The 50724-nt window shown below is 31.5% G+C and carries 41 protein-coding genes and 1 pseudogene; 12 read left to right on the forward strand and 30 right to left on the reverse strand.

Features of this window, described 5'->3' with window-relative positions:
- Positions 1-42: 42 nt before the first annotated feature.
- The 3 genes from ACVBFA_RS09600 to ACVBFA_RS09610 form a co-directional block, all read right to left on the reverse strand.
- A complete protein-coding gene (locus ACVBFA_RS09600; protein ID WP_126122549.1) occupies positions 43-1254 on the reverse strand; it encodes a multidrug effflux MFS transporter in 1212 nt (403 codons plus the stop codon).
- A gap of 56 nt (positions 1255-1310) precedes the next feature.
- Positions 1311-2699, reverse strand: coding sequence for a zinc ribbon domain-containing protein (locus ACVBFA_RS09605; RefSeq protein WP_126122548.1), 1389 nt, complete (start codon positions 2697-2699; stop codon positions 1311-1313).
- 279 nt (positions 2700-2978) lie between these two features.
- On the reverse strand, positions 2979-3434 hold the full coding sequence (locus ACVBFA_RS09610; protein ID WP_002447227.1) for a MarR family winged helix-turn-helix transcriptional regulator: 456 nt from the start codon (positions 3432-3434) through the stop codon (positions 2979-2981).
- Between the two features lie 187 nt (positions 3435-3621).
- Between ACVBFA_RS09610 and ACVBFA_RS09615 the strand changes: the two genes are divergently transcribed.
- The gene (locus ACVBFA_RS09615; protein ID WP_126122547.1) at positions 3622-4578 is read left to right on the forward strand and encodes a YdcF family protein; all 957 of its coding nucleotides are present in this window, start codon (positions 3622-3624) and stop codon (positions 4576-4578) included.
- 222 nt (positions 4579-4800) lie between these two features.
- Here the strand turns inward: ACVBFA_RS09615 and ACVBFA_RS09620 are convergent, their stop codons facing one another.
- Together ACVBFA_RS09620 and ACVBFA_RS09625 are read right to left on the reverse strand one after the other, a co-directional pair.
- Complete coding sequence (locus ACVBFA_RS09620) at positions 4801-5469, reverse strand: ABC transporter ATP-binding protein (protein ID WP_020363042.1); 669 nt, start codon at positions 5467-5469, stop codon at positions 4801-4803.
- A complete protein-coding gene (locus ACVBFA_RS09625) occupies positions 5469-6521 on the reverse strand; it encodes an ABC transporter permease (protein WP_126122546.1) in 1053 nt (350 codons plus the stop codon). Before ACVBFA_RS09625 ends, ACVBFA_RS09620 begins: the two co-directional genes overlap by 1 nt.
- Positions 6522-6651: 130 nt before the next feature.
- On the opposite strand from ACVBFA_RS09625, the gene ACVBFA_RS09630 reads away from it, so the two are divergent.
- Together ACVBFA_RS09630 and ACVBFA_RS09635 are read left to right on the forward strand one after the other, a co-directional pair.
- Positions 6652-7326, forward strand: a complete 675-nt coding sequence (locus tag ACVBFA_RS09630; protein WP_002487034.1) for a response regulator transcription factor — start codon at positions 6652-6654, stop codon at positions 7324-7326.
- Positions 7319-8674: a HAMP domain-containing sensor histidine kinase gene (locus tag ACVBFA_RS09635; protein WP_126122545.1), complete on the forward strand. Its 1356-nt coding sequence runs from the start codon at positions 7319-7321 to the stop codon at positions 8672-8674. Before ACVBFA_RS09630 ends, ACVBFA_RS09635 begins: the two co-directional genes overlap by 8 nt.
- Positions 8675-8818: 144 nt before the next feature.
- Here ACVBFA_RS09635 and mqo read toward each other — a convergent pair whose 3' ends face one another.
- Positions 8819-10297 (reverse strand): malate dehydrogenase (quinone), encoded by a 1479-nt coding sequence (gene mqo / locus ACVBFA_RS09640; protein ID WP_002490669.1) that lies wholly within the window; start codon positions 10295-10297, stop codon positions 8819-8821.
- Between the two features lie 331 nt (positions 10298-10628).
- On the opposite strand from mqo, the gene ACVBFA_RS09645 reads away from it, so the two are divergent.
- On the forward strand, positions 10629-11774 hold the full coding sequence (locus ACVBFA_RS09645) for a glycosyltransferase family 4 protein (RefSeq protein WP_002487022.1): 1146 nt from the start codon (positions 10629-10631) through the stop codon (positions 11772-11774).
- Between the two features lie 203 nt (positions 11775-11977).
- On the opposite strand, the gene ACVBFA_RS09650 is transcribed toward ACVBFA_RS09645, so the two are convergent.
- Positions 11978-13579: an L-lactate permease gene (locus ACVBFA_RS09650; protein WP_126122543.1), complete on the reverse strand. Its 1602-nt coding sequence runs from the start codon at positions 13577-13579 to the stop codon at positions 11978-11980.
- 349 nt (positions 13580-13928) lie between these two features.
- Between ACVBFA_RS09650 and ACVBFA_RS09655 the strand changes: the two genes are divergently transcribed.
- A complete protein-coding gene (locus ACVBFA_RS09655) occupies positions 13929-15608 on the forward strand; it encodes a CDP-glycerol glycerophosphotransferase family protein (protein WP_002487027.1) in 1680 nt (559 codons plus the stop codon).
- 131 nt (positions 15609-15739) lie between these two features.
- On the opposite strand, the gene ACVBFA_RS09660 is transcribed toward ACVBFA_RS09655, so the two are convergent.
- The 3 genes from ACVBFA_RS09660 to ACVBFA_RS09670 form a co-directional block, all read right to left on the reverse strand.
- Positions 15740-16387 carry a hypothetical protein gene (locus ACVBFA_RS09660; protein ID WP_002487039.1) on the reverse strand — a complete coding sequence of 216 codons (648 nt, stop codon included), beginning with the start codon at positions 16385-16387 and terminating at the stop codon, positions 15740-15742.
- Positions 16388-16515: 128 nt separating this feature from the next.
- A complete protein-coding gene (locus ACVBFA_RS09665; RefSeq protein WP_002487030.1) occupies positions 16516-18681 on the reverse strand; it encodes a bifunctional glycosyltransferase/CDP-glycerol:glycerophosphate glycerophosphotransferase in 2166 nt (721 codons plus the stop codon).
- A gap of 280 nt (positions 18682-18961) precedes the next feature.
- Positions 18962-19492 carry a GNAT family N-acetyltransferase gene (locus ACVBFA_RS09670; RefSeq protein ID WP_002487035.1) on the reverse strand — a complete coding sequence of 177 codons (531 nt, stop codon included), beginning with the start codon at positions 19490-19492 and terminating at the stop codon, positions 18962-18964.
- A gap of 241 nt (positions 19493-19733) precedes the next feature.
- Between ACVBFA_RS09670 and ACVBFA_RS09675 the strand changes: the two genes are divergently transcribed.
- Positions 19734-20726 (forward strand): NADPH:quinone oxidoreductase family protein, encoded by a 993-nt coding sequence (locus ACVBFA_RS09675; protein WP_046044464.1) that lies wholly within the window; start codon positions 19734-19736, stop codon positions 20724-20726.
- A gap of 70 nt (positions 20727-20796) precedes the next feature.
- Here the strand turns inward: ACVBFA_RS09675 and ACVBFA_RS09680 are convergent, their stop codons facing one another.
- From ACVBFA_RS09680 to ACVBFA_RS09695, 4 genes are all read right to left on the reverse strand, one after another.
- Positions 20797-21198 (reverse strand): GNAT family N-acetyltransferase, encoded by a 402-nt coding sequence (locus ACVBFA_RS09680; protein WP_002457295.1) that lies wholly within the window; start codon positions 21196-21198, stop codon positions 20797-20799.
- Positions 21199-21266: 68 nt separating this feature from the next.
- Positions 21267-21683, reverse strand: a complete 417-nt coding sequence (locus ACVBFA_RS09685) for a DUF2871 domain-containing protein (RefSeq protein ID WP_002457296.1) — start codon at positions 21681-21683, stop codon at positions 21267-21269.
- Positions 21684-21905: 222 nt separating this feature from the next.
- A complete protein-coding gene (locus tag ACVBFA_RS09690; protein WP_002487038.1) occupies positions 21906-22493 on the reverse strand; it encodes a YcnI family protein in 588 nt (195 codons plus the stop codon).
- 11 nt (positions 22494-22504) lie between these two features.
- Positions 22505-23749 (reverse strand): copper resistance CopC/CopD family protein, encoded by a 1245-nt coding sequence (locus ACVBFA_RS09695; RefSeq protein WP_002487033.1) that lies wholly within the window; start codon positions 23747-23749, stop codon positions 22505-22507.
- A 613-nt stretch (positions 23750-24362) separates the two neighbouring features.
- Here ACVBFA_RS09695 and ACVBFA_RS09700 point away from each other — a divergent pair.
- Entirely contained in the window at positions 24363-25310 is a 948-nt protein-coding gene (locus ACVBFA_RS09700; protein WP_002438349.1) for a magnesium transporter CorA family protein, read from the forward strand.
- A gap of 89 nt (positions 25311-25399) precedes the next feature.
- On the opposite strand, the gene ACVBFA_RS09705 is transcribed toward ACVBFA_RS09700, so the two are convergent.
- Positions 25400-26845 carry a sucrose-specific PTS transporter subunit IIBC gene (locus tag ACVBFA_RS09705; RefSeq protein WP_002457299.1) on the reverse strand — a complete coding sequence of 482 codons (1446 nt, stop codon included), beginning with the start codon at positions 26843-26845 and terminating at the stop codon, positions 25400-25402.
- A gap of 153 nt (positions 26846-26998) precedes the next feature.
- On the opposite strand from ACVBFA_RS09705, the gene ACVBFA_RS09710 reads away from it, so the two are divergent.
- The 4 genes from ACVBFA_RS09710 to ACVBFA_RS09725 all read left to right on the forward strand — a co-directional run bounded on the left by ACVBFA_RS09710 (position 26999) and on the right by ACVBFA_RS09725 (position 31703).
- A complete protein-coding gene (locus ACVBFA_RS09710; RefSeq protein WP_002487021.1) occupies positions 26999-27376 on the forward strand; it encodes a YbgA family protein in 378 nt (125 codons plus the stop codon).
- 1185 nt (positions 27377-28561) lie between these two features.
- Positions 28562-30667, forward strand: coding sequence for an AraC family transcriptional regulator Rsp (gene rsp, locus ACVBFA_RS09715; protein ID WP_126122609.1), 2106 nt, complete (start codon positions 28562-28564; stop codon positions 30665-30667).
- Positions 30668-30739: 72 nt separating this feature from the next.
- A complete protein-coding gene (locus ACVBFA_RS09720) occupies positions 30740-31162 on the forward strand; it encodes a pyridoxamine 5'-phosphate oxidase family protein (protein WP_002487036.1) in 423 nt (140 codons plus the stop codon).
- 190 nt (positions 31163-31352) lie between these two features.
- A complete protein-coding gene (locus ACVBFA_RS09725) occupies positions 31353-31703 on the forward strand; it encodes a DUF4889 domain-containing protein (RefSeq protein WP_002487024.1) in 351 nt (116 codons plus the stop codon).
- Between the two features lie 164 nt (positions 31704-31867).
- On the opposite strand, the gene ACVBFA_RS09730 is transcribed toward ACVBFA_RS09725, so the two are convergent.
- From ACVBFA_RS09730 to ACVBFA_RS09740, 3 genes are all read right to left on the reverse strand, one after another.
- The gene (locus tag ACVBFA_RS09730) at positions 31868-33148 is read right to left on the reverse strand and encodes a dicarboxylate/amino acid:cation symporter (RefSeq protein ID WP_002457303.1); all 1281 of its coding nucleotides are present in this window, start codon (positions 33146-33148) and stop codon (positions 31868-31870) included.
- A gap of 166 nt (positions 33149-33314) precedes the next feature.
- Complete coding sequence (locus ACVBFA_RS09735; protein WP_001831482.1) at positions 33315-33680, reverse strand: DUF3139 domain-containing protein; 366 nt, start codon at positions 33678-33680, stop codon at positions 33315-33317.
- 123 nt (positions 33681-33803) lie between these two features.
- On the reverse strand, positions 33804-34433 hold the full coding sequence (locus tag ACVBFA_RS09740) for a nitroreductase family protein (RefSeq protein ID WP_002475318.1): 630 nt from the start codon (positions 34431-34433) through the stop codon (positions 33804-33806).
- Positions 34434-34596: 163 nt separating this feature from the next.
- Here ACVBFA_RS09740 and ACVBFA_RS09745 point away from each other — a divergent pair, with 163 nt between their 5' ends.
- Positions 34597-35043 carry a MarR family winged helix-turn-helix transcriptional regulator gene (locus ACVBFA_RS09745; RefSeq protein ID WP_002438330.1) on the forward strand — a complete coding sequence of 149 codons (447 nt, stop codon included), beginning with the start codon at positions 34597-34599 and terminating at the stop codon, positions 35041-35043.
- A gap of 700 nt (positions 35044-35743) precedes the next feature.
- Here ACVBFA_RS09745 and ACVBFA_RS09750 read toward each other — a convergent pair.
- From ACVBFA_RS09750 to ACVBFA_RS09805, 12 genes and pseudogenes are all read right to left on the reverse strand, one after another.
- Positions 35744-36907, reverse strand: coding sequence for a nitrate/nitrite transporter (locus ACVBFA_RS09750; protein WP_001831433.1), 1164 nt, complete (start codon positions 36905-36907; stop codon positions 35744-35746).
- 254 nt (positions 36908-37161) lie between these two features.
- Positions 37162-37818, reverse strand: a complete 657-nt coding sequence (gene nreC, locus ACVBFA_RS09755) for a nitrate respiration regulation response regulator NreC (RefSeq protein ID WP_002457306.1) — start codon at positions 37816-37818, stop codon at positions 37162-37164.
- Between the two features lie 28 nt (positions 37819-37846).
- Positions 37847-38881 carry a sensor histidine kinase gene (locus tag ACVBFA_RS09760; RefSeq protein ID WP_070593069.1) on the reverse strand — a complete coding sequence of 345 codons (1035 nt, stop codon included), beginning with the start codon at positions 38879-38881 and terminating at the stop codon, positions 37847-37849.
- Positions 38882-38890: 9 nt separating this feature from the next.
- Positions 38891-39343, reverse strand: a complete 453-nt coding sequence (gene nreA, locus ACVBFA_RS09765; RefSeq protein ID WP_001831592.1) for a nitrate respiration regulation accessory nitrate sensor NreA — start codon at positions 39341-39343, stop codon at positions 38891-38893.
- 19 nt (positions 39344-39362) lie between these two features.
- The gene (gene narI / locus ACVBFA_RS09770) at positions 39363-40040 is read right to left on the reverse strand and encodes a respiratory nitrate reductase subunit gamma (protein WP_447158817.1); all 678 of its coding nucleotides are present in this window, start codon (positions 40038-40040) and stop codon (positions 39363-39365) included.
- Positions 40033-40608: a nitrate reductase molybdenum cofactor assembly chaperone gene (narJ, locus tag ACVBFA_RS09775; RefSeq protein WP_002475314.1), complete on the reverse strand. Its 576-nt coding sequence runs from the start codon at positions 40606-40608 to the stop codon at positions 40033-40035. The genes narI and narJ overlap by 8 nt, the downstream gene beginning before the upstream one ends.
- Complete coding sequence (gene narH, locus ACVBFA_RS09780) at positions 40601-42154, reverse strand: nitrate reductase subunit beta (RefSeq protein ID WP_001831534.1); 1554 nt, start codon at positions 42152-42154, stop codon at positions 40601-40603. Before narH ends, narJ begins: the two co-directional genes overlap by 8 nt.
- The gene (locus ACVBFA_RS09785; protein ID WP_447158818.1) at positions 42144-45827 is read right to left on the reverse strand and encodes a nitrate reductase subunit alpha; all 3684 of its coding nucleotides are present in this window, start codon (positions 45825-45827) and stop codon (positions 42144-42146) included. Before ACVBFA_RS09785 ends, narH begins: the two co-directional genes overlap by 11 nt.
- 179 nt (positions 45828-46006) lie before the next feature.
- Positions 46007-46942 (reverse strand): uroporphyrinogen-III C-methyltransferase, encoded by a 936-nt coding sequence (gene cobA, locus ACVBFA_RS09790; RefSeq protein ID WP_046044605.1) that lies wholly within the window; start codon positions 46940-46942, stop codon positions 46007-46009.
- Positions 46933-47247: a nitrite reductase small subunit NirD gene (nirD, locus tag ACVBFA_RS09795; protein WP_002447195.1), complete on the reverse strand. Its 315-nt coding sequence runs from the start codon at positions 47245-47247 to the stop codon at positions 46933-46935. Before nirD ends, cobA begins: the two co-directional genes overlap by 10 nt.
- A 2-nt stretch (positions 47248-47249) precedes the next feature.
- Entirely contained in the window at positions 47250-49655 is a 2406-nt protein-coding gene (nirB, locus tag ACVBFA_RS09800; RefSeq protein WP_126122610.1) for a nitrite reductase large subunit NirB, read from the reverse strand.
- Between the two features lie 343 nt (positions 49656-49998).
- Positions 49999-50477 (reverse strand): annotated as a pseudogene (locus ACVBFA_RS09805) (transposase); the annotation flags it as partial.
- Between the last annotated feature and the right edge of the window lie 247 nt (positions 50478-50724).

Raw genomic sequence — 50724 nt, forward strand, 5'->3', positions numbered from 1 at the left:
CGATAAAAAAGCTAAAACTCATTGAAAAATCACTCAATTTTATCAATGAATTTTAGCTTTTTTAAATATCTTCACATTAATCAACTGTAAAATCATAAGAATTATTGCTGTAATAACGATAACGATTATATAAGGTATCGCATTACTCTCTCCCTTAATACCAACAAGTGGAGAGATGATGCCACCAAGTAAAGTTTGGAACAATCCCAACAAACTTGAAGAACTACCTTTGGCCCCTTTACTCTCATCCATTGCTATCGAAAATCCTAACGTTGCAATCCCTGTAACTGGTGCCACTAAAACCACAAAGCCACAAGAAAGTATCCAAAAAGTCCAATGGTTGAGTAACGTTAGTGATACGATTATAACACCAATAACTTGTATAGTAGACATGATTCTTAGCAACAGTAATCTATCTATATAGTCAACAAGTTTTCCGGTTAATTGGCTTGAAATAATGAGTGTAACGCCTATAAAAGCAAACATAATACTGAAGTTTAATGGCGTTAAACCATAAATTGTTTGAACTATAAAAGGGGATGCAGAAATATAAGTAAATAGCAATACAAATGACACCCCTTGTATCAACATGGGTAATACAAAGCGGGGGGTTTTAAAAAGTTCTTTGAAATTGATTAGCATTGTACCTATGTTACTATTTACTCTTAGGCTCTTTTCAAGCGACTCAGGAACTTTAAATAAAGTTCCTATTAACATGACAATCCCAAACATTGTTAGTATTACAAATACAATTCGCCATGGCCCATAATTTAAAATGATACCGCCAAGCGCAGGTGCGATAATTGGTGCAATACCATTGACGAGCATTAATAATGATAAAAATTTAGTTAGCGCATTACCAGAGTACATATCACTAGCAATAGCTCTTGAGATGACTGCACCTGCACCACCAGTTAATCCTTGAATAAATCGTAAAATAATCATAATCCATATATTTGTGACGAATATAATACCTAAACTCGCAATAGTAAAAATAATCAGTGAGAAAATTAATGGTTTTTTTCTACCAGTAATATCAGATATGGGTCCAGCCAAAAAATTTCCTAACGCTAATCCAATCATAAAAAAGGAGATAGTGAGCTGAGTTGTAGATGCAGAAATATCAAAATCATGACTAATATTAGGTAGTCCAGGTAAAAACATATCAATAGCCAATGGGCCAAATGCTGTTAATGAACCTAATATAACAATAAAAAGTAATGATTGATTTTCTAACTGATACACCCTTTTCAAGCTTCCTCCCCCTTTAACAAAAATATTTTGAATGTTTGATAAAATCCATTTTGTTTTTATAATTCTTTAACCAACTGCATATTACTATCATCATTATCTATTTCTAATTCATAATCTTTATTTATATAATTCCCTATATGATCAATATGTTGAATAGTTGTTCTTACAGTATGTCCGCTTCGATGAACACTTAACACTTGTGGAGATATCATAGTGACGTTCGTTCGATTTTGGAAATTACTTTTCATTGATGTGTATATAGACGAATTCTTTTTAAAATAACTCGATATAAAGTTAAAATCATTCATATTAAATGCTGAATTCATAGCCGTTGCATAACCAGTAAAAAATTCAGTTAATTTATTTTTCAAACTATTTTCTTCTTTTTCTTTCTTTTCAACATAGCTATTTATTTTATCACTATCAAATTCCAATGTAACTTTCGTATTATCTTTCAAATCGTCTGCACTAATTGTTTTCGTCTCAGAACTAAACGTCTTACCTTTTGCCTTACCAGTTGCAGAAATCGTTATATCTTTTGTTTTTGGATAAGGACCAAATTCTTTAGAATGAGAATAAGTGAATGTACGGTCATTGATTTGAACTTTTTCTGATTTATCACTTAATTTACTCGCACCCTTAAATTTGATATTGATAAATGATTGATCATAATCTTCAGCTACATCTACGGTTTCAGAATGACTTTCTCTAAAGTCAAAATTTAAATGCCCATTGAATGTACCGTTTTCTGTAATTTTCTTAGATGGTAAATGATATGTACCAGGAATAAATTCACCCAAAGGTGTATTTTTATTTGCTTCAGCAATGACAGTTTTCTTTTTTCCACTTGTTTTAAATTCATATTTAGTTTCTACTTTAGGTTTAATAATTGGCTTTTTTGTCGGAGCTGTGAAACTCATATTATCAAAAATTAAATACTTTGTACCATTTTTACTTATTTTAAGTACATCTTGTCCACTTTTCGTTTGTATATAAGATGCCACGCTTGAATTACTTTTATTCAATTTATCTACAGTATTATTGATATCTCGAATATACTTCTTAATACCTACTTCTTTTTTTACATAATTAATATATTGTTGCGCTTCAACATCGTCTACTTTTTTATTTTTAGTACTCAATAATGTAGCAACTTTTTGTGCATCATTATTATCTACAGCATTAACTAATATCTTAGCTTGTGCATTAGGAGAATTATAATTTCTTAAAAGGAAAAATAACACGATAATAAGTATTAAGATAAATACACTAATACCTATCGGAACAATTTTACGAAGACGTATATTGGTAGAATTCTCATTACTCGATTGAGATGATTGGTCTTTAATCTTTCTTTTTTTCTTCTTAGTTAATAGTTGCCCACAGTTTGGACATTGCGATGTATCATCTTTCACTTGATGACCACAATTTGGGCATTGACTCATTTTATCACCTCTACTCATCTCACTACATTATGATTATATTTACATGTCATAAACACATTACCTACTCGATATATTTTACATTTAGCAATGATAAAATACAATTTCCATTACATGTAGTTTTCATTGTAATTCCATTAAAAGAAAGTTACAGACTTATCTAAATTATATAAATAAACGCTAGTCAAAAACATACAGATTTAGTCTCATTTTCTTATTTCCCCACTCATATTATTATATTCCTATTCGTCTCTAACTGTATAGGCTCTTTCACTGATTCTATCAAAGTTTAGAAGTATAAGATTGTATACGATAGTCGATAATTTCTAAAACCTGTCTAACTTTTTCAATTTCCTTACTGTCAAAGTCACTCGTCATATCACTAGCAATATGGCTCATAATCGCTTTTCTCTCTTTAATATATTTCTTTCCTTTATTAGATAATTTAATTATTTTAAGACGTTGGTCAGTATTGGAATGTGGTTTTTCTAATTTAACTAATTCAGCATTAAGCAATTTTTTGACTCTTCGACTAACAGCAGCTTTATTAACACCTTGTTTTTCTGTAATTTGCCCCACAGTTAACGCCTCTATACTTAGCATATTTAACACATGAGATTGCTCAGCTGATATGCCATACTCAGTTTGCAAGTCTTTAAGTAACTTTGCTGTTAATGTATTAACATCATTAATAAATTTTTCTAAAAATGAGATGTGATCTTCTATTCTTCTTACCATTTTTATCCCCTAATTAATCTAAACGATTTATATAAAAAAATTATGTTTAATCCTTTTAAATCATAGCAATAATACCTTAAAATTTAAACCATAAATATGTATTAAAATTGCCATATTCATAAACATTGCTAATTATAATTTCATAAGCTAAATTTATAAGTAATATAACTACTGAGGTATCAAAACAATGTTACTTTTTTTATGTTTTCTAATCGAATTATTACTTATTCTTTCATTATATATGAAACAATCGTTTACTCTTAATTTATTTAGTTTTATCTTATATACCATCATTGGTTTTGTTATGATGACTTATCATGTGGTAACTGTATCAATACCATATGAAATGTTTATCATTGTAATTGTAGCAATGATACTGTTATTGATTAAATATCGTTATATTTTCAAGTTGCAAACAGGTCGTTTTTTTATTTTAAAACTTAGTCACCATTTTTATACTATGGGGCTATTTGCTGTGAGTTGTTTATATATAAGTACTATTCCCCTAATTATCATTAATAGCTTAGCTTTATGGGTCGCAACCATTGCATTTAGTACAATTTACTCGTTTATCGGCTACCTATCTTGGTCTACAGCTTTTGAAAATCATCAATATCATAAACACGTAAAGTTAATTATGGTGCTTGGAGCTGGAATTTTCTCTGAAGAAGTGACTACACTTCTTGCTGCAAGACTTGATAAAGCTTTATCCGTTTATCATTCACAACGAACTAAACCTATCATCATTGTAAGTGGTGGCCAAGGTCCTGACGAACCAATTTCAGAAGCACTTGCGATGAAAAGATACCTTATAGCTCACAACGTTCCGGAAAATTATATATTTATGGAGAATCAATCCACGAATACACGAACCAATTTCTTATACTCTAAATCTATCATTCATTCGATGATGCCTACTTCAAGTCAGATGTTGTGTGTAACAAGTCAATTTCATGTTTTAAGAGCGCTTAAATTTGCTAAAAAAGCTCATCTTTCTTTCGATGGCATTGGAAGTCGTACACCATACCACTTTTTGGCACAATCTATGATTATAGACTTTTTGGGTTTAATGTATCAATATAAAACAATACTTACTATTTATTTCGCTATGTTGTTTTGGCTTGCAATACTACAAACCATATAAACCCCTCTTAGCAAAATTGAATATATTTAAAGAAGCTTGAGACACAAACATGTCACAAGCTTCTTTAATTTATAGTATGTTATACAACAATTCCACAGACAAAGCAAGTTGGGGTTCGGGGCCCCAACACAGAGAATTTCAGTACGAAATTCCACAGACAAAGCAAGTTGGGGTTCTAGAGTGAAGTATTATTTATTCTATCTATTCTATCCTACTTCCCTTTTAACTATTTTTTATTTTACCATCGTACAATTCTATAATACGATCAGCGTATTTGAACAAGCTTTCATCATGAGTAATCATGATACCTATCATTTGGTTATCTTTTATTTGTTTTCTGATCATTTCAACAACCTCTTGAGCACGACTAGCATCAAGACTTGCTGTTGGTTCATCTGCTAAAACAATTTTCGGATGATTCATAAGTGCTCTCATAATCGCTACACGTTGTTGTTGTCCACCTGAAAGCATATGTGGGTAGCTATTAAGTTGCTCTTCTAATCCAATTTTTGTTAATAATGCTTTAGCTCTTGCTTGGGCTTCTTTTCTAGACATTCCAGCTTCTTTACCTACTAAGGTAAGTTGGTCTAAAACTTTTAAGTATGGAACTAAATGAGAGGCTTGAAAGATAAAACCAATATCATTTAGTCTTAAGTGCGCTTTATTAGTATGTCGTTCAAATAAGGATTTCCCCTCGTATACTACATCACCTGATGTTTGAGATAACAGACCACCTAAAATAGTCAATAACGTCGTTTTTCCTGAACCTGAAGCACCATTTAAAATGATGAATTCTCCATCTTTCACTTCAAAATTAATGTCTTTTAACACTTCTGTTTTTGAGCTTTTTTCACCAAATGTTTTACTTATGTCTTTGACAACTAGACTCATTATTGGCCACCTCCAATAGCTTCAATAGGATCAATTTTAATTAACTTAATAAATGATAATGATGTACCTATTAATCCAACTATCATAAATATAACAAGTACAATGATAATATTGTGCATGTCAATATGGAATGGCATTGAAACTGGCAATATTTTACTGATTAGCAAAATGACTACTTCTGCTATTGCTACACCTATAAACGTAATCATAGAAATTTGAATAATTAATGAAGCTAATAAGTGTTTTGTAGTAATACCAATTGCTTTTAAAATACCTATTTCAGATGTTTTTTGTATTGTCATTACATAAAAGAATGCGCTTAACACAATTGCCGTAATAACGTATAAACTGATAATCATCATATTCAATGGTGTTTGCTCTGCTTTATAACTTGCGATATTACTTGTTATATCGTCTGTAGTAGCTGTTTGAACGCCTTTGATGTGATTTATTTTATTTTTATCCGATTTAGATAATTGGTTCGTAACATAAAATGTTGTGACATTACCACTTTGTTCTATTTTGGATTGGTCCATCATAACAATGTTACTATGAGAATACATCGTGTTTTTTAATATACCTACAACTTTATAAGTTGTATCGTCACCTTTGACTTTAACTTTATCGTCTAAATAAAGACCTTCTGCAGTTAGTTTTTCATTTATTGCTATCTGATTTCCATTTTTAGGATAATGACCAGATTTCAAATTTGGCTGATGATTTTTCACGCTATTTATAGCCATCACGTTTTCTTCGTTTCCATTGATTTTGAAAGTTTTACCTGCCATTTTAAAAGGTTTTTCATCAATAATTTTTGAAATATCGTCTTGTTTACTTCGTGATAGAATAGATTTTTCTAATTGTGGTTCTTTCATTTTTTGAACAACAAATTGATTACCTTTAATTTGATCAAATATTGATATATTTTCTCGTGCTAGGCCTTGAGCAAGTCCACTGATAAATAAAACCATAATCGCCATTAGAAAAATAATGAACATGATTAATATAAATCTGAACTTATAAAATTTAATCTCTTTCCAAGCTAGATTCATTGATATCCTCTCCCGTTTCTTTATATGTTAAGTTTAAGAGGAAAATATGAACTCAATATGAACAAGTATGATTTTGTTCATAATTTTTTTATCGTAGTATAATTATTAAAAAGTATAGGAGCGTAAACATATGATTAATTGCTTAATCGTAGACGATGATAAAAAGTTATTGCAATATGTTTCAAGTCATTTAGAAAGAGAAAGTATTCAAACACATACTTTCACAAGTGGAGAAGCATCACTAGATTTTCTTGAAAATAAAAATGTTGATATTGCGATAGTAGATATTATGATGAGTGGAATGGATGGTTTTGAGCTTTGTCAGACTTTGAAAGATGATTATCATATTCCTGTCATAATGTTGACAGCTAGAGATGCATTAAGTGATAAAGAACGTGCATTTCTAAGTGGGACTGACGATTATGTCACTAAACCTTTTGAGGTTAAAGAATTATTATTTAGAATTAAAGCTGTCTTAAGACGATATCAAATTAATGCTGATAACGAGTTACAACTTGGCAACTTAATATTAAATCAGTCATATATGGAAATTACTGTGGGTTCAAAAACAATGAATCTTCCAAACAAAGAATTTCAGTTGTTATTTTTATTAGCTTCTAATCCTAAACATATTTTCACTCGAGATGATATTATTGAAAAAATTTGGGGCTTCGATTATGAAGGAGATGATCGTACTGTTGATGTTCATATTAAAAGATTACGTCAACGTTTATCTAAATTGAAATCATCAGTAACTATTCAAACTGTAAGAGGTCAAGGATATAGGGTGGACCAAAATGTTTAAAACGTTATATTCGAGAATTGCTATATATGCAATTACAGTCATTTTGTTTAGTGCATTAATGAGTTTTCTTTTTACGAATATTTATTATCACTTTCATTTGAAAGCTTCTAATGATGCAAAAATTATGCGCACACTTAAAGAAGCTCGTGAATATGAAAGAACACAAAAACCTAAACCTCTAGATACGTATTTGAAACATTTAGGTCAAATGAATTATCAAATTATGACTGTCAACGAACATGGAACCAAACATTTTTATGGGGAAACTTTTCGTAAAAATACAATAAGTCAGTCTGCAATCAAAAAAGTGCTCAACGGTGAAGATTATCACGGTATTAAAAATAAACCTTATGCCTTTTTTGTAACAGGGTTCTTCGATAATAAAACGGATAATACAGTAGGTATTCAATTTAAAACAGATGATGGGGTATTAGCAGTTTTTATGCGTCCAGATATTGGGCAAACTTTTAGCGAATTTAGAATTTTCTTAGCTGTATTGATAACACTTTTACTTATTATTTCAATTTCACTAGTCATTGCATCAACATATTCTATTATTAAACCAGTGACCGCATTAAAAAATGCAACAACTCGAATTATGAAAGGTGATTTCAGTACGCCTATCAAACAAACACGTCATGATGAAATTGGAACGCTGCAATCACGTTTCAATACAATGCGTCAAAATTTAGGACAAGTAGATCAAATGAGACAACATTTTGTCCAAAATGTATCTCATGAAATTAAAACACCGCTTACACATTTACAACGATTGCTTACACAACTTGAATTGACGCAAAATGAAGAAGAGAAACAACTATATATCAATGAAATGTTTGAAATCACTAATCAAGTAAGTGAACTAACTAAGGAATTGCTACTTTTATCTGAATTAGATAATGCTTCCCACCTTACTTTTAACGATAATGTCCATTTAAATACTTTAATAAAGGATATTATTAGACATGAACAATTTCGAACTGATGAAAAAGATTTAGTTTTGTTTACTGAATTAGAAGATTTGTATTTCCGAGGAAATGAAAGACTATTACATCAAGCTTTCAATAACCTCATCATTAATGCAATGAAATATGCTCCTCAAAATAGCATGATTAATATCACTCTAACTAGTACAAATCACTTGATTATATTTAATATTGAAAATGATGGATCGATTGCAGAAGAAGATGCGAAACATATCTTCGATCGTTTTTATAAATTGAGTGACGAATCTAGTAGTAATGGTCTAGGTCTTGCCATTACCCAATCAATTATTCATCTTCATCATGGTAACATTACGCTCACTTCAGATGATAAAACACAATTTATTGTAAAACTATTTATTTAGTATGTATTCTTTAAACTATCAATTGGATTCATAACAAAATATGATGAATTTAAAACATTTCATTAATTAAACTATACGCCATATATAAAACCACCATTAAATGATAACTTATTTTTAATCATTTAATGGTGATTTTTTAAAATATTACTTTACATTCAAGTATTTTTTTACTTCTTCGTTTATTGAATGATACATATCTTCATGATCTGACAATTTTAAACCAAATGATGGGACCATTTCTTTAATTTTTGGTTCCCATGACTTAAACTCTGATTTGTAACAACGTTGCAAGACATCAAACATGATATCAACAGCAGTCGAAGCACCAGGTGAAGCTCCTAATAATGCTGCAAGTGAACCATCTTCTGATGTTATCACTTCCGTACCAAATTGTAATTGACCTTTAGACTTATCTGTATCTTTAATTACTTGAACACGTTGACCTGCAGTAATTACTTCCCAATCTTCATCTTTCGCTTCTGGTAAGAATACACGCAAATCATTGATCCGTTCTTCATTTGAAAGCATTAATTGAGAAACTAGATACTTCGTCAAATTAAATTCTTTTACGCCAGCACTTAACATTGTAATCATATTATTGGGTTTTACAGATTTAACTAGATCTAAATATGAACCGTTTTTCAAGAATTTCGGCGAAAACCCTGCAAAAGGTCCAAATAGTAATGATTTTTCACCGTTAACAAATCGTGTATCTAAATGTGGAACTGACATTGGAGGTGCACCTACCTCGGCTTTACCGTAGACTTTTGCATGATGTCTATGTATGACATCTGGATTTTTACATCGTAAGAATAAGCCACTTACCGGGAAACCACCAATGTGTTTAGATTCCTTAATCTTTGTTTTTTGTAATAAAGGTAAACTTGCACCACCAGCTCCGATAAAGACGAACTTAGATTCATAATTCATTACATTTGATGTATTTAAATCTTTAACCACAACTTGCCAGTTACCATTATTTAATTTTTTTATATCTAAAACTTCATGTTTATAATTAATGCCAACATTTTTTTGTTGTAAATTAGCTATTAACTTTTTAGTCAAAGCACCAAAGTTAACATCTGTACCTGTCTCGTCATACGTGATGGCAATTGCTTCATCTGATTTGCGTCCTTCCATCATTAAAGGAACCCATGAATTAATTTTTTCTGGATCTTGAGATATTTTCATTTTTTCAAATAATACATTTTTCTGCAAACTCGCCACTCGACTTTTTAAAAATTTAACATTTTCTTCCCCTTTGACAAAGCTCATATGTGGCACTGATTGAATAAATTTATCTGGACTTTCAATATGACCTTCACGTATTAAATATGCCCAAAACTGTTTAGACAATTGAAATTGCTCGTTGATGTGAATTGCTTTAGTAATATCTACTGAACCATCTTGACCTTCTTTCGTATAGTTCAATTCACACAGTGCTGAATGACCTGTTCCCGCATTATTCCAAACATTTGAACTTTCTTCTCCAGGTTGACTCAATCTTTCGAATAATTGGATATCTTTTTCTGGTGTTAATTCTTTTAGTAAAGTTCCTAATGTTGCGCTCATAATTCCGCCACCTATTAAGATGACATCTGTTTTGCTATGTTGAGTATTCATAACAAACACAGTCCCCCTTTTTTAATAAATAAATGGAACGATTGACACTCATAGATGTCGATGTCTTTAATAAAATTAAAGCGCTTTCTCTTTATTGCAAAAAAATCTAAGCGTCTTTTAAGGAAGTGCTCATTTCTTCCTTATCATAACCATTAATTAAACTAATTTAATTATATATATAAATTGTGTTACACAAAAGAATAAAAGTCAACATTATGAGAATAGCTTCATTACACAATTCAAATTACAATTGTTTACATGTTACCCCATATATACGAACTAATGTTATAATAACTTAAATATCATAGAAAACAATGAGGTGTTTAACGCAATGAAGTCGTTCACATTTTTTATGCATAATATTTATGCAATGGGCGGAACGGTAAAGTCGGTGACACAACTTGCAAATACACTGGCAGAAAAAGGACATCCTGTAACAATTATTTCAGTTTTTAGAGGCGAAGACTCTCCATATTTTGAATTACATTCCGCAATAAAAGTTAAAGTCTTAGTGGATTATCGCTTAAAGCTTAAAAATACTAGAGCTATTACGGCAAATCGTATCAAAAAATATACCCCCTTTTTAAATACAAAAGTGATTTCTCAATTTGAGCCAGGTAAAAGTCAGTTTTCGAGTTATGTAGAGAAAAAAATGATTAAAGCAATCAAGCATATTAAAACTGATGTACTCGTTGGAACAAGAGCTAGCTTTAATATTCTCATTTCTAAATATGCTAAAGCTGAAATAGTGACCATCGCAATGGAACATATGAATTTTGATGCTCACCCTGATCAGTATCAAAAGGAAATTATTGCTGCGTACCGTAATATCAATAAGATTACAACGTTAACAGTCGCAGATCAGCAAAAATATCAATCACAACTTAAAACTCCTGTATATGTTATACCTAATATGGTTACCGAAAAAAGAATTGCTGCTCCAAAGAAAAATCGTATTATTAGCGCCGGACGTTTAGAATATGAAAAAGGGTATGATTTATTATTAGAGAGTATTCGTTTAATACAAGAAGACTTGCGTCAATTGAATTATGACGTTCACATCTATGGTTCTGGTAGTAAGAAAACATCACTTGTTGACTTTATTAATCAATATCATTTAAATGATTTGATTAAAATATATGAGCCAACGCAAGAATTAAATAATAAACTTGCACAAAGTAAAATCGTTGTTGTACCTTCACGCAATGAAGGTTTCGGAATGATTATTTTAGAGGCAATGGTGCAAGATAATATAGTCATAAGTTTTGAAGGCAATGTAGGGCCAGATTCAATCATTAACAACGGAGATAATGGTTATTTAGTAAACTATGAAAATGTGTCTGAACTTGCAAAACGTATCGATTTAACAACACAACATTATAATGAGTTAGATCACATCGTTGAAAATAGTAAAGATACGTTGAAACAATTTAGTCCGGATCATATATATCAATTATTTATGTCTATGTTTAAATAAAAATAGGAGTGAGACTTAGTTCATTTAAAACGAACTGTCTCACTCCTATTTTTCAAATGAGAATTTATATAACAATTGCATCATTTTAAAAAATTACCTAAAATTCGACATCCAAAAGTAAGATATTGAAAGCTCGAAATGAATGGCTTTATAGCTTCATTTCGGGCTTTGTATATGAAAAATACATTTCAATAAATTTTGATTTACAGAATGAATGACAAGATAAATGTCCAGATACAGATAAATACAAGTAATCCAATACTATAACGTAATGTCATTTTAAGTAATTCAGATTCTTTACCTACTTCTTTAACAGCTGCTGTTGCAATGGCAATTGATTGTGGAGAAATAAGTTTCGCCGCAACCCCACCTGCTGTATTTGAAGCTACAAGTAGTGAACCACTTGTACCAATTTGTTGTGCTACAGAAGCTTGAATTGGCGCGAATAAAGAGTTGTTATTAACAACTGAACCAGTCATAAATACGCCGATCCAACCAAGGATTGGTGATAATATTGGGAATATGCTTCCTGCTTTTGAGATACCTTGTCCCATAGCATTACTTAAACCACCATATGTTGTGATTTTTGAAATTGCTAAGATGAAACAAATTGTTATGATTGGTAACCATAATTCTTTAAATGCTTCAACAAATAAACGACCAGCATCACCAAAGTTAACTTTTTTAGCCATTAAAACAGTAATAATAATTGTAATTAGGATTGCTGTACCTGTTTGACCAATTAAGTTTAATGATAAAGTAATTGGTTTGTGTGAAATATTACTGAATGTACCAGGTAAGTCAAAGTTTGCAACTAAAGCGGATAATTTACCGTTTGGTGCAAATAATGCTTTAAATGAAGGTGCACTCCAAATCATAACAATAACAGTTAAGATAATGAATGGACTCCAAGCAAATAAGACTTCTTTACCTTTAAGTTTTTTCGGTGCTTCTGGTTTAACATCTTTTTGAATTCTAAAGATATTCTTAGGTTGGAATTTCTTAGAGAATAAAGCTAATGCTAACATAGAAGCAAGTGATGGAATGATATCAGCTAATTCTGGACCATTAAACACTGTAAGTAATCCTTGTAAAACTGTATAAGTGACAGAAACAACAAGAATTGAAGGTAAAGTTTCTTTAATTCCTTTGAAACCATCTACGATAAAGATAAGTAAGAAAGGAATAAAGAAGTTAATAATTGCTAAAGTTAATGTTGATGTTTGTGAAACTCCCATCGCTTCTACATGACCAGGTAAGTTAAGTGTATCTACAACACCTACTGGAATACCAATTGCACCGAATGCACCAGATGCAGCGTTAGCTACTAAACATAACATAGCTGCTTGTAATGGTCTGAAGCCAAGTTGCGCTAATAATAGTGCACAAATTGCAATTGGAACACCAAATCCTGCAGCGCCTTCTAAGAATGCATTAAATGAAAAACCAATTAAAAGTAGCTGAATTCGTTGGTCTTGTGAAATACTTGTAATACTATCTTGAATAGTTGCGAATTGCCCCGATTTCAAAGTAATCTTATATAATAATACTGCCATAATAACAATATATCCGATTGGGAAGATACCTTGGAAGAAACCTTCAACAACTGCGCCAGAGGCAATTCCTACTGGTAATTTGAAGAAAGGAATTGCAATTAACAATGTAACCACAAGGGTTGTGATAGCAGCATAAATTCCTTTCATTTTAAATACTGTAAGACACAGTAAAAATAAAATGATAGGGATTGCCGCAATTAAAGATGATAATAATAAATTACCAAATGGATTAAAAGATTCTACTAACATATTGAACTCTCCTCATTAAATCTTTAGTCATGAAGACTAGGTAGACGCATACTGTCCCCTTATTAATATGTGATAAATACCTATTAAATCAGTACGATCCCCACAAGCATATCGTGACCATTTTCACAAGAAAAATATAACATTTTCTTATATAATTTACAATGGTGTGACATGAATGTAAAGGGGTGTTAACAATTAATAAACCTTAATATTTATAGTAGTTAAGCGCTTTAATTTCACAGGTTAAAAACATATATATTTATTTTTATGTTATGTTTACATGAATTATATTATGCGCCATGATAAAATAAAAGCTAACAAATATCGTTAAGAGATTGAAGGAAGATTTATGATAAAGCAAATAAATATTTCAAATATGGACAAATTAAAAGAGCAAATGGAACGTGCACTTAGCGACGGCTATACGCATGTCATCCCCTATTCAAATGAAATTCATATTCATCAGTCCATGATCAAAGCCATCACTTTACCTAAGACTTCATTTATAGTTGACTATACAATTAACAATTATTATTTAAACGATTGTAAATACTTCGGGCTGGACTTTGTTGATTTTGAGGACTGGGTTAAAAATATTAATTTATATCCAAATGTTATTTATGAAATTAATTCAACATTAGAACTTATTGATAAATTTGAAGTTGAAAATATCTTTGATTTAGCATTATTAACAATTCTTAAAGGGAATATCGCAGTTGAAGGTCATGTCGTATTAGACTTTAAAGGACCATTAAAAACGAGCAAGGGATTTTGGCGCTCATTTGATCGTAATGATTTAACTTATAGAGATAAATTCTTCTTAAACACCATCTCTTATGCACATAAACAAAGAATCCCATTTACGCGTGTTCCATTTAATGATCACGATAGTATTAGATATTATGATTCAGTACTACTTAGTACTAAATTTAAAGCTCCAAGATGGTTAGTAACTCCTATTAAGAATTATTCAGTTAGAAAACACAAAGAGATTAGCTATATTTATAAAAAGGATTCATCAAAACTTAAGAACCACGTCGTTTTTCTAGGATTTGATTTTGGGTATCGAGGAAACTCTAAGTATTTATTTAATTACTTTGTTAAACATAATCCTATGATAGAGTCTTACTTTATAACAGATGAGAGAACAGGACCACATTTTATTTCAACTAACGATGAAAATGTGAAGAATTTAATTGAAACAGCTACTTTTGTCATCACGGAAAGCTATATTCCTGACGATATTCACCCTAATGGTAAAATCATTCAATTATGGCATGGGACACCTATTAAAAAACTATTTTTAGATAGTAAAGAGCCACATCAAAATTTAAATATATATAACTACCGAGCTCGAAAATATAATAAATGGACACAACAAGATTATTTAGTTGTAGATTCAGAAGAATCAAAAACATACTTTGAATCAGCGTTTCCTAGTCAAAAAATTGATATATTACCTGTAGGATATCCTAGAAATAATTATTTATTAAATCGTATCAATGATGTAGGTTTACATAAACGTATATTTAGCGAGATAAATATAGATCCTACTAAACGAGTATTATTATATGCTCCAACATGGAAAACAAATTCATCTGATGATGATGTATTTCCTATTAATGAACAGTTATTAAAACATTATAATGTTATCTATAAAGGACACGTCGAGAGTCAAAATGACATGGTTCCTGAAGGCGTAATTATTCCGCCTAATAATATTGAAACACAAGACTTAATTATTATTTCAGATGTTGTTTTAACAGATTACTCATCAATTATTTTTGATGCGTTAACCGTAGATAAAAAAGGTTGCTTATATACACCCAATCACTCTCAATATGTCGAAGAACGCGGCGTCTATCAAGACGTAATAGACACCTTAAAACCTGTTTGGTATACCGATGCTGAACTATTAATGAATGATTTAATTACTGATAGCATTCCACAATTAAACAATAAATATACAAATAAAAATAATCAGTCATTTGAATATATTAGTAAACTTATTTCAAATCAATTGAAATAAGTGCTTCATCTTATTGATGATTTTCAATATAGAAGCGAGCAAAGTCATTATGCAATACAGAAATGATTTTGCTCGCTTTTTATTGTTATCTTACTGTGACTCATTCGTGTTGAAATTCACTATACTTACAGCTACGGTTGGAAGTTAGGATCTACAACAGTAGGTTGACCTTGTCGATTAAGCGTTACAATTGAGTAAGTATTACTTTTTGATGGATCTTTAAAGCTAAACACATATCTAAATCCATCTTCTGTTTGTTCTATTGAATAATCATTATATGATTTATTTTCGCTTCCATACATATTAGCTTCATTTTTGGCAATGGAAAGTGCAGTTTCAAAATTTGGTAATTGCTGTAAAGCTTGACTGCGGTCTCCCTCAAATGGAGAAAGATATCGAGCAACACGTGTCGCATTTTCACTTTGGTATGGTGCTACATATTTATTCTGATTATCTTGTACTGATTGCTGTTGTTTATTTTGATTATCCGATGAATTTCCGTTTGAATTTGTTGTTGGTCTTTCGCTTGTTCGTTGCTCTCCAACATTTGGATTTTGATTACTTGTTCGTTCTTTATTATTGTTATTTTCCTGATTGTCTTGCTTATTATTTGTATCATTACGTTTCGAATCTTTTTTTGAGTCATGTTGAGATGATGATTTATCCTTTTGTTCTGTTTTAGAACTATCATCTTTATGACTCGATTCATCATTTCCTCCATTGGAACAGCCTACTAGCATTAATGATAAAATCGTTGCACTTGCTAATACTTTTTTCATTTGAAACCGCCTCCTACTTTGTCTCTTTATCATGTTGAATTGAATTTCAATTAAAATATTAAAAAGGGCATAATATTAATTGCTCATTAATATTATACCCTATAATTATTAATTAAGTATGAAATTTATCATTGTTCCTTGATATCCTTATGAATTAAATCTCCAATATATTGAGACGCCTTACCATTATCTACAGAGCAAAATCTATCATAAAATGCATCTATTTTTTCTTGGTATTGCTGTTGCACTTTATCTAAATTCTTTAGTTCTTTAGCTAGGCCATATGGTTCTGTATAAATTGGTCCTGGTAAATCTTCCATATAATTCATATAGAATCCTCGTAATCCCTTATCATATTTGTCTATATCATATGCAAAGAAAAATTGAGGGCGTTTTAAAATACCATAATCAAACATTACTGATGAATAGTCTGTAATTAAACAATCACTTATTAAGAATAATTCAGAGACGTCATTATAGTTTGAAACATCAATTGCAAAGTTTTCATAACCAGATAAATCAAGTGCGTTAGATATGAGATAATGCATGCGTAATAAAATTACATAATCATCTCCGAGTTCTTTATAAAGGTTGTCTAAATCAATTTTTAATTCAAACAAATATTTTCCTTTACTCACAAATTCATCGTCTCTCCAAGTCGGAGCATACATAATAACCTTTTTATCACTAGGTAAATTTAAGTGAGTTCTAATTTCATTTAGATACTCTTGATCATTGGCTCTATTCACTAATACATCATTTCTAGGATAACCTATCTCTAATATTCTCTCTTCATCCATCCAAAAAGCACTTCTAAATATTTCAGTTGAATATCTATTTGGCGAAATTAAATAATCCCAACGTGATGTTTCACGATTAAAATTACGCTTATACTTTGGAGTCGTAGTGCCCGGCATACGAACTACTTTCATATCATTCGCTAACCGTTTTAATGGTGTACCGTGCCAAGTTTGAATGTACGTTTGATTTTCTTTTTTATTTAAATAAAGTGGTGTACGGGCATTTGATACCCAATGACTTGCTTCAGAGTAAGCTTGATAATACTCTGCTGAATTACGCTTAACCTTTTCAGCACTACCCGGTACGACATTTTTATCAGGATTCTTAAATGACCATATATAGCGATAATTAGGATAATACTTTTGCATATATTCATAAATATACTTTGGACTATCACTGTAATTCTTACCACCGAACGATTCAAAGACAATCGTTTTCGGTTTAACATTGTCTTCTTTATCTGTTAAATCATACAATGAACGTTCTTTATTTTTTCTTCTTAAAACAATATTTTTAACATGTCGCAACGTTTTTCTAAATTGATTAACTTTAAAAGCTTTATCAGTTTCATTATTCATTAACAAAATTGTTTCAATTTTATTTATTAGCTTTTGATTTTTAACTAAATGGACATGTAAAAATTTCGATATTTCAACAAGCGTATCCTTATGTGTTTGATAGCGTTCATTAATATCATATCGAGTTGGTTCAAATTCATTAGCAATTTTATTTCCCATTTTAGTGACAATAAATTCTCTAACTTTTGGATTTGTTGCTCGTTTAATGGCATCATAAAAGCTGTTGACGTAATCTTTAAATAAAACATCAAAATTTTGTTCACTTAAAGTAAGTGTTTCAAATGGATCATAGACTTCCCCACGGAAATAAAATGGAAAGTTAAAAATACGAACAAACTTGTTTACATACTTCATATACTCAATAACAAATGACCAATCCACATATGTATTTAAATTTTCATTAAATCGAATATGATGCGCCTTGACAATAGCTGTTCTAAAAATAATGTTACAAGCCGACTGTTTTCTTAAAAATGAATTAATATTCCCTTTGGCATTAAAATATTCAACCCTTACTCGATCTAAATCAACAAATTGCGGACGTTGTGTAGTAAAAGAATGTATTGGAGCAATTAAACCATCAGTATTATTAAACTTTTCTAAGTAAAATGTGATTGCATAAGAAGCTAATTCATCATCTGCATCTAAAAACATAAAGTAAGGTGTTTCCACTTCTTCTAATGCAATATTACGCGCATGTGCATGCCCACTATTTTCATCTAAATCGATAAATCGAATGTTTTTATCATAGTCTTTAATAGCTTCATCCATTAATTTTTTACTTTGGTCTGTCGACCCATCATTCACAATAATCAAGTTAAAATCTTGTGTACGTTGTTGCTTAATACTCTCTAAGCAACCTGTGATGTATTCCTCCGCATTATAATACGTGACAATAATTGTCAGTTTATTCATACTATACGTCCTTTCTCTCTATATTAAATCGACAACATCTTATAAAATTTTGGTTGTATGTTTAAATGTCACTATAATAACTATCATTACCTATTAAAAATATAAACCTTATCTGTATATATTGATTGCATTTTTAATTTAGATGACTTCACTTTTAATACAATTACATAGATATTGTACTAAAATTCAACGCTACAATTATATCTAATATTAATGCTAAATGCGAACAATATTAAACATAACCCTAGCTCATTTATATTTTGTGAATGAACTATAAACTTTATTTATAGTTTGTAGGAACATCCATTTCCATAATCAAATCATTATCTACTACACTTCCGGTATAAAACTGATGCGACCCTGTAACTCTAAATCCCCTATTTTTATAAAAACTAAGCGCTTTAGGATTATGCTCCCAAACACCAAGCCATATTTTCGATTTCCCAAATTTGATAGCTTGATCAATAGCTAAATTGATAAATAATTGTCCTCTACCACTCCCTTGAAATGCTTCATCAAAGTAAATGCGTTGTATTTCCAAATATGCTTGTCCTTTATTTTCAGTCTGAGCATCATTAATGTTCAATTTCAAGAAACCTACTATATTTTGATCAACTTCATAAAAATAATGAAAAGAATTACTTTGTTCCAATTCTTTTCTCAACATATCTATATCATATGCATCATTGAAAAATTGATTGAAGTCCTCATCACTATAAGATTCTCTAAACGTTGTAAAAAATGTTCTTTTAGCAATTAGCTGTAGCTGTTCTACCTCGGTTGTTTGAACACTTCTTATCCTTTCCCCCATTTAAATCCCCCCTCTAAATTCTCAAAAAATTAATTTAGTGAATTAGATGTGTTCATTGATATTTTTGCTATTAATAAGTTTTAAATTTTCAAATTAAATTATACAATGAAAGATGTAAAGTTTGTTAGAAAAGAAGTTTCCTTATATTAAAAATAAAAACAGGTTAATATCAAGGGAACCATGAAAGAATATCTTTAAAATTTAATATTGATTCAATTCATCATTAGAGGAGTGTAGAAATATGGTAGAAAAATTCAAAGCTTTTGTAGTCGATCAAGATGACAACGGTACTGTTTCAAATAGTTATAAAGAACTTACTAAAGATGACTTACCTGAGGGTGACGTTTTAATAAAAGTACATTATTCTGGCATAAATTATAAAGACGCACTAGCTACTCAGGACCATAACAAAATAGTAAAACAATATCCGATGGTGCCCGGTATAGATTTAGCAGGTACCATTGAAGAAACAAATGCTCCAGGCTTTGAAGTTGGAGATAAAGTCATCGTAACAAGTTATGATTTAGGTGTAAGTCATTATGGAGGGTTCAGTGAATATGCACGTGTTAAATCAGAATGGGTGATTGAATTACCTGAAGATTTAACATTGGAAGAAGCTATGATTTACGGTACTGCTGGCTATACAGCAGGTTTAGCTATAGAACAACTTGAAAAATCAGGTATGTCTATTGAAGGTAAAGAAGTGCTTGTACGAGGTGCCACTGGAGGCGTCGGTACGATTTCATTACTCATGTTAAATAACTTAGGGTATGATGTTATTGCAAGTACAGGTAGAGATGACGCTGAAGAAAAACTTAAAAAGCTAGGTGCTAAAGAAGTAATTAGCCGTTTACCAGAAGATAATAGTAAACCATTAGAAAAGAGAACATGGCAAGCAGCCATTGATCCAGTAGGTGGTGAAAACTTACCGTACATCGTCAAACGATTGGATAACAATGGAAGTGTTGCATTAATTGGCATGACTGGTGGTAACAATTTTGAAACAACCGTCTTTCCTTTCATTTTAAGAGGAGTAAGTATAATTGGTATTGATTCAGTATTTACTCCAATTAAACTAAGAAAACGTGTTTGGAGAAGACTTGCAAAAGACTTAAAACCACAACAATTACATGACATCAAACATGTTATTTCATTCGATGAAATCCCAAAAGCTATCGATCAAGTCATCAATCATCATAATACTGGACGTATTGTCATTGATTTCAATGTTTAAATAACTAAAAAACGTCATAAGATGCAAAAGCAAATGCATTTTATGACGTTTTTTCTTTAATATTTAATATTTAATATTTGATATACATACCTTTTGAATAGGGCTCAGTACTTTTAAATCCAAACTTCTCGTATAATTGATCTGCCGGATAATCTGCTATCAAGCTCACATATGTACCTTCTTCAGCAACACTCTCAATATACTTCATTATTTCATGCATAATTGTCATTCCATGACCCAACCCTTGATATGTATCTTTCACAGCAATATCGACGATTTGGAAAACTGTGCCACCGTCTCCAATCACTCGCCCCATTCCAATCAACATATCATTCTCATAAAGGGTCACATTAAAACATGCATGAGGAAGCCCCTTTATTGCCGCTTCAATCGATTTACTACTCATTCCAGCATTAGCTCTTAAATTACAGTAATCCTCGGGACTGGGTGCTTCAAAGTGAATCTTAGTCATTATCTATCACCTATCTGGTTATTTAAAATCTAAATCCACTCTACCAAACATTTTTTAGTATTTCGACTTTATTTTTTAGGTTCTGTAAGAATAGCCTGTCTTAATAGGAAAAACAGTAACAGTAAACCAGCAAGCATACCTGTATGACCTATGCCTGCAAATCCCGCAAACATTTCAGGTGAAAATTTTTTACCAATAACTTGGAATGTACCTTTAACTGTCATCATTGAAATCGTGATTAACACACCTAAATGATAAACGAAAAAGAACCAATTAAATAAGTAGTAACTACTTAATTTAAATACTTTTTCAAGTGGTAATAAGAGTAAAAACATAAACATGCCTAAGATAAGTGTATGTGTATGCACTAAAGACAATTGCGTGTCACCCACAAAGTCATGCGCTTTAGTTAATTCTCTGTAGTAAAAGCCACTTAATAAGCCTATGATCATATAAAATAAAAAAGAGTATAATAATCTACGCATAAAGAATCCTCCTTAAGATTATATTATAAAACATATTTGTGTTAGTTAAAGTGACAAAATAGCGACCATAGAATAAACGCAATCAAGTGAGAAAGATATTTGAATTAAATAACTCACATCCTAATCAATCTTGATAAATGATGAATGCAATTTTTAAAATATAGATCTAAGTGGATTGCTTTAAATTAGAAAAATGTATATATATTTCTAACCCGTTAATGATTACTTTTTAGAACGCGCTTGTTTAAAAAGTGCAATCAACGAAATCACAATTGCCACGATAGCAACTATCCATAAAGCGATAGAATCACCTTGACTTGAGTCAGAATGCGTGTCATTTGGATTTGCTCCTTTTTTTACAGTTGTAGTTGGTGCTGGGTGTTCGCTATCTTCTTTACCAGTCCATCTAACTACATCTCCATTATCATAAGTTTGAATAGCATTCCATTTGAACTTTCCTTCTTCTTTAGGATTTGCCACTACAATAGGGAACTCAATAAATTCGTGTGGACCAATACCTTTACCAGTAGCTGTCCAAGTAACTTTGGTAATATTTCCCTTTTTATCTTTCGAAAAATGATGTTCAAAACCTTGGACAGGTTTAACACTCTCAACGTTTAATCCCTTCGGCACATCTAATTCTACTTTCACTGTATGATCATTTTGCTCAACTGGTACGCGTACATCGTACTTATCATACGACTCAGGTTCGCTTTCGTTTGGATTCAGTGTGACATGTGCATCTGCAAACTTAAAAAATCCTAAACCAAAAAACACTATTAAAGTCAGTGGTAGTAACTTGCGTAACATCGTTTTCCTCCTTAACTAGGTATATTCATTTGACTCATCATAATACCTGCAAAAATTAAAATAATACCGATTAACAACTCAAATATAAGTGCATAACGATTGACCTGTTGGCGCTGTTTCAAAGCTCGCATCGTCTGATACAAACCTAGCAGCATCATTGTCATTGTTCCCACAATTTTTATAATAAGATATATGGACCACGCTTTGATGTTATTCCAAAGTGTTAAAATATTCGTTTCATCAATAGCCATTAAAATCCCTGTAAAAACGAGCATAATCACAGCAATGATATTAACTTTTAAAAGCATGCGTCTTACATTCGTCAACTGATCAGTTTTCACTTTAATAGCATAACAAATGAGATATACGAGTGAACCTAACCATAACGTTAGCCCTATAAGATGAATTGTTCTTATGATGATTGACCATAATGGCACTTGTTGTGACCACACGTGTCCAGACATACTTATCACAGCAATCATAATTATTGAAATGAGCCAGTACCATATTTTTTCCATATCCTTTAATATGAAAAGTATAAACAAAATAATTAGTGAAATAGAGCTTAATATATATGGAAATTGCATTATCACTTCTAATTTAAATGATAAAATATCTTCTAATATATCAGATGTGAGTGTCATCATGTAAACAACGAGACTCACGAGTACTGACATAGCCATAATCCATGCAATTTCTGATTGCTTTGGTAACACATTAAATTGTCTTAATCCTCGTTTCTTAGCAATACCATTTAACCAAAACAAGCCAATAAGTAGAAAGGTTGCACCTTCTGTAACATATCTTAATAATCCAAACCAAAATTTAGACTGTTCATAAAAAGGAGAAGATGTATCTACATCTTTAGCCGTCACTTTTCCAACTGAAAATTCAAACGTATCTCCAACTTCATGTCCATCCGCAGATACCGTATGCCATTCAATTGTATTCGTCCCATTAACAATTTGATCAGATGAAAATACGACTGTCTGTGACCATCCAGTTGTGATTGGTTTAAGGTCTTTAATCTTTTTACCTTTATCATCAAATAAGGTCACACTTGAGTATTTGGTATTCACAGGTTCATTAAACTCTAACTTGATTACTTCTGGTTTGTGTTTAATAATCCCTTGCTGTTGTGGTGTTGATTTTTCTAAAGTCGCATGTGCAGAAGCTTGATATTGAAAAATAGGCGATAAAGTTATTAAAAACATAATAACTAACGTAGCACTAAATTTAGACATTATTTTTAACACCGAACCCTCCTCCTTTCATACAAAAATTTTGCTCCGTTTTTCATATTAGACATAATCAGTCATTTTAACAATAACTATTCTAATTTATTCGAATTAGACACAAATATAAAAATAGAAATTTTATCTAGTAAACTAAATACAAGTATAGATAAATCATAGAGTTAATAAATCAATTAAGTATGTAGCAAAATGGCAATTTGTAATATAAAATAAAGTTTACTCATTTTAGAATCACCTTACTAAGTGATTAACAAAAATTCGAAGATTGAATAAGTTGTATAAAGTTTATTATAATTAACCATACTATTAAATCTTAAGTAATCTGCATATGGCTTAAAGATAAATTATATATTTAATGATTAATGTACAATCTAAAGTTATTAGTAGCTGGATTGATAATATAGCAAAATTCATCTGCTTTTTCTTATAACTAACTATACAATAGGAATGTGATTCAACTTTATATATCATATTTAGACCAAGAGAGTATGATATTTAAAAATTATGTCCGAAGTTTAAGAAGTTTGATGCCACAAATTTAAAAGTTTAAAATTTATTTAACTAACTGTAGTATCATCCTTATTCTAGTGGACTTTGAAAGGAACTATTAATTATGATTACAGCTTATAAACACGCACTTCATCATCCTTCACAAATTATTGAAACTGAAATCAATCATAGCGCTTCATGGATAAATGTAGTAGAACCAGATAGAGAAGAAATTGAAGGTTTGATGGAATTTTACAATATACCTGAGGATTTTATTCGAGATCCGTTAGACTCTGAAGAGAGCGCACGTATTGAATATGACGAAGATACGGGATACTCGCTAATTATTATTGACTTACCTATCGTCAATTCTACCAATCGACGTGTCTTGTCCTTTGTGACCATCCCATTAGGCATTATTATTGGAAATGGTATCGTTATGACTGTTTGCGATGCTGAAAATGAATTTTTAGAAAACTTTGCTAAACAAGAAGATATTAACTTAAAATTTCACAGTCGATTTGCACTTGAAATACTAACAACAATAGCTAATCACTACAATAGAAATTTAAGATTGCTTAATAAATCTAGGATTCGTATTGAAAGAGAACTCAAAAATAACATTACAAACAAACAGCTTTTTAAACTAATGGAAGTAGAAAAAAGTTTAGTATACTTCTTAGCTGCACTAAAAGGTAACGATACAATTATTAAAAAACTCTTTCGTCTTCCTGCAATCAAACGTTTTGAAGAGGATGAAGAGCTACTTGAAGACTTGGTGATAGAAAACAACCAAGCTATTGAAACAACTGAATTACATCAACGAATACTTGAAAGTATCACTTCTTCGTATGCTTCATTATTATCTAATGATATGAATAACATCATGAAAACATTAACGTTGTTTACGGTTCTTTTGACCCTTCCTACACTCGTCTTTAGTTTCTTTGGTATGAATGTACCCTTACCAATTGATGATCATAGTTACGTGTCTTGGATTATTGTTGTAGGAATTTCACTTATTCTAGTAGCTATCGTTAGTATCTTTTTATGGAAAAAACAAAAATTATAAAAACAAATACCCTTAGTTATAGATTGGCACTCAATCTAACTAAGGGTATTATTATATATTTAAAATTGTGTCAAAATTTTAAGTCCCTACTATGATTCAACAGCTGTCTTATTTGCTTTTCTACGAGAAAGTACTAAAGTGACGACAACTGAAACAAGAAATGCAATTATCATTCCTATTAAGTAATGCAACCAACCAGCGTGTGTAGGATTTATAGATATAAATCCTGGTAATCCAGCTGTACCAAGCGCTATCGCTTTTACTTTGAAGAATGAAATATAAGCAGCACCTATACCTGATCCTGCAACAGCACCTATAAATGGATATCTCAATTTAAGATTGACACCAAACATTGCTGGTTCTGTAATTCCTAGTAAAGCTGAAATACCTGCTGCGGAAGCAACACCTTTTAATTTTTTATTTTGCTTAATGATAAAGAATGCAGCTAAAGCTGCACCACCTTGTGCAATATTTGACATAGTTGCGATTGGGAAGATAAATGAGCCACCTGTTTTAGTCGCATCAGCAATTAATGTCGTTTCAACTGCAATAAAGCTATGGTGCATTCCTGTAATGACGATTGGCGCATATAATAAACCAAATATGAGTCCACCAATAGCGCCACCAAATTCATATAACCAAGTCAATCCATCAGATAACCAATAACCTAATTGACGAGTGACAGGCCCTACAAATAAAAATGTTATAAATGCTGTAATAAAAATTGATAATAATGGTGTCAATAAATTATCTAACACAGTTGGAATAACCTTACGTAACCATTTTTCAATTGTAGCTAAAATATATGTTGCTACGAGCATAGGTAATACTTGTCCCTGATAACCAACTTCATTAATATGTAGCCCAAAGACATCCCAATGTGGAATAGCTTTTCCTGCTTCTAAAGCTTTTGGAAAATCATATGCACTCATTAATCCAGGGTGAACAAGTATCATACCTAGAGCTGCACCTAAATAAGGATTACCACCAAATCGCTTAGCTGCACTAAAACCAATAAGTATTGGCAATAACGTAAAAGGTGCATTTGCAAATATATTAATCATATCAGCCAAGCCAGAAAATTGACTATGTACATCTATGATAGATTTACCATCATAGAACAAATCTTTAGCTGTGAAAATATTATTTAATCCCATTAACAAACCACCAGCTACAATAGCCGGAATAATAGGAACAAAGATATCAGATAACATTTTCACAAATTTTTGGAATGGATTCATATGCTTAGATGATTTATCTTTAACTTCTGAAGTCGTAGATGCTTCTTTTCCAGTTATTTTTTCTAATTCATTAAACACTTTATTTACTGTCCCTGAACCTATAATAATTTGGTATTGACCACCTGTAGAGAATGTTCCTTTGACGACGTCCATATTAGACAAGGTATCTTCATCTACTTTACTCTCATCGTTCAGTACTAAACGTAATCGAGTTGCACAATGTGCCATTGCATCTAAATTTTCTTCACCGCCAATTGCTTTAAGTATTTCTTCAGCAGATTTTTTATAACTCATATTCATCCTCCTTTTAGAACCGGTTCCAATCACTTAATTATATTGTAATCGGTTCCAATCATTTACACAATACCCCTATTCATTTTTCTTGAAAAATATTAAACTAGCTTTAATATCTGCAGTTACATCAATATCACTATGGAGGGGCTTTAGTTGAAAGAACGCGGAAAAATAGAAAAATTGTGGCGTGAGGAAAAATATCGAGTGTTATTTCATGATCAAAATTCATATCATTCGATAAGAACGTTACTAAAATCACCTACCACATTGGATGAAGTGGAAGAACATATTGCGAACGCTTTAACCATCACACCGACCAAAGGATCAGTCATCAATGCTTTTGAACATATGTGGGGATACTTCAAAAAACAATGTACACAATATGAAAAACAACATAGCCGAGAATTAAAGAAGTTGTATATTGAAAATCAAATCGACTATTTTGAGCTGTTGTCTTTTTTAAAAAATTTAGCAGATAAATATGCTGTCGAGTACTTACAACAAAGTACTATACTCAATATTACAAAATGAATTGACAAAATCATTTAACAATTATGTTACGTCATACAAGATGAATACGTAAAAACAGATCTTTATTTATATGTCATATTTGATTTGAACATAAAAAAACTGCCGGCACAGTGGTTTGAAACTTTGCAGGCAGTTTAAAATCTGTACATATCGTTTATACAGAAAATCTTGCGAAAATGTACGCCTATAGATGATGGCATCTATATGAGAATTCTACTCATCAAATCACTCACATTTATAATTTATAAGACAATGGAGTTTATAAGTATGTTTGAGACTATGTCTTTAAACTATTTGTTGAAAAGAATTAAAAGCGATATGAATACTTAATAAAATCTAAAACTTTTCGGCGAACACCATGACAATGCTTAAAATTTAAATTAAATGTTACTTTGGGGGAGAGTCATTTTAATTTAAAATTCTAATTGTTGCTACTTCAATAATGAACATAAACTTATGGTACATTTAAAACGTGCATCGATGTTGATTCTTGATGTTGAAATAAAATGTTTAACTTTCATCAAAACTACCCATATACTAATGTTTATTCATCTTAATTTAAAAAATTAATAATCAAGAAATAGAATTTTAATGGAGTTGTTTTCAGATCATGGTGCTTGTGTTTTCTAGTTGTTAAATTCATTGATGTAATTGGAAAAGTTTTAAAAGATTACATAAGCATGAAACATTTTTACTCAATTAGTAATAAGTGCTAAATAATGACACATCTAACATGTTGAGTCTTGTTATGGTCGATATCCCTTTTATTGTTCTTTCGATTAACGTTGAAATGAGCAGCGTACATTTAATTACAGTGACTTCGTTTTATAATTCATTCGAACTTCCCCTAAACCTCTAAATTACTCTTTTAGATTTTTAAAAGGAAACGAAATCTAACATTAATTATGTAGTAAAAATCTCTTTTTGACTCTATCTAAATTTTCCAAAATAATGACCCTATATTCCTAAATCAACTTTTATATTGTGCGAAACTTATAATTTCTAACAATTTTCTATATTTAGCCAAGAAAAATTTTATTTTTTACTATTACTATTTCTTTATCAATCGCTTATAATTACATTTATTATTCTATCAAAACAACTAAATAATTGAGCGAAATAAATATACACGGTCACATTTAAATTTAGTTATTCAATTCATTCAAGGAGCTAATGTAATATACAATGACATGTTTTTTAAATATATATAAAGAATATCATTCTCCCCCTGAACGCAATATTAATAGAATTATTCTAATGTTTTCACTTACAAATGACTTAAAAATCACTATTAATGGTGAAACAAAAGATTTAGGTAATCATATAGCTATCATTAATCAATCTGACATCTATTTTATTAATAGTGCTTCGAATCTCGTATTACTTTCTATTCCAGTTATTTATTTTTATAGTAAAGACAATAAATTTTTTAAATGTTATTTTGACAGGCATTTATTACAATCAAGCAGTTTTGTTAAAACAATTATTTTACAAGCTATTCAACATTTAATAAAAGGAGAAAATCAAGATGAGCAATCCATCTCTAAAATAATACAGACGCTTCTAAAAGAAGCAGTCATTCGATATAAGAAAAAATATATTCCTCAAATTGCAGTTAATCATTCAGTGTTTACTGAAGGATTAACATTTATTCATTCAAAAGTATCACAGTCACTCTCACTACGAGAAGTAGCTCAACATTGTAATATATCTGAATCTTATTGTTCTAACCTATTTGTAAGATATCTTAATATGAATTTTAAAGATTATTTTACAAGCTTAAAAGTGATTGACTCTATAAAAAGGCTACTTTCATCTGAGGACTCGATTAACGCTATTTCAGAACAATCTGGATTTAGTAGTCATACCAATTTTACAAATCAATTTAAAAATTATTTAGGTTGTAGCCCAAAACAATACCGAACGCTTAACTCTAAGTTAGACCCCTTACCTTCGATAAGTTTTAGTGATACTGACTTTTCACAATATATTGAATTAATTAATCAATTTGAGTTTAGTGATCATTTGGCTACTGAAACAACTGAAAGAGATATCAATGAATTTTATCCTCAAGATCAGACTAAAAACTCTAAAGCGTTTATACGTTTTCAAAATTTCAACGAATTATTTCAATTTGTTTTTAATGAATATTACAACATTGATCTTACCTCCATGCCACAAGCTGTAATTTTTATCAATGATATTACTGATATTTCGACGCGAGAGGTGAACTTTAATTTATTAAATCGATGCTTTGAAAAATTATTCGAAAAAAATATAGGTTTAGCCATGAGATTAACATCTACAAATGAATTTGAATCTATCAAAGAAATAATTTTATTATTTCTTAATAGCCACCAAGATTATAAAATGAACAAAAAAATGGTTAAATTTATGTTAGTCTTTGATACTGAGAGTTTGTCAGTGAACGATATACATTTATGCCATTTAAAAATTAAAAATAAAAATAAGGCTATTCGTTATAGTATAACTGTTGAAGGATTACTACACCAAAATTCTTCTATTGATCGAACTTATGATATGATGAAGCGATTGAATTTCGATTACTATTTTATAGACATTGAAAATCTAGAAACCAAAAACTCATTAATTACCAAACGTAAATCGTACTTACATTCGTCCACACACTTTGAAAATTATAAACAATTTATATTAGATTCTGGTATACCTTCAACTAAATTTGTTTACAATAATTTATCTTTAAAGTGTTTTAAATATACAAACAATGGTACTTATCCACTTCAATTATCTGACCTTGTTTGTCATTTAGTCGCATTAATGCGTTACGGGGGTGGTGTAAGTTATCAACTGATAGAAGATGAGAGCCCTTTTATTGCCTTATTTAATCGTTATGGTAGTCCTCTACCTCTCATGCACCTCTATAAATTAATTGAATCATTTCTAAATGAACCTTTAGAGATAGCCAACAATTTTTTAATGAGTCGCAAAGATGGTAACTATCACTTTTTATTATTTAATAAAATAAATGATCGTTATCTATCTGATAGTCAACAGCGCTACGTATTTAAAAATACATTATCGACCAACTCATTAATTATTATTAAAACGTTAAATCATGAGCATGGTGCAATTCAAAACCTTCTACCACAAACTAAACAACAATTTTATATTGAACGTAGTATTCTTGATGAACTTGATAAATCAAATCAACCAAAAACAGAATTAGCTATACAACATGACCATCATCTTCCTTTCCAAGTCACCTTAAAACACGATGAAGTCAAATATATTTGTTTTAAACCTTCTTAAAAATCATCATAAGATTGTATCGTTTAAATTATGTGTGATAAGGATATACACAATAATAAGGAGATGATAATTTTGAATAAACAACAAGTGACAAGAGCAATAGAAAAGGTATTAAGTTCTTCAAAAATTGGTGTCCTATCAACTGCACATCATAATAAACCTAATAGCAGATATATGGTCTTTTACAATGATGACTTAAACTTATATACAAAAACGAATATCAATTCACTAAAAGTCGAAGAAATAGAAAATAATCCTGATGCTCACATTTTATTAGGCTATAACGAAACAACAAATAATAGCTTTGTTGAAATAGATGCCACTATAGAAGTTGTCAAAGATCAAAAAGTTATTGATTGGTTATGGGAAACTCAAGACAAAACATTTTTCAATTCAAAAGAAGATCCAGAATTATGTGTACTCAAAGTTATACCGCGTTCAATTAAATTAATGAATGATGATGAACTAGATACGCCAGCTACAATTGAATTATAAAGTCATATCAAAATTTACCGTATTATAATCATTTTAGATTATGATGCGGTTATTTATTGTCCATTTTTTGTCAATCATATCATCAAGCTCCATTTTATAAACTTTATTTTCTTTATACTACAATATATAATTGCAAAATGACTTAAAATTATGTATAAATGAATTAATATAGATAAAGGAGTTTTCAATAATGAAAAATAAAAAAGGATTAGGTATAGGCCTTATCGCAGTTATGGTTATTGTATGTATTGTACTAGTAATCATGATGTTCGTGGATGGTAAGAAAGATTCATACTACGGTATTATGAAAGATAGCACGACTATCGATAAAATGATTAATACGAAAAATGAAAAAATTGAAAAAAACGTAGAATTACCAAAAGATGCTAATGTGTCAGTTAAAAAAGAAGATTTTGTTATGCTCTTTAAAGATGAAAAAACTGGAAAAATTACTAAAGTTAAGAAAGTTGATCACGATGACGTACCTCATGGTTTAATGTCAAAAATCCATGATATGGGTAATATGAAACACGGAATGTAGAAGTATTAAAACTTGCATTTAAATTAGAACAATTTAGCACAAAGATGATTTTAAACTAAAAAGTCATTTTTGTGCTTTTTAAATTTACATTTTTTAAAAATGCATAAGAGCCACTATCAATCATAGATTGTAAGTGGCTCTAAAATGTCAGATATATAAATTTTTTAAATTGAATTTAAGTAGTTTTGACCTTTCTCTTTATCATAGACGTTTTCCCATTTAGCAATAACAACTGTTGAGAGTGCATTACCAATAACATTAACACATGTACGCACCATATCTAATAAACGATCAACGCCAATAATTAAAGCAAGACCTTGTGCTGGTATATTCATAGAACTTAATGTTGTTAATAAAACTACAATAGATACGCCCGGCACCCCAGCCATACCTTTTGAAGCAATCATAAGTGTGGCCATTAATACAAGTTGTTCAGTTAATGATAAATGTATATTATACATTTGAGCAACAAATAGAGCAGCTATAGATTGATATAAAGCTGAGCCATCTAAATTAAATGAATAACCGATAGGGATAACAAATGAAGTAACATCTTTTGGCGAACCAAAACGTTCCATTTTCTTCATCATAATCGGCAATACTGCTTCTGAACTTGAAGTAGAAAAGGCAAGTAACAATTCACTTTTAAGTATCTTCATGATTGAAAAAATACTTATTCCAACCATTCTTGCAACAATTCCTAACACTACGATAACAAAGAAAACCATAGCAAATACTACAACAACTAGTAATTTAAATAATGGAATTAATGCTGAAGCACCAAAAGTCATTACTGTCGTACAAATAAATGCAAATACTCCAATTGGAGCTAATTTTAAAATTTTATTGATCATCCAAAATACAGCTTCTAAAGTACCATTTAAGAATCCTTTAACGGGTTCTGCTTTTTCTCCTATCGCAGCTAATCCTAATCCAAAAAATACTGCGAAAAAGATAATCGGTAATAACTCACCTTTTGCCATAGATTCAAATAAATTCGTTGGCACAATATGAACTAATGTATCTATAAGATGATTACCATAAGTAGTCGCTTGTTCTGCTGAATGTGCAGATGATTGATATTTAGTAATATCGCCTTTAGGTAATTTATCTGGATCTAGACCTGAACCTGGTTTGAATAGATTACCAATGATAAGACCTAAACCTATGGCGATAGTTGTAATAATCTCGAAATAAAGGATTGCTTTCCATCCATAGCTTCCTACCTTTTTAGAATCCCCTAAATTTGAAATAGATAAGGCTAATGAACAAAATACAATCGGAATGATGATCATCTTAATTAAATTTAAGAATACATCACCAAATGGCTTAATATAATTTGCAACATCATCTTGTCCATATAGTAATAGACCAGCGATGACACCGAGTACCAAAGCAATAATTACTTGCGTTGGTAGACTTATTTTTTTCTTGAATAGAGCCATTATGCAAACTCCCCTTCATCTGACATCACTTAATTATATCAGATAACATCAAAATAGCTATATAATTTTTTCCACTAGAAATATATGCATGTTGCATTTCTTCCTATTAAAAACGCCAATAAAAAACACACAGCTCTATGTTTAAATAAAACTGTGTGTTAATCCTTTATTTAGAAGGTTTATATTTTTGATCAAAATCACTATGTTTTGCTTTTTTAATACTTTTCTTCGTTTCGCTATCAAAACCTTCAATGAATATTCCTTTTGAAGTACTGATAGGTTGAATCACATATGTCACGTTAGGTTCATCTTTGAAAACGACTTCTTTATAGTATAGTCCCTTTTTAGTGCTATATGATGTTTTGTCTTTTTTCACTTTATCATTAAGATGATGGTCGCTCATATAGCTATCAATCAGTTCAAGATTTTTATGACCTTGATAAGCCTTGAGTCCGAAGAAAAATGCAATTGCTAATATTAGAGAGATAATCAAAATAATGATTACCCTAAAAATAACTTGTTTCTTACTCATTATTATAGAAACTCCTTTTATCTTATCACACACAATTATAGACGATTAATTCGTATAGAAAAGAAAGATTTAGTTAAATTGTAACAAAATGTTCGTTTGTAAATGTGAAAATTTTAAGAAGTTTTATAAAAATTCCCTTACATCATCAATCGGAAGTCTCACTGAATCGTGTGCATCTTGTGCTTTTTTACCTATAGCAATCGCTAAAACTGGCACATATCTGTCAGAATCATAACCGATAATATCCGCAATATTTTCTTTATCGAAACCACCAATAGGGTTTGTATCGTAACCGTGAGCTTTTGCTGTAAGCATTAATTGCATTGCCATTAAACTACTATCTATATTCACAATATCTTTCATGCCTTCTCTAGATAAGTTTTTATAATAAGGTAATATCCAATCTAACAGTTGTGCTTTGATATCTTCCGTCATCAATTGTTGTTCTACAGCATCGCCATAAATCTGTTCAGCTTTTTCGTAGTTTTGTAAATCTCCAAAAATAATTAACATAGCTGAGGATGTAGTTAACTGTCTGGAATTGAATCCAAATGATTCTTTAACTTTTTCTTTCATTTCATCACTTTCTACAACAGCAATTCTCCATGGTTGCATATTAACCGATGAAGGTGCTTGTGTTGCTTTAGTAATGATTTCATCCATTTCTTCTCGAGAAATTTTATAATTCTCGTCAAAAACCTTTACTGATTTTCTACTGTTAAGCACTTCGTTAAAGTCATTGATACGTGTCAATTTTCACACCCCTCCAATTTTAAAAAAATTGCTTTGTTATCAAATTAAACTCATTCAAATATTTGATAAATTTAATTTAAAACAATTTGAATTATAGTGATGAAATCAGTACTTGACAAGTGATACGCTTCATAATATTGTTACCTTAACAAGGAGTGATTAAATGTATGTAGAGAATAGTTATTTGAGCAAACAATTATGTTTTTTATTTTATGTTTCCTCTAAAGAAATCATCAAAAAATATACAGATTACCTAAAAGAGTATGGTCTTACATACACAGGTTATATTGTATTAATGGCGATAGAAGATGATGAGAAACTTAACATTAAAAAACTAGGCGAAAGAGTCTTCTTGGATTCTGGCACGCTAACACCATTATTAAAAAAATTAGAGAAAAAGAATTATGTCATTCGAACTCGTGAAGAACAAGATGAACGTAACCTTCAAATTTCTTTGACAGAACGTGGCAAGGATATTCAAAATGTTCTTTCTGATATTTCACAAAGTGTTTTTAATGAATTTAATATTACTCAAGAAGAAACCCAAAATTTAGTTGAAGACTTGCAAAATTTTGTAACGAAAAATTTTGATAAAACAGTGGAAAAGTGATACTTATAGAGACTAGAGACAAAAGTAAGCTTTTTAAATACAACAAAACTTTCAACTTTAGCAATAGCGACACAATTTAATAGTAATAGTATGTCTAAAGTAAGCTTTTGTCTTATTCTCTCGTACAGTCAGTATATTTTTTTACACCTAATTCCTACTAAACTTATCTAAATACCTCTTTTTTACAAGTTACATCACTTTATTTATACGTTATCAATTACAAACATTGTAGAGATCACTAGTGAATGATTATAGATAATTTAATAATTATCCATTTTAACATCTGAAAATGTAAATTAAGTTGGTATTTAAATAGACTATCAAGATGTAGTGTTGTTTGTTTCGCTTCATATAAAGGAGGTTGAAATAAGCAATTGTATAGCTATTTTGATGGAAGTAGAGTGTTTGATTGTAAAAGCAGTTATTCACATATATAACAACGTGGAATTATGTTAAAACATTAAGATATACGTATATTTTTTTAAATAATTTTTCAACTGCCAATGTTTTAAAAAGATGATTGTTTCATAATTCATTGACAGTCTTTGATTTAGTATATGTATGAAAACTGACTGCTAGTTATTTCATTCTAATGAAACGAAAAATAGCAAAATTTTTTGAATCATTTATTTTGATATTAAACAAAAATGTGCCCTAATTTGAACAAACTTTAATGCTCACCTTAGGACACAATTTTTATTTATATACGAACAGCTTTTTCTTTTTTATTTAAATGAATCATTGTAATAAGAGCAATTACACCAAATATAGCTAAGAAGAAGAAAGCGAGATGACTTGAACCAGTGATACTCGTCACAAAAGTAATCACTAGTGGTGGGAAGAAACCACCTAGTCCCCCCATCATGGATACAATACCATTCGCTGAACCTGCTTCTTTAGAAAAGTATGAAGGTACTAATTTAAATATTAAACCATTACCTATACCCGCACAGATACTAATTGCTAAACAGCCTATTGTAAACAGAACAATATGACTAGATAAGCTTAAAATAAGTGCACCAATAATCATTATCACGAAGTCGATGATAAGCGCTTGTACCGCATTAAATTTATCACCTATAACTCCGCCAACGGGTCTCAGGAACGTCGCTAGTGCTATAAATATACCTGAACGAATACCCGCATCAACTTTATCAATACTAAAATGATCAACTAGGAAGTTCGGTAAAAAAATCCCAAAAGCCACAAAAGCTCCAAAAGTAATAAAATACCACAAACTTAAATAATACAACTTATAATTCTTAGATAGGTCTTTGACTTGAGCCATCAAAGGAATCTTCACTTTTGGCTCATTTTTATCCCCTAAAAGAAACATTAAAATTGCAAATATACTAAGAATAATTAAATAACTACGAACTGTATTTTGCCACCCAATTGCACCTGCTAACACTGGGGCACAAAATGAGGATACTGCAGTACCAATATTACCTACACCATATATACCATTTGCTAAACCAACTTTGTCTTTTGAAAAGTATTTGGGTACAGAAGTAACACCCACTGAAAAAATTGCGCCACCAATTCCTAGAAAGAATCCTGATAGCATTAGCATACCGGGTGATTGAGCTTGACCTAAAAGAAAAATTGGAAGTAATAATACAATAAAACTCCAGAAAAACACCCATTTAGCTCCTACAATATTAGTTAAGTACCCAAATGGCACACGTAGTACAGAACCTAAAATAACAGGAATAGCTAAAATGACAGATATTTGTCCCGGAGAAATATCAACATCTTGTGAAATAAATGGCATTAATGGAGAAATGATACTCCATGCCATAAAACCAGCGACCAAACTCAATGTCTGTAACGTAAGCTGAGAAACACCCTTTTTCATGTTCATTTTGATTCACCTTCATCTGATTTAATTATAAGGTGTATTGGTACTTTGTGAGGGCTTAATAAGAGGTCAAAATTAATCATATAAAACAAAATTATAAACAAAGTACCAATCACAAATACATTTTAATATGTTTGTGAAATTATGAACATAAGGATATCCCCTGATTCTACTTTTATTTTTCCCTATATAAAGCTACAAAAAAAGGACTACTTAGCCATAGACTAAGTAAGCCCTAATAATCAATCATGATATACTTAAAATTCTAATAATTTTTTCTTTAAGGCATATTCAACTAATTCAGGTTTACTCTTTAAATTTAGTTTCGTCATAATATGCGTTTTATGTGCTTCTACCGTTTTCACTGATACAAACAACTTTTCTGCAATATCTTTATTGCCATAGCCTTTAGCTATAAGAGGTAATATTTCTAACTCTCGTTTCGATAAAATTTTAAATGGATCTGAAGAGGATGATACTTCATCCGTTTGAGATTGATTGACAAACTCATTGACTAAAGACGTCGTCAATTTCATATCAACATAAGTTTCACCTTGATATACTGTACGTACGGCCAATATTAATTGCTCATCAGGTGAATTCTTTAAAATATATCCTTTAGCACCACTTTTTAACACATGAAATAAATATTCTTCGTCATCAAACATCGTAAGTATTAAAATTTTAGTTTCAGGAAAACTTTCAGAAATTTTACTGGTTGCGATTAAGCCAGACTCTCCTGGTGGCATGCTCAAATCTAATATTAAAACATCTGGTTGATGTTCTAACACTTTTTGGTAAGCTTCAACCCCGTCAGCTGCAGTTGCAACAACTTCCATATCTTCTTGATAATTTAATATCATTGAAAATCCTGTCCTAACAACTGCATGGTCATCCGCTATAACTATTTTCACTTCAATTCCCCCAACTTACATCATCAACTTAAATCGGTATATCTAATGTAATTATAGTACCTCTATTAATATGTGTCTCTATATTAACGTGACCGTTAACTAAATCTGCACGTTCTCTCATCCCGTATAATCCAAGTCCAGTGCCTTTAGGATGATGATCTAAACTAAACCCCTTACCTCGATCCACAACCTCTGCTACAAGCTGCTTACCATCACTATGCGTACTTACCTCAATTTCATTAACCCCAGCATACTTTAGAGCATTAAATAACCCCTCTTGAACTACACGATAAACAACTGTTTCAATTTCACTATCAAACCGCATGCCTTTAATGTTTGAATCATATTTAATATGCATACCATAATTTTCTTCAAACTGTTTAAAATATGATTTAAAAGCTGCTTCAATACCTAAATCATCGAGAGAAGAAGGTCGTAATTCAACAGACATATTTCTAATATCATCAATAAGCTGTGATAATAGTCCTTCTATACGTTGAGATGTTTCAGCTAACACCTTATCCTTGTGCTTATACTTCAAAAGCCTTAGTTCAACATCTATATTGAGCATATCCTGTATTACACTATCATGTAATTCTCTAGAAATACGCTTCCGTTCATTTTCTTGTGCTTGAATTGAACGATGTAACATTTTTTGTTGATACATCTTTTCTTGCCTTTCAATCTGGGGCGCCACATTCTGTAATGTAAATGCACTAATACCTCTTTGTTCATCAATATTTTGATACATAGCTGTAAAAGGCTTAATTTCGTTATCTTTTGTCTTCATAAATACTTGGAAATTTGAATGTTGTAATTGCGTTGTTTCTAAAAAACAATCTTTACACGATTGTACATCATATTCATTAGAGTATCCTTCACATCGATGACAAATCGCATTTGTCATAGCATTATAATTATCTTCTTCAGTTAAAATATCTTTTGCTGCGTCATTCATAGCAATAATTTTTCCATACCTATTAACAAATACAATTTTCTCGTTCGTGGTTTCATAATAATTCTTAAGTAATTGCTCTAAACTTAAATCAGTTTGCTCCAACATATTTACCACCTAGTTTATTTCTGTAAAAATACCGATTTGTTTTTCAATATTAAGTTGGTCCAATGACTGAGGTAACGGCTGATGATTTCTTTGACCTAATAGTAAAACGCCATACATTGAATTTTCTAACCATAAAGGTACTGCAACTACAGCTGTCAATGACTCACTAAGAATGATTGGAAATTTAACTTTCTCTTCTGGAGATAAAGCTGTATCTACATCAGCAATAACCATACGTTTACCGGTTTTCATCACCATTCCAGCAAGCCCTCTACCCTTTCTCAAAATGATAAGTTTATATCTATCATTTGTATTACCTGAAACATATTGCCATTTAATTGGTGATGAAGTGTGATGATAATCATATAAAGCGATACCACCAAAATCATAACCCTCTTGCGCTCTCAACTTATCTAAATTCATTTGTAAATGTTGATTATGTTTTAAAGATTCTGGTTCCACACTTTCACCTCATAATAAATTAAATTTTGTTTTTGCGATAAACAATGTATCTTCTATTCATATAAGACAGTGGTACACTCCAAACATGTACTAAACGAGTAAATGGCCAACACGCAAATACTATAAACCCTAATAATATGTGCAGTTTAAACGACCAAGGCACGTTTAACATTAAGTCAGCATTTGGAGAAAACATGAATAAATGTCTAAACCATATCGCAATGGTTTGACGATAATCAAATTCAGGTTGAATCGCATTGGTTACAAGCGTAGAATAACAACCCATTATTAAAATAATCAACAAAACGAGATTCACGAATATATCTGAAAATGAACTTAATCGTCTAACATTTTTGATGGATAGTCGTCTTAAAGTTAGCAACAACATTCCTATTAATGTTATTATACCAAAAACACTACCTATATAAACTGCACCTATATGATAGATATGATTATTTACACCTATCGCCTCTAACCAATTAGCGGGAATCAATAATCCCACAACATGACCAAAGAACACCGGAATAATACCTAAATGAAAAAGTAAACTTCCCCATTTTAATTGTTTCTTTTCAATCATTTCACTCGACTTTGCTGTCCATGAAAATTGATCGTATTTATATCTTGCGATATGTCCAATAACAAATATTGCTAAACATAAATATGGATAAATAACCCATACAAATTGATTAAGCATGATTTTCCACCTCTTTCAAAGGCATGATACACGCTTTTAACGTTTTTCTTAATGCACTGACAACATATGCATAGGGATTATTGTTTTCAGCAAGGGTATTTGCCATTTCATATGTGCCATCTTCAATAATCATAATGACTAGTTGAAGGTTTTCCTGTGCTCGACTATCATTTTTAAAATCAGCAACTTGCAAAAACTGTAGCATCAATGGAAGAAAATCAGATAATTCATTATCAACCATTTTTAGTCCAAACATTTCGTATAAAACCTTCAATTTAGCTAGCATTTGTCCACGTTCCTTTTGCGTGTCAAATTTATTAAATGTCATATAGAGTGGGTGTTTTTTACTAAAATCAAATGTATCTGTATAGATAGCTTTAATTTCTGACAAAGTATAATTCATCATGATTTCTCTATATGCAAGCAATTCTTCATAGCCAGGATGAGACTTAGAAATGGTTTCTTCAAATATTTTTGGGTGAAATGTCATTTTTTCTGGAAAATTCATTTGTTGACCAAGATAGCCTAAGCTATCTTGGTATTGACTTAATTGTTCAAGGTTAATCACGGAAGATCCCTCCATAGAAATTTTCATTATAAATTTCTTGTCCAGTTTTACCTGATTGAACTGCAACACCACAACCTTCACAATTAGAGCCAAAGTACTCTCCACCATAACCTTGACTTCCTTGCGCTTTATAAGTATCTAAATATGTTTCTTTATGAGAAGAAGGCACAACAAAACGATCTTCATATTTAGCAATACCTAGTAAGCGATACATTTCAGTCATCTGTCTTTCAGTAAGTCCTAATCGTTCTAATTTAGATGTATCGAAAGGTTGGTTTGTTATTTGAGAACGCATATAACTTCGCATCATCGCCATTTTTTGTAAGCCCTCTTTAACAGGTTCTGTGTCGCCAGCAGTTAATAAATTTGCTAAGTATTGAATAGGTAAACGCATTTCTTCAATAGCTGGGAAAATCATGTCTGGATTTTGACCTGCATTTTCACCTTCGAAATAACTCATAATAGGACTTAAAGGTGGACAATACCATACCATTGGCATAGTTCTAAATTCAGGATGCAATGGAAAGGCCATTTTATATTCTATTGCCAATTTATACACTGGTGAGTTTTGAGCTGCTGTGATCCATTCTTGATTTATTCCATCTTTTTCAGCTTGAGCAATGACTTCCTCATCAAATGGATCAAGGAATAGGTCTAATTGTTTTTCGTATAAGTCTTTTTCATCTTTAGCTGAAGCCGCTTCTTGAACACGATCTGCGTCATATAATAAAACACCTAAATATCTCATACGTCCTGTACAAGTTTCTGAACATACAGTTGGCATACCAGCTTCGATTCGTGGGAAACAAAATGTACATTTTTCAGCTTTATTCGTTTTCCAGTTAAAATATACTTTTTTATACGGACATCCAGTCATACAGTATCTCCAACCTCGACAGGCTTCTTGATCGACGAGTACGATACCATCCTCATCTCGTTTATACATAGCTCCTGATGGACAAGATGCTACGCAACTTGGATTTAAACAGTGTTCACATAGTCTTGGTAAATACATCATAAATGTCTCATCGAATTGGAATTTAATATCTTCTTCTATTTTCTGAATATTTGGATCCTCTGGTCCTGTAATGTGGCCTCCAGCTAAATCATCTTCCCAGTTTGGTCCCCATTTAAGATTCAATCTATCACCTGAAATTAAAGAGTGTGCTGTCGCCACGGGAGAGTGTTGTCCTTGTTTGGCATTGGTCAAATGTTCATAGTTATATGTCCATGGTTCATAATAATCTTGAATGAGTGGCATGTCAGGATTATAGAAGATTTTACCTAAAGCAATCTTTGACCATCTATTACCAGATTTTAATTCAAGCTTTCCTTTTTTATTTAGCACCCAACCACCTTTATATTGTCCTTGGTCTTCCCATCTTTTTGGATATCCTACGCCCGGTTTCGTTTCTACGTTATTAAACCACATATACTCTGCACCAGGTCGATTTGTCCATGTGTTTTTACATGTCACACTGCAAGTATGACAACCAATACATTTGTCTAGATTCAATACCATTGCAACTTGTGCTTTAATCTTCAAGCCAATTGACCTCCTTCATTTTTCTAACAGCTACATACTCATCTCTTTGATTTCCAATTGGTCCATAATAGTTAAAGTGATAACTAATTTGTGCATATCCTCCTACTAATTGAGTAGGTTTCAAGTGAATACGAGTAGGTGCATTATGAGAACCTCCACGAGTATCAGTAATTTCAGAACCAGGTGTCTCTATGTGTTTATCTTGTGCATGATACATAAACATTGTGCCTCTAGGCATACGATGAGATGTTACAGCTCTGGCAGTAACAACTCCGTTTCTGTTGTATACTTCTAACCAGTCGTTATCATTAATGCCATGGTCAGCAGCGTCTTCATTTGAAATCCATACAACTGGCCCACCTCTAAACAATGTCAACATGCGTTCATTATCTTGATAAGTTGAATGAATGTTCCATTTTCCATGAGGTGTAAGGTATCGAAGCACTAATGTATCTTGTCCACCTTTAACTTTTTTATCACGAGCACCAAATACCATTGGAGGTAAAGTTGGTTTATATACCGGTAAACTTTCTCCAAATTGTTGGAATACCTCATGATCTATATAATAACTTTGACGTCCAGTTAGCGTTCTAAATGGCACTAAACGTTCCACATTAGTTGTAAACGGTGAGTAGCGTCTTCCATCTTTATTAGAGCCAGGGAATACTGCAGTTGGAATCACTTCTCTTGGCTGAGAAGTAATGTTTAAAAATGATATCTTTTCAGAAGCACGTTCTTTAGAAATATCTTTAAGTTCCATACCTGTTTGATTTTCTAAATCTTCATATGACTTTTGTGATAATTTGCCGTTTGTAGCAGAGGATATATTCAAAATGACATCTGCTACTTTTCTCGCTGTATCTATTCTCGGTCTATCATTTTTAACTGAAGTAGTATTATCATCATTCCAAGTTCCAACCATACTTTTAAGTTCTTCGTACTCTTCACTAACGCTATAACTCACCCCATGGGCACCTATTTTTCCTTTTTCTAGTTTTGGACCAACAGTAACGAATTTATCGTAAATTTGTGTATAGTCTCGCTCTACTATAGAAAAATTAGGCATTGTTTTACCTGGTACACCTTCAATTTCTCCCTTAGACCAATCTTTTACAATACCGTATTCAGTTGAAATTTCTTGTTTAGAATCATGTCCTAATGGCGTAGTTACGACATCTTTAAATTTACCTGGAAGATAATCTTTGGCCATTTCTGAAACAGCTTTACTTAGAGTTTTATAAATATCCCAGTCCGAACGCGATTCCCATAATGGGTCGATTGCTGGATTAAATGGATGAATAAATGGATGCATGTCTGTTGAAGATAAATCATGTTTTTCATACCAAGTTGCAGCAGGTAAAACGATATCTGAATATAATGGCGTTGCAGTCATTCTGAAATCAAGTGATACTAATAAATCAAGTTTCCCTTCTGTATCCTCGCGCCATTTAATTTCCTCTGGTTTATCATCTTCATTTGGCTCTGCCATTAAACCAGAGCGCGCACCTAACAAGTGCTTCATAAAGTATTCTTGTCCTTTAGCTGAACTAGAAATTAAATTAGATCTCCATACAAATAATGTTTTAGGATGGTTTTTTCTTAAATCTGGATCTTCTATCGCAAATTGTGTATCTTTATTTTTAACTGATTCAATCGCTTTTTGTAGGATAGCTTCATTTGAATCATCACCTTCATCTTTAGCTTCTTCTCCAAACAATAGACTGTTTTTATTAAACTGTGGATATGAAGGCAACCAACCCATACGAGCAGCCGTTACATTGTAATCAGCTGGATGTTGATGCTTAATATTTTCAGCTAATGGTGATTTCAATTTATCTACATTTGATTCTTCATACTTCCATTGATCTGTAGCGAAATAAAACCAACTTGTACCATTTTGTAAACGTGGAGGACCTTGCCAATCTTTAGCAAATGCAATAGTATTCCATCCTTCAATTGGTCGACATTTTTCTTGTCCAACATAGTGTGCCCAACCACCACCGTTAACACCTTGACATCCACACAATAGTACTAAGTTAAGTATTGAACGATAAATAGTATCCGAGTTAAACCAATGGTTGATACCAGCCCCCATAATAATCATTGAACGTCCACCAGTATCAATAGCATTTTGTGCAAATTCTTTTGCCACTTTCGTCACTAACTCTTTTTTGATACCTGTAATTTGTTCTTGCCAAGCGGGCGTATATTTAGAAGATGCGTCATCATATGATGTAGCTTCTAGTTCGTGTTCAAAACGTTGGACACCATATTGACTCGTCATTAAATCATAAACCGTAGCGATTTTAACTTTCTCTCTGTTAGCTAATTGAATAGTTCTCGTTGCAATAGGTCTCTCAAAGATGCCATCACCACTGCTATCAAAGTATGGAAATTGAATCGTTTCAACATGATAGTCACTTTCAGCCATTGATAACATTGGATCAATCGGTGTACCGTCCTCTGTTTCAAGTTTCAAATTCCATTTTTTACCTTCTTCCCAGCGTTGGCCCATTGTGCCATTAGGAACAAGTAATTGTTGACTCAATTTGTCTTGAATAACTGGCTTCCATTCATTATTTTCACCTGACATCCCTAAATCAGAAGCACGCAAGAATCTACCTGCTTTATAGCCATTCTCATCTTCATCTAACATAATGACAAACGGCATATCAGAATATTGCTTAGCATAGTTAATAAACATATCATTCGGATGATTTTCATAATATTCCTGTAAAATAACATGTGTCATTGCTTGTGCAATCGCTGCATCTGTACCCGGATGTGGTGCAAGCCAATGATCGGCGAACTTAACATTCTCAGCATAATCAGGTGCTACTGAAATAACTTTCGCCCCTTTATATCTAACTTCAGTCATAAAATGTGCGTCAGGTGTACGTGTTAATGGAACGTTTGATCCCCACATCATAATGTATGAAGCATTGTACCAATCACTGGATTCTGGCACGTCTGTTTGCTCACCCCAAATTTGTGGAGAAGCAGGTGGTAAATCGGCATACCAATCGTAAAAGCTTAACATTTCTCCACCTAACAAATTAATAAATCTTGCACCTGAAGCATAACTAATCATCGACATAGCAGGAATAGGAGTAAATCCAGCAATACGATCCGGTCCATCTTTTTTTATGGTATATAAAATTTGAGCTGCAATAATATCTGTGACATCTTTCCAATTTGCTCTGACGTGTCCACCTTTACCTCTTGCTTCTTTATATTGTTTGGCTTTTTCTTCATTTTCTACGATGGATGCCCATGCCGCAATTCGGTTTCCATTTTGTTCTTCAAGCGCTTCGGTCCATAAATCTAATAATTTACCTCTAATATAAGGATATTTAACTCTTAACGGACTATATTCATACCAAGAAAACGATGCACCTCTCGGACAACCTCTTGGCTCAAATTCTGGCATATCAGGTCCACAACTTGGATAATCAATTTGTTGATTTTCCCATGTAATTACGCCATTTTTGACAAATACTTTCCATGAACATGATCCAGTACAGTTAACACCATGCGTCGTTCTCACAACTTTGTCGTGGCTCCATCTTTCTCTATACATCTTTTCCCATTCTCGACTTTTATGCTCTAATACCGACCAATTTCCATTAAACTTTTCTGTCGGCTTAAAGAAATTCAATCCAAATTTTCCCATTTTATTAATCCTCCCACCATACAAGTTTATATCCTTTATAAATGCATAGGTATTGTGCCTTATCTTTATTGTACATTTTTTCACAAAGTCATTATATTAGGGAATGTCCTAATTGATATTAGAGATTCCCTAAAAAATAAGGCCTACAAATTCATAATGAACTTGTAGACCCAAATGTTTTATACATATATTGTTTTAATACTTTTGTGTTTAATCATTTCGTTATACACGTTTTGTTGAGAAATGTGGTAGCTATGGTCAAAATCAATCAGACATTGGATTCCTTCATCATATAAAGTTTCAGCCTTTGCAATTGCACGCTCTTTATCTCCCTTGATTAAATATAGATTACCTTTGTCAACCTCATTATTATTCAACAAAGTACGATTAGTGTCATCAAGTATATTACCTAAAATGCATATGCCTGGATGACCTTCTAGTTTTTGGGAAGCCAATTGTTCTTCAATTGTACTTAAATGACCTATAACAATCTTTTCATTGTAGCAGGATGCATTAAACACTATTGCAATGGGGTAGTCTTCATTCGTATATGATTCAATTTGTTTAATAATTTGACCTAATCTTTTCACGCCCATATAAATAGCTAAAGTGCCTCCATTAATCAAGTTCCTAATATCCGTATCGTGATTAACCGAATCTTTAAAATGACCAGTTGAGAAGGTCACACTCGGTGCGATAGAACGCATCGTTAATCCCATATTCATAGTTGCTACAGCAGCACTTGCTGATGTCACACCAGGGATAATCTCATAATGAATATGATGATTTTCTAATGTTTGTACTTCTTCTGTAATTCTACCAAAAATCGCAGGATCGCCCCCCTTTAGTCTCACCACACATCGATATTGTTTGGCTGCTTCAACAATTTTTTGATTAATCTCATCTTGTTGAATGTGTTTACAATAAGGTTTCTTTCCTACATTAATCACTTTTGTTTGAGAAGAAGCATACTGTAAGATGAAAGGATTCACGAGACGATCAAATAAAATCACGTCAGCTGCTCTAATTAACCGTTCAGCTTTTTTAGTTAGTAAGTTTGGATTACCTGGTCCTGCACCGATTAGATAAACTGTGCCAGGATAAGTTATAGACATAAGTAAATATCTCCATTAATAACTTCTACTTCATATGTTTCTACGCATCCTGTATCAGGTTGTTGTACTTCTCCAGTCTTTAAAGCTATTTTTTGATCGTGTAACGGACAGTAAACATAATCACCACTTACAGTCCCTTCAGACAACGGTCCTTCTTTATGCGGGCATATATTTCCAATGGCATATAAATCACCATTATCTGTGAGAAAAATACCTATTTCTTTTTCGTTTACAACGACTTTTTTGCCTATTTGAGGAATCATTTCATTCATTGTTGTAACCTTAACCTTTTCTTTAGCTTTCATTCTTACACCTTCTCAACTTCAAAGATTTTTTGTGCTTCTTTATTTTCAACAATAGCTTCCCATGGTTCATTCTCAACAGCTTTTTTGGCTTCCATAATTCTTAAATACAGTTCTTTTTGCTTTTCTTGATTTAATAAGACATTCTTGACATTTTCAAAGCCCATACGTTCTAACCATGGTGCTGTTCTTTCAGCGTAAATACCTGTTTCTCTGTAATATTGCATGAGGGCACCACATAATTGAATCACTTCATCTTCGGTTTCAACTGTCGTTAACAATTTACCTACAGTAACATCAGTGCCACCATTACCTCCGATAAATATTTGGTAGCCGTTTTCAACAGATATGACACCAAAATCTTTAACACCAGACTCTACACAACTTCTCGGACAACCTGATACTCCCATTTTAAATTTATGAGGGGTATCAATATATTCAAATGTTTTTTCAAGTCTTATTCCTAGTCGAGTTGTGTATTGTGTACCAAAACGACAAAACTCTTTACCAACACAACTTTTAACAGAACGCGTCTTTTTACCATAAGCAGAAGCAGAACGCATTCCTAAATCTTTCCAAACTTGTGGTAATTCTTCTTTCTTCAATCCATATAAACCTACACGTTGCGAACCTGTTACTTTAACAAGTGGTACGTTATACTTTTTAGCAACTTCCCCTAATCGAATAAGTTGATCAGCATCTGTAACGCCACCGCGCATTTGAGGGATCACTGAGAAAGTACCATCATTTTGTATATTTGCATGATATCTTTCATTAGCGAAGCGAGAGTCTTTTTCATCTCGATGTTCAAAAGGATAAACCATATTTAAATAATAATTAATTGCTGGTCGACATTTAGGACAACCATCTTTATCTTTGAAATCAAGAACGTGTCGTACTTCTTTTGATGTTTTGAGATTTTTAGCTCTGATTTGAGTTACAATTTGGTCTCTTGTTAAATCAGTACATGGACAAATACCTGTTGGTTTTGCTGCAATAAAGTCGTCACCTAATGTATATTGTAATAACTCACCAATTTGACCTTTACACTTACCACATGAATTACCTGCTTTTGTTACTTTAGTTACTTCATCTACAGACGTTAAGCCTTTAGTTGTTATAGCATTGACAATTGTTCCTTTATCAACACCATTACATCCACAAATCGTTTCATCATCAGACATATCAGCGATAGATGTCCCCGCATCTTCATCACCTTTATGCAATAAAGAAACAAGTGTATAATCTTCAAGCGTTTCATGTTTTTTCATCATATTATAAAATCGTGATCCATCATCAGTATCACCATACAAGACAGCACCAACGACTTGACCTTGACTTAAATACACTTTTTTGTAAATATTGTCGACACTATTAAAGATTTCTACACCATGGATATCTTCATCTTCAACAATTTGCCCTGCGCTATATAAATCGCAACCAGATACTTTAAGTGAAGTGAAAGTAGTAGATCCTTTATAACCTTTTGTTTCTTTACCAGTTAAATAATCTGCTAGCACTTTACCTTGTTCATAGAGTGGCGCCACCAAACCATAAACTTTCCCATCATGTTCGGCACATTCACCGACTGCATAAATATGAGAATCAGATGTTTGCATATAATCATTTACAACAATACCTCTATTGACATCTAATCCACTATCTTTAGCAACTTCAGTATAAGGTCTGATACCAACAGCCATGACTACTAAATCTGTTTCAATCACCCGACCGTCAGCTAATTTAATGGCTTCAACATCTTTATCACCAATGATTTCTTTAGAATTTGCTTGAAGTTCAATCTTCATACCTTGCTTTTCTAAATCTGCTTTAAGCATTTCTCCAGCTTTACGATCCAATTGCATTTCCATGAGCCAATCAGCTAAATGAAGAACTGTCACTTCCATTCCTTGATCTAGAAGTCCTCTAGCACATTCTAAGCCTAGAAGACCTCCACCAATGACAACTGCACGTTTTTTCGTTTGGGCAATTTCAATCATTTTATTTGTATCATCAATTGTTCGCCATCCAATGACACTGGGAAGATTTGAACCCGGTATAGGTAATACAAAAGCTTTTGATCCAGTAGCGAAAATACAAATGTCATACTCTACTTCAATACCTTTAGAAGTAGTAACTATTTTGTTTTCTTTATCAACTTTTTCCACTGGATCATTATTTATAAATTCAATATTATTCTCTTGATACCAATCATAAGAATTCATAATCGTATCTTCGACGGTCATTTTCTTCTGTAAAATATTGGATAACATAATTCTGTTATAGTTCGGATAAGGTTCTTTTCCAATAATAGTAATATCAAATTGTGATTGTGAACGTTCTAAAATCTCTTCTATCGTTCTTAACCCTGCCATGCCGTTACCAATCATTACAAGTTTTTGTTTTGCCATACTTTAAATGCCCCTTTTATCAATATAAATTTTTAATACAAAACACAATGTAACTTTATAAAAGGTCAGAAATTTAATCATTTTGTATTTCTCTCTTCATGTTCATCTTATAACAAAACTTCAGTTTTTTGTGATGTAATTCACATTTAAATTTAAAATCGGGGATTTCCCTAATGGCATGGATATGGTTTTCTAGGATGGCATTGAGATCAAAATTAAAACATATATTATTAACTAATTTATAATATATGTTGCAATTGAAACGACACTTTACTCCATCATTTTAAAGCACAAACTATTTTATAATGAACCGCATTCACTATCTAAACAATATCATCGAGCATTAAGTAGGCTGGGACATAAAGTTCCAAGATAAGTAAATAAGGACAATTTCTATTGAAAAATATCGAAATTGTCTTTTTTATAAATTTTTGATTATTTTCAGCTCATTGAGCTGTTACTTTTCTTATATCAAGTGCCATTAGTACAAATCCTAGTTCTCTTTTGGCTTTATTTATCCCTCGAACGGACATTCGAGTGTAACACAATATAGCCTTCATAAATCCAAAAACAGGCTCCACATCAAATTTTTTAGTTCTGAAAACTTTTTATTAATTTTGTCTTTAAAATATTCCCAATTATAATTCTTCATTATTTTTTTATTTGTTTTGAATTAAAGTTCATTCATTGATGTTTCAGAGGACATTCGGAACAATCATCACATTCATATTATTTAAAGTCTCGTTTAAAACCATTTTTATCATGATGATAGGCATATCTTTTAAATCCTAGTCTTTGATTGTCCAAACAAATGAATTCATCGAATTCAGTCTCGGGAATTGTTTCTATAATATCATTTACATGTCGTGAAATATCATTTGTGGGGATAAGAACTGAAGTTTCCATTGGTAGAGTATATTGAGTCATATTATAATCTTTGTGCATAAGGCACTTCGTTAATTTAGTTTAGTGATGTTTATTAAATTATACGAAAGTGCCTTTTTTATAAAGTATTTCAATGTAAAATTACATATAAATACAAAGTATTTTGGCGAGACTCTTGAGGGAA

The organism is Staphylococcus sp. MSU001, assembly GCF_052976705.1.

Bases quoted from the DNA above. Each gene is read 5' to 3' on its own strand.
- ACVBFA_RS09750 (WP_001831433.1), bottom strand. From the start codon at position 36,907: ATGAACATGAAAAAGGGTGTTTCTCAGCTTACGTTACAGACATTGAGT.
- ACVBFA_RS09690 (WP_002487038.1), bottom strand. From the start codon at position 22,493: ATGTTACGCAAGTTACTACCACTGACTTTAATAGTGTTTTTTGGTTTA.
- ACVBFA_RS09685 (WP_002457296.1), bottom strand. From the start codon at position 21,683: ATGCGTAGATTATTATACTCTTTTTTATTTTATATGATCATAGGCTTA.
- ACVBFA_RS09735 (WP_001831482.1), bottom strand. From the start codon at position 33,680: ATGAGTAAGAAACAAGTTATTTTTAGGGTAATCATTATTTTGATTATC.
- narI (WP_447158817.1), bottom strand. From the start codon at position 40,040: ATGCTTAATCAATTTGTATGGGTTATTTATCCATATTTATGTTTAGCA.
- ACVBFA_RS09655 (WP_002487027.1), top strand. From the start codon at position 13,929: ATGATAAAGCAAATAAATATTTCAAATATGGACAAATTAAAAGAGCAA.
- ACVBFA_RS09700 (WP_002438349.1), top strand. From the start codon at position 24,363: ATGATTACAGCTTATAAACACGCACTTCATCATCCTTCACAAATTATT.
- ACVBFA_RS09630 (WP_002487034.1), top strand. From the start codon at position 6,652: ATGATTAATTGCTTAATCGTAGACGATGATAAAAAGTTATTGCAATAT.
- ACVBFA_RS09620 (WP_020363042.1), bottom strand. From the start codon at position 5,469: ATGAGTCTAGTTGTCAAAGACATAAGTAAAACATTTGGTGAAAAAAGC.
- nirD (WP_002447195.1), bottom strand. From the start codon at position 47,247: ATGAAAGCTAAAGAAAAGGTTAAGGTTACAACAATGAATGAAATGATT.
- ACVBFA_RS09680 (WP_002457295.1), bottom strand. From the start codon at position 21,198: ATGACTAAGATTCACTTTGAAGCACCCAGTCCCGAGGATTACTGTAAT.
- mqo (WP_002490669.1), bottom strand. From the start codon at position 10,297: ATGAATACTCAACATAGCAAAACAGATGTCATCTTAATAGGTGGCGGA.
- ACVBFA_RS09745 (WP_002438330.1), top strand. From the start codon at position 34,597: ATGTATGTAGAGAATAGTTATTTGAGCAAACAATTATGTTTTTTATTT.
- ACVBFA_RS09675 (WP_046044464.1), top strand. From the start codon at position 19,734: ATGGTAGAAAAATTCAAAGCTTTTGTAGTCGATCAAGATGACAACGGT.
- ACVBFA_RS09670 (WP_002487035.1), bottom strand. From the start codon at position 19,492: ATGGGGGAAAGGATAAGAAGTGTTCAAACAACCGAGGTAGAACAGCTA.
- ACVBFA_RS09705 (WP_002457299.1), bottom strand. From the start codon at position 26,845: ATGAGTTATAAAAAATCTGCTGAAGAAATACTTAAAGCAATTGGCGGT.
- nirB (WP_126122610.1), bottom strand. From the start codon at position 49,655: ATGGCAAAACAAAAACTTGTAATGATTGGTAACGGCATGGCAGGGTTA.
- ACVBFA_RS09645 (WP_002487022.1), top strand. From the start codon at position 10,629: ATGAAGTCGTTCACATTTTTTATGCATAATATTTATGCAATGGGCGGA.
- ACVBFA_RS09650 (WP_126122543.1), bottom strand. From the start codon at position 13,579: ATGTTAGTAGAATCTTTTAATCCATTTGGTAATTTATTATTATCATCT.
- ACVBFA_RS09730 (WP_002457303.1), bottom strand. From the start codon at position 33,148: ATGGCTCTATTCAAGAAAAAAATAAGTCTACCAACGCAAGTAATTATT.
- rsp (WP_126122609.1), top strand. From the start codon at position 28,562: ATGACATGTTTTTTAAATATATATAAAGAATATCATTCTCCCCCTGAA.
- ACVBFA_RS09605 (WP_126122548.1), bottom strand. From the start codon at position 2,699: ATGAGTCAATGCCCAAATTGTGGTCATCAAGTGAAAGATGATACATCG.
- ACVBFA_RS09660 (WP_002487039.1), bottom strand. From the start codon at position 16,387: ATGAAAAAAGTATTAGCAAGTGCAACGATTTTATCATTAATGCTAGTA.
- ACVBFA_RS09615 (WP_126122547.1), top strand. From the start codon at position 3,622: ATGTTACTTTTTTTATGTTTTCTAATCGAATTATTACTTATTCTTTCA.
- ACVBFA_RS09625 (WP_126122546.1), bottom strand. From the start codon at position 6,521: ATGAATCTAGCTTGGAAAGAGATTAAATTTTATAAGTTCAGATTTATA.
- ACVBFA_RS09635 (WP_126122545.1), top strand. From the start codon at position 7,319: ATGTTTAAAACGTTATATTCGAGAATTGCTATATATGCAATTACAGTC.
- ACVBFA_RS09785 (WP_447158818.1), bottom strand. From the start codon at position 45,827: ATGGGAAAATTTGGATTGAATTTCTTTAAGCCGACAGAAAAGTTTAAT.
- ACVBFA_RS09665 (WP_002487030.1), bottom strand. From the start codon at position 18,681: ATGAATAAACTGACAATTATTGTCACGTATTATAATGCGGAGGAATAC.
- ACVBFA_RS09725 (WP_002487024.1), top strand. From the start codon at position 31,353: ATGAAAAATAAAAAAGGATTAGGTATAGGCCTTATCGCAGTTATGGTT.
- cobA (WP_046044605.1), bottom strand. From the start codon at position 46,942: ATGTCTATAACTTATCCTGGCACAGTTTATCTAATCGGTGCAGGACCA.
- ACVBFA_RS09760 (WP_070593069.1), bottom strand. From the start codon at position 38,881: ATGTTGGAGCAAACTGATTTAAGTTTAGAGCAATTACTTAAGAATTAT.
- ACVBFA_RS09610 (WP_002447227.1), bottom strand. From the start codon at position 3,434: ATGGTAAGAAGAATAGAAGATCACATCTCATTTTTAGAAAAATTTATT.